Raw genomic sequence first — 50,808 nt, 5'->3', positions numbered from 1 at the left:
TCCCTTCGGTGTCTCCGACTCTATCAGATCTTTCCGATCCGATTTCCTCGGTGCTTTCCAGGTTCCCGCTTCCGCGTTTCCCTTTCCGGCGGTTCCGACTTTATCAGAAGTTTTCAGCCGGTCAGACCGGCCGCTCATTTCTGAGTAATCGGGGGATGCTTCTCGGATTCACCATTCACGGCTTCCGGAAGCGAGTAGATTTTATTGGCTGCCAACCGGAGTTGTCCAGTTCCAGGCAACTGTTTGAATCTACCTCCCCACTCCTTCCGTGTCAACGGCTGTCGCGGGGCGAAGAGGAGACTAGCAGCTCACGGGGGTCGAACGCACATCAGGCGGCCGTGGGCACGGAGGCGCTGCGGTCGGCCGCTTCCACGTCGCCTGTCTCGCCCGCGCGTGCCGCGCGGCCGCCGAGGACCCAGACGTAGGCGAGGAAGGCCAGCTCGGCCGCTGCCCCGATGCCGATGCGCGCCCAGGTGGGCAGGTCGGAGGGCGTGACGAAGCCTTCGACGGCACCGGAGACGAACAGGACGAGAGCCAGGCCGATCGCCATGCCCAGGGCGGCGCGTCCCTCCTCCGCGAGGGCGTCGCGCCGGGTGCGGGGGCCGGGGTCGATGAGGGTCCAGCCCAGGCGGAGTCCCGTGCCGGCCGCGACGAAGACCGCGGTCAGTTCCAGCAGACCGTGCGGGAGGACCAGTCCCAGGAAGGTGTCGAGGCGGCCCGCCGAGGACATCAGGCCGGCGCCGATGCCCAGGTTGAGCATGTTCTCGAACAGGATCCAGAGCACCGGCAGGCCCAGGAAGACGCCCAGCACCAGGCACATGGCCGCGGCCTGGGCGTTGTTCGTCCACACCTGCGCGGCGAAGGCGGCTGCCGGATGACTGGAGTAGTAGGTCTCGTACTCGCCGCCGGGGCGGGTCAGCTCGCGCAGCTGGCTGGGCGCCGCGATGGACGACTGGACCTCGGGATGGGCGCCGATCCACCAGCCCAGGAGGACGGCGACGGTCGTCGAGACGAGCGCCGTGGGGACCCACCAGCGGCGTGCGCGATAGACCGCCGCCGGGAAACCCCGGCCCAGGAAGCGCGTGACGTCACGCCATGAGGCGCGGCGGGTCCCGGTGACGGCGCTGCGCGCGCGTGCCACGAGCCGGCTGAGCCGGCCCGTCAGCTGCGGGTCGGGGGCGCTGGACCTGATGAGGGAGAGATGGGTGGCGGTGCGCTGGTAGAGCGCGACGAGTTCGTCCGCCTCGGCGCCGGTGAGACGGCGCCGGCGGCGGAGCAGGGCCTCGAGACGGTCCCACTCGGCCCGGTGCAGGGAGACGAAGACGTCGAGGTCCATCGGGTCTGCCTGCTCCTCGGCTGGTCGTCCACGGCTCACCGTGGCTGCTCGTGCTTACTGTCAGCTTGTCGCACTGCGGCGCGATGCGCCCACAGCTTGGCAGACTTGCGGTGCACGGGGCGGACCAGGAAGGGCGGCGAGCGTGAGTGAGCTGGTGACGGGCGAGGCGGTGGCGCTCGAACTGCGGCCCGCGAAGCTGCCGAGCAGGGCGCTGGCCGTGCTGCTCGACCTGGCGGTGGCCGTGGTGGCCTACCTCGTCGTGGTCCTGGTGCTGGTGGCGTCGACCGCTTCGCTGGACGAGGCCGCGCAGGTGGCGCTGTCGATCGCGGCGTTCCTTCTGGTGCTGGTCGGCGGTCCGGTCGCGGTGGAGACGCTCAGCCACGGGCGATCGCTCGGGAAGCTGGCGTTCGGTCTGCGGGTGGTGCGGGACGACGGCGGGCCGATCCGGTTCCGGCACGCGCTGGTGCGGGGCGCGGTCGGGGTGGTCGAGATCCTGATGACGTTCGGGGTGGTGGCCTGCATCGCCTCCCTGGTGTCGGCGCGTGGGCGGCGGCTCGGGGACGTGTTCGCGGGCACCCTGGTGGTGCGCGAGCGGATACCCGCCGGCCGGGCCGGTTCCGTGCCGCCTCCGCCTCCGTGGCTCGCGGGGCGGTTCGGCGCGCTGGACCTGTCGGCGGTCCCGGACGGGCTGTGGCTGGCCGTCCGGCAGTACCTGACGCGGATGCAGCAGCTCGATCCGGAGGTGTCGGCGGGCATGGCGCAGCGGCTCGCCACCGAACTGGCGGGGCGCACCGGTGCTCCGGCGCCGCGGGACCTGCCTCCGGCCGCGTTCCTGGCTGCCGTGGTGCACGAGCGGCAGTCACGCGAGGCCCGGCGGGTGTTCGGCGGCGGGCACGTCACGTCGGGCGCCCCTCAGCCGCCCGCGCCCGGCCGGTCTCCGGGCGTCCATGCGTCCCCGGGCCGGGACCGGCCCGCGGCGGCGTGGACGCAGGATTCCGGCCGGCCTGCCTTCGGGCAGGGCTCGGAGCAGCCGTCGCGGACGCCCCCACATCCGGCAGCGGTGCCGGCGGAGGAGCCGCGGGCGGGGCGTCCGGCCACCGGGTTCGCGCCGCCGGCGTAGGGGGCGGTGCGCACGGGCGGGGCACGCCGTGCCCGAGGCGGGCGGACGCCGTGTTCAGCCGAAGTCCGACGGCGGGGACTGGAGATCCTCCAGCTCGACGCCGGGCGCGGCCAGGACGATGTCGCCGGCGATGTGGACGGTGTGCCGTTCGCCCGTGTCCAGGGCTGTGACCTGGTACGTGTCCACGGTCAGCGGGCCGTTGTCAGTGGGGTGTGCTTCGCTGTCCACCAAGGCCCAGGACTGGTCCACGGTGCGGGGCGCGAGGACCGGGTCGGTGAAGGCCACGAGGCGTATGCGGGTGGCCGCGGAGGAGGGGGTGAGGCGCAGGAGCCGGGCGGTGGCGACGAGGAACGCGGGGGACGTGCCGGTGAAGGCGTGGGCGCGGACATTGCCCTCGGTGGCATGGGCGCCGGTGGAGTCGGTGCGGACCCAGGTGACGCCGTCCAGGGCGGCGCCGCGCACCTGCCAGCCGCCCGCGTGCAGTTCGAGGCGGATGGGGCGGCCGAGGTCGTCCAGGGCGAGGTCGACCGAGCCGAGGGGATCGCCGCCGGGGGTCGTGAGCCGGGAGACGTAGCGCCAGCCGGACGGGCCGGGGGCGCACTGGAAGTGTTCTTCGGCGAGGGGGGTGTGGTCGTGCGGGTCGTGGAGCGAATAGCGGCCGCGGGGCATCGGGGTCCTGGGTGTCGACGGGCCGGCCGGCGGTGGGCGACGGGGCAGGCCCCCGGCACGGGGGTGCGGGGGCCTGCCTCGGAGGATCTGGTGCCGGGGAGGTGTGCCGGCGCGTCCGGCGCACCTCCCCGGCGGGCCGGGCTAGGGGTTCACCGGATCAGTAGCGGTAGTGGTCCGGCTTGTACGGTCCGTCGACGTCCACGCCGATGTACGCGGCCTGCTCCGGGCGCAGTTTGGTGAGCTTCACGCCGAGCGCGTCCAGGTGGAGGCGGGCGACCTTCTCGTCCAGGTGCTTGGGCAGCACGTAGACGCCGATCGGGTACTCGTCGGGCTTGGTGAACAGCTCGATCTGGGCCAGGGTCTGGTCCGCGAAGGAGTTGGACATCACGAACGACGGGTGGCCGGTGGCGTTGCCCAGGTTCAGCAGGCGGCCCTCGGACAGCACGATGATCTTCTTGCCGTCCGGGAAGGTCCAGGTGTGGACCTGCGGCTTGACCTCGTCCTTGACGATGCCGGGGATCTTCGCGAGGCCGGCCATGTCGATCTCGTTGTCGAAGTGGCCGATGTTGCCGACGATCGCCTGGTGCTTCATCTTCGCCATGTCCGACGCGAGGATGATGTCCTTGTTGCCGGTCGTGGTGATGAAGATGTCGGCGGTCTCGACGACCTCGTCCAGGGTGGTGACCTGGTAGCCGTCCATCGCCGCCTGAAGGGCGCAGATCGGGTCGATCTCGGTGATGATCACGCGGGCGCCCTGGCCGCGCAGGGCCTCGGCGCAGCCCTTGCCCACGTCGCCGTAGCCGCAGACGACGGCGGTCTTGCCGCCGATCAGGACGTCGGTGGCGCGGTTGATGCCGTCGACCAGGGAGTGACGGCAGCCGTACTTGTTGTCGAACTTCGACTTGGTGACGGAGTCGTTGACGTTGATCGCCGGGAAGAGGAGGGAGCCCTCGCGCTGCATCTCGTACAGGCGGTGGACGCCGGTGGTGGTCTCCTCGGTGACGCCGCGGATCTCGGAGGCCAGCTGGGTCCACTTCTGGGGGTTCTCGCCCAGGGTGCGGTGCAGCAGCTGGAGGATGACGCGGTGCTCGTCGGACTCGGCGGTGTCCGTGGCGGGGACCTCACCGGCCTTCTCGTACTCGACGCCCTTGTGGACGAGGAGGGTGGCGTCGCCGCCGTCGTCCAGGATCATGTTCGGGCCGCCGGTGGGGCTGTCCGGCCAGGTCAGCGCCTGCTCGGTGCACCACCAGTACTCCTCCAGGGTCTCGCCCTTCCAGGCGAAGACCGGGACGCCCTGCGGGTTCTCGGGCGTGCCGTTCGGGCCGACGGCGACGGCGGCGGCCGCGTGGTCCTGGGTGGAGAAGATGTTGCAGGAGGCCCAGCGGACCCGGGCGCCGAGGGCGACCAGGGTCTCGATGAGCACGGCGGTCTGCACGGTCATGTGCAGGGAGCCGGTGATGCGGGCGCCGGCGAGCGGCTGGGCGTCGGCGTACTCCTTGCGGATCGCCATCAGGCCGGGCATCTCGTGCTCGGCGAGGCTGATCTCCTTGCGGCCGAACTCGGCCAGCGAGAGGTCGGCGACCTTGAAGTCCTGTCGGTTGTCGACAGTCGTCATGCGAGCTGCTCCTCGGGGTTGGGTCGAGGTGGGTACGGCTGGTCTGCGCGGCGGCGGACACAGGGGTGCCCGAGAAGAGGACACAGGCATGCCCACGTACGCGCAGCGCAGTCCGTCGGAGGCCCTCTCTCCCTCGGCCGGTCCGCACGGGACCGCCCGACCGCCATCAGCAGCGACGTCTGGCTCCGTCCCAAGCTACACCGGTCGACCCGGTCGGCCCCAGTCCGCCTGCACGCCCTGCCGCCCGACGGGGACCCGGACGCACCGCGTCCGGGGTGCGCACGGCGCCGCCGTCCTCCGCGGGTCGCAGGGCCCACGGGGGGGGCGGATCGGCCGGGACCCGCAGGAGCGGGGCGTCGCGGTCGCGCGGCCCCGTGGGGGGCCGCCGGTGCGCCGAGGGAGCTCAGTGACCTGCCGCGTGCGGGTTCGGTCCGCCCGGGGTGGCCTCCGGGTCCGCGCCCTTGGCGGCCTCGGCCTCGCTGTAGATGTCGGGTTCCAGGTAGATGACGCGGGCGATCGGCACGGCGGTGCGGATGCGGTGCTCCGCGGCGTTTATGGCGTGCGCGATCTCGGCGGCCGTGTCGTCGTGCCGGACGGCGATCTTGGCGGCGACCAGCAGCTCCTCCGGGCCGAGGTGCAGCGTGCGCATGTGGATGATGCCGGTGACCGTGTCGCCGTCGACGGTCGCGGCCTCGATCTTCCTGACGTCCTCGACGCCAGCGGACTCACCGAGCAGCAGCGACTTGGTCTCGGCCGCCAGGACGAGGGCGATGAGGACGAGGAGCACACCGATGCAGACGGTGCCGATGCCGTCCCACACGCCGTCGCCGGTGAGCAGGGCGAGGCCGACGCCGCCGAGGGCGAGCACCAGACCGATGAGCGCGCCGAAGTCCTCCAGCAGGACGACGGGCAGCTCGGGTGCCTTGGCGCGGCGGATGAAGTCCTTCCAGGAGAGCGTGCCGCGCGTCTCGTTGGACTCCTTGATGGCCGTGCGGAAGGAGAAGCCCTCGGCGATGATCGCGAACACGAGGACGCCCACCGGCCAGTACCAGTGCTCCAGTTCGTGCGGGTGGCGGATCTTCTCGTAGCCCTCGTAGACGGCGAACATGCCGCCGACCGAGAACAGCACGATCGAGACGAGGAAGGCGTAGATGAACCGCTCGCGGCCGTAGCCGAAGGGGTGCTGCGGGGTGGCCTCGCGCTGCGCCTTCTTGCCGCCGACGAGCAGCAGGAACTGGTTGCCGGAGTCGGCGAGCGAGTGGACGCCCTCGGCGAGCATCGAGGAGGACCCGCTGAACGCGAACGCCACGAACTTCGATGCCGCGATCGCGAGGTTGGCGCCGAGTGCCGCCACGATCGCCCTGGTACCGCCTGACGCGCTCATGTGTCCGCGTTGTCCCTTCGCCTCTGTCGCCCTCGTGCGTCCACGCCCCTCCGGGCGTGTGCCCGGCTTTGCCCGGCCTTTGCCGGTGGGTCATTCTTGCAGCCTGACCGGGGCCCGCTGTCTCAGGTATCCACAACCGCGGTCATACGATCACCGTGGCGCGGAAGAGGGTGCCGGCGCCCGAGATCTCCGCCTTCTCGCCGGCCGGGACGAACACCGATCGCCCGGGGCCGAGTCCGTGCTCCCCGACGCGGACGGAGCCGGCCGTGCAGAGCAGGATCTGCGGGGTGTCGCGGGTGATGTCGTGGGCGCCACCGCCCTCGGGGAGCACGTACCGGGAGAGGCGGAACTCCTCGATCGGCGTCGGGTAGACCTCCTCGCCGTCCGGGGAGGCCTCGGGGCGCAGGACGCCCGGGTCGCTCGGCTCGAAGCGGACGATCCGCAGCAGTTCGGGGACGTCGACGTGCTTGGGGGTCAGGCCGCAGCGCAGCACGTTGTCGGAGTTGGCCATGATCTCGACGCCGAGGCCGCTGAGGTAGGCGTGCGGAACGCCGGCGCCGAGGAACAGGGCCTCGCCGGGCTGCAGGCGGACGTGGTTGAGGAGCATGGCCGCGAGGACGCCGGGGTCGCCCGGGTAGTGGTGGGCGATGTCGGCGTAGGGGGCGTAGGCGCCGCCGAGACGGGTGCAGGCGGCGGCGGCCTCGGCGACCGTGCGGGCCGTCTCCTCCGGGTCGGCGCCGAGGATCGCGGTGAGGACCTCCCGCAGGGCCGCGTCCTCGGGGCGGGCGCGCAGCAGGTCGGCGTACGGCTTGAGGGAGCCGACGCCGAGCCCGTCGAACAGGCCGGCGGCCTCCACGGGGTCGCGGAAGCCGCACAGGCCGTCGAACTCGGTGAGCGCGCAGATCAGTTCGGGCTTGTGGTTGGGGTCCTTGTAGTTGCGGTGCGGGGCGTCGAGCGGGATGCCGCGGCGCTCCTCGTCGGCGTGACCCGCCCTGGCCTGCTCCAGGTTCGGGTGGACCTGGAGGGACAGGGGCGCGCCGGCGGCGAGGAGCTTGAGCAGGAACGGCAGGCGGGGGCCGAACCTGGCGACCGCGCGGGCGCCGAGTTCCCGCTCCGGGTCGGCGTCGATGACCTCGACGAGCGTGCCGCGCGGGGTGCGCGAGGGGGCGCCCGGGTGCGCGCCCATCCACATCTCCGCCTGGGGTTCGCCGGTCGGCTCGACGCCGAGGAGGTGGGGGATGGCGGTCGGGGACCCCCAGGCGTAGGGGCGGACGGCGTTGTCGAGGCGATCCATGTGTCTTCTCTGTCTTTCGTGCGTACGCGGCTCGCCGGCCCCGGTGGCGCTGCCCGTCCCGGAGCCGGTGGCGGGCGCGGGATGTCCGGCCCGGAGAAGGATCAGGCGCCGGAAGCGAGCGCCAGGTAAACGGCGGCGAAATCCGTGACGGCGATCAGTTCCGCGAGGGTCTCGAGTTCGCCGCCCTCCTCCGGCTCGAGTTCGCTGACGGGCGTGTCGTGGCTGAGGGCCACGTCACGGGCGGCGGGCGCGGCGGTGAGCCCGCTGATCGGGCGGTCGCGGAGCAGCACCACCCGCGCGTGCAGCGCGGGCGGCTCCTCGACGCGGTCGCGGAAGAAGTCGTCCGGGTCGGCGCTGGCGGCCAGCGGGCCGGCCAGCAGGGCGCTGTGCGCGGCGAGCGCCTCGGGCAGTTCGGCGACGAGGGCGGGGCGGCCGGCGAGCTCGGCGAGGGCGGCGGCGAACCGGCGGCCCGCGGGACCGGCCGAGGTGCCCTCCGTCCACACCATGGGCAGCGCGTCGGCGAGTTCCGCGGCGAGGGTCTTGGCCGGGTTGCCGTAGGTCGCGATGGCGGGGCCGCACCGTTGCGCCACCCGGTCGAGGCGGTCGGCGACCCTCTCCAGGGCGTCCGGCCCGGCGCCCAGCAGGCCGATGCGGTCCAGGAGCGCCAGCAGGGGTGTCAGCAGGGCCCACAGGACGCCCGGCGAGGACGCGGCGAGCGGTTCCTCCTGGTCGTACGGTGCGGTCGCCATCGGCAGGAACAGGCCGTGCGCGCCGGCGACCGCCTCGGCGAGGGGGGTGTCCGACGGGGCCACGGCGGCCACCGAGCAGCCGCGGCGGTAGGCCTGCTCGGCGAGTTGGGAGAGGCTCGGTTCGGTGCCGTCGGGGGTGGCGATCAGCAGCAGGTCCACGGAACCGGCCCAGCCCGGCAGTTCCCAGCGCAGGGCGCCCGCGGCCGGGGCGACGCCGCTGGGGGCGAGCCGGACGACGGGGCTGCCGGGGCCGGCCAGCGTGCCGAGGAGGTCGGCAGTGTGGGTGGCGGCGGCGCCCGGGCCGGCGATCAGGACGGCGCGCGGGCGGCCGTCGGGTTTCAGCTCGGCGACGCCGGCCTCGGCGGCGTGCCGGGCGGCGGTGCGGACGCGGGCGCCGGCTTCCGCCGCGCCGCGCAGCAGGCCGCGGCGGTCGGCCTCGGCGAGGCCCTCCGGGCTGTCGAGCAGCGATTCGTCCAGCATGGGCGGTTGCCTCCGATCGCCGGGCCCCGAGCGGAGCCCTTGCGGGTTGTCGCGGGGCGCCTTGTCGCCACGCGGTCCTGCGACGGACGCGGTCCCTGCCGGCACGGTCGTGCGCCGGCACGGTTCTGCGTCACGACGCGTTCCCCCCGACGGGCGCGGGTCCCGCTTCTCGCGGTGCGGCCCTCACGTTGCGGTGCGGCCCTCACGGGCACGGTCTGAGCGGGCACGGTCCTGAGCGGGCGCGGTCCTGAGCGGGCACGGTCTGAGCGGGCCCGGTCCTGTCGGCGGGCTCGGTCCGCGCCGGGTGACGGGGGGAGGGCCCTCGTCACTCGGGGCGGCGGGCCTCGTCGATCAGCAGGACCGGGATGCCGTCGCGGACGGGGTAGGCGAGGCCGCAGTCCTGGCCGGTGCAGACCAGCTCGGTGTCCTGCTCCTTCAGCGGGGCGCGGCAGGCCGGGCAGGCGAGGATCTCCAGGAGGCCGGCTTCGAGCGGCATGGGGTGTCCCTTCGGGAGCGTGTGTCTGCGGATGGCCCGGTCAGCGTACCGCTGCCGGGCGGCCCGCCGCGGGCCGCGGGACGGGCCGCCCAGGCGGCCAGGGGCCGCCGCCGCGGATCGGGGCGCGGCTGTCAGCCCCGGATGATCGCCAGCGCCTCGTCGCGCACCTTCGCCATCGTCGCCTCGTCCTTCGCCTCGGCGTTCAGCCTGAGCAGCGGTTCGGTGTTGGACGGGCGCACGTTGAACCACCAGTCGGCCCCGGCGACCGTGAGGCCGTCGAGCTCGTCCAGGGTGACGCCGGCGCGGCCCTCGTACGCGGCGCGGATCGCGGCGAGGCGGGCGGTCTGGTCGGCGACCGTGGAGTTGATCTCGCCGGAGCCCGCGTACCGGTCGTACCGGGCCACCAGGGCGGACAGCGGGCCCTCCTGACCGCCGAGGGCGGCGAGGACGTGCAGCGCGGCCAGCATGCCCGTGTCGGCGTTCCAGAAGTCCTTGAAGTAGTAGTGGGCCGAGTGCTCGCCGCCGAAGATCGCACCGGTGCGGGCCATCTCCGCCTTGATGAAGGAGTGGCCGACGCGGGTGCGGACCGGGGTGCCGCCGTTCTCCCGCACGACCTCCGGCACCGTGCGGGACGTGATCAGGTTGTGGATGACCGTGCCCTGGCCGCCGTTGCGGGCCAGTTCGCGGGCGGCGACCAGCGCGGTGACCGCGGAGGGGGAGACCGGGTCGCCGTTCTCGTCGACGACGAAGCAGCGGTCCGCGTCGCCGTCGAAGGCGATGCCGAGGTCGGCGCCCTCCGCCGGGACCCGCTTGCGCAGGTCCACGAGGTTGGCCGGGTCCAGCGGGTTGGCCTCGTGGTTCGGGAAGGTGCCGTCCAGCTCGAAGTACATCGGGACGAGGGTCAGGGGCAGGCCGGCGAAGACCGAGGGGACCGTGTGTCCGCCCATGCCGTTGCCCGCGTCGACCACGACCTTCAGGGGGCGGATGGAGGTCAGGTCGACCAGGGAGCGCAGGTGCGCCGCGTACTCCTGGAGCGTCTCGCGCGTGCGGAGGGTTCCCGGCCGGGCCACGGGTTCCGGCGCGCCCTGCCGCAGCCAGCGCTCGGCCAGCTCGCGGATCCGGGCGAGGCCGGTGTCCTGGCCGACGGGGGCGGCGCCCGCGCGGCACATCTTGATGCCGTTGTACCGGGCCGGGTTGTGGGAGGCGGTGAACATCGCGCCCGGCAGGTCCAGCGCGCCCGAGGCGTAGTACAGCTGGTCCGTGGAGCACAGGCCGATCTCGGTGACGTCCGCGCCGCGGTCCGCCGCGCCGCGCGCGAAGGCGCGCGCCAGACCGGGGGACGAGGGCCGCATGTCGTGGCCGACGACGACGGCCGCCGCCTCCGTCACCTCCGCGAAGGCGGCGCCGAACAGCGCGGCCAGTGACTCGTCCCACTGGTCCGGCACCACTCCGCGTACGTCGTACGCCTTCACGATCTGCGACAGATCAGCAGTCACGGCCAGCCTTCCTGAAGTCCTGTGGGTGCCCACAAACTACCCGTACGGGATGATCGGGAGGCGTGCGGACACCCGGTGGACGCCGGCGCGGGCCGCGGCCGCCGGTCGCGGCCGCCGGTCGCGGCCGCCGGTCGCGCGGAAGGCGAATCGTCACGCCTGGCGGCGCGGGACGGCGCTCAGTTGTCCGGGGAGCGCAGCACCCTGAGGTGACCGCGGCGGGCGACCTCCATGGGGTCCACCGCGCGGGCTCCGCCGCCGGCCGCCCCGGCCGCGCGCTGCTGCGGGCGGGCCGCCTCGCGCACGGCGTTGGCGAGCGCCTCCAGGTCGTCCCCGCTCGGCCGCGCGGGAGCGGAGCCGTCGAGGAGGCGGACGACCTCCCAGCCGCGCGGCGCGGTGAGGCGCTCGGAGTGCTCGGCGCACAGGTCGTAGCAGTGGGGTTCGGCGTAGGTGGCGAGCGGGCCGAGGACCGCGGTCGAGTCGGCGTAGACGTACGTCAGCGTCGCGACGGCGGGTCGGCCGCAGGCGGTGCGCGAACAGCGACGTACAGGGCTCACGACGTTGGACGGTACCGCACTCTTGAGCGGGCCGCGACGACTCTCCATCAGGTCACTCCACCGTGTCGTGCTGTGAAACGCCCCACACACCCTTTCGGGGGGACCGCGTTGACCTGCATGGACGGCGTTCCGGCGCGTTCCGGGGCGGAACGCGTCCGGTCATGAGTCGGTACAAACACCATCAATTGCCTTGAGTTCGGCGGTCTCGGAGGGTTACGGAAACGAGTCCTACCTTGGCTGGAACGTTCATCCTGAGACAAGGGGCGGTCGCAGCCGGTTGCCGCGCGGATACGCACGGGCGCGGGGCCCGGGGACTACGCTTCACCAGTGATGGACAACCGTGTACCGCCCCGTGCCGCCGGCCCCGGGCCCCGTCGCCGTGATCGTCACGGGCGGGGCATGCGCGGGCCGATCGCACCGCCGCAGGTGCCGCTCGCGGCCAGTCGCGCCGAGGTGTTCGCGGACCTGGTGCAGGACTCCGTGGACCGCCTGGAGCGACGGTGGCCGCAGCTCGCCGACATCGACTTCCTCGTGCTGGAGGTGCCTCCGCTGCAGGGGCGCGGCGAGCGGGCCGCGTGGAGCGACGAGGCCGTGCCGCTCGGCGGGACCGTGCCCGCGCGGGACGGGCGGCGGGCCCGGGTGGTCGTGTACCGGCGGCCGGTGGAGATCCGCACCAAGGGGCGGGACGAGCGGGCCGCGCTGGTGCACGAGGTCGTGGTGGAGCAGGTCGCCGAGCTCCTCGGGCTGACGCCGGAGACGGTGGACCCGCGGTACGGGGAGGACTAGCGGGGCGCGCAGGCGCGCCCCGCCTCCGCTACTTCAGCAGTACCGAGAGGTCCTCGTCCGCTTCCGGGACCGCCACCGTCCCGTGGTCGTCCGGCAGGGTCTGGACGGTGAAGCCGGGGACGCCCGCCTCGGTGGCCGCGAGGGTGCGGGAGCCGTAGACGGGGCCGCCGGAGACGTGTTCCACCGTGAGGGCGTATGTGCCCTTCAGGCCCGCCGGGACCGGGACGGCGATGTTCCGGGTGGTGCCGGACCGGACGGTGTAGGTCCGGGTCGCCGGGGTCCCGCCCGCGCTGCCGGCGGAGGCGGTGACCTTGACCGTGGCCGTGGCGGTGGGGGCCGTCAGGGCGAGCGTCGTGCCCTTCGCCTCGTTGCCGGCCGAGGTCGCGCGCGTGCCGACGGGGGCGGTGGCCGGGATGAACGCCGTCTCCTTCGCGTCGCCCTTGCCGCGGACGACCTGGAGGGCCGCGACGACCGGGACCGCCCGGTCGGCGGGGGTCAGGACCAGGGAGCCGGCCTCCCCGCGGGTGACGTCGCCCAGGTCGACCGCCGTGGTCATACCGGACTTGACGTGCACGGTCTCGTTGCCGGCCGGGGTGATCGGGCCGTCGGGCGAGGCCAGGCGGACGGTGAGGTCGGCGTCGTCGTCGCCGGGGGCGAAGGCGATCAGGCGGACGTCGGAGGCGTCCTCGGGGATGCCGGGCAGGACCAGGCTGCCGGCCGGGTCGGCGGCCGCGGCCAGCCAGTCGCCGCCCTCCTCGGCGTCCAGGGCCTGCACGGCCGCGCCGACCCGCCCGCTGCGCACGCTGACGTGCACGGTCAGGTCGGCCTGGCGCGCGTCGGTGAGCGTGGAGAGCAGGACCGGCTCGCTCGTGTGCGGCTTGACGGTGAGGTTCTCGCCCAGCGGGGACTCGACGGCGCCGTCCTTGCCGTACAGCTCGACGTCGACGACGGCGGCGGAGTCGTCCGGGTTGGTCAGGTGCACGTAGTCGGTGCGGCCGCTCGCCGTGGAGGCGCCCGGGAACCAGAACTCGGTGTCCGCGCCGGTGCAGGTGACGCCCTGGAGACCGCGGCCGGTGCCGACGGCCACCTCGGTGGTCTCCTGGACGGTCCAGCCGGACGCGAACCTGCCGTCGGCGGTGCCGATGAGCGCGGGGGCGTCGCCGCCGGAGGTGTCGCCGGTGGCCGGCCTGCCCGGCTCCTTCGGGGTGAGCACCGGCCGGGCGGGCTGGTCCGCGCCGCCCTTGCCGCCCGGTCGCACGGCGGCCGGCTGGAGCCGGGCGCCGCCGCCGGAGCCGGCGCCCTCGGTGACGGGCGTGAACGACGTGTACGTCGTGTCGGCGACGTCGGAGAGGCTCGGCGCCGGGCACAGCAGGCCGGTGCGCTCGACGGGCAGCCTGGCGGCCGTCCGGGGAGCGGCGGCGCCGGACGCGGACGGGGTGTCCAGCGCGGCGAACGCGGTGACGGCGGCCAGCGCGGCCGCGCCGGCGAACAGGGACAGGGTGGTGCGGTTCACTGCTGGCTCCCGTCGGGGCGCTCGCTGCCGGTGCCGTGGGGGTGCCCGTCCGGGTCGTAGCCCTGCCCGGCGGGGTCGTACGCCTGGTCGTAGCCCTGGGGCTGATAGGCCGCGGGGTCGTACGGCTGCTGCTGCTCGGCGGCGCCGCCGTAGGCGTACGGGTCGTACGGGGCCGTTCCGTACGGGTCGGCCTGGTACGTCTGCTGGTCGTAGCCCGCCGTCGGATAGGCGTCAGCGCCGTGGGCGCCGTACGCGGCGTCCGGGTAGGCGGCCGGCTCGTTCCCCCAGTCGTAGGAGGGCTGCCCGGGCACGGCGGCGGCCGGGGGCAGGTCCGCAGGCGGAGGTGTGCCGGGCGCCCCCTCCGCGGGCCGGTCGTCGCCCGGCTGCCCGCCGGCGTGGTGGTTCCAGGCGGGCTGCTCCCCGGCGGGCTGGTTCCAGGCGGGCTGCTCCCCGGTGGGCTGCTGCCCGGCGGGCTGTTCCTCGGCCCGGGCGCGCAGACGGCGGGCGCGGCGGCCCTCGCCGGCGGTGGCCTGGGCGGGCAGCGGCTGCTCCTCGGGCAGGTCGTCGTCGACGTCGCGGCGGCGGCCGGGCAGCGCGAGGACGACCAGGACGACGGCGAGCGCGCCCTGGGCCCACAGCCACGCGGTCCGGGCGGCCGGGGCGTCGTAGGTGACGTCCAGCCGGCCGCCGGCGGCCGGCAGCCGGAAGCCCTGGGCCCATCCGTCGACCGTGGTGCGCGGGAGCGGCTTGCCGTCCAGGGTGGCCGTCCAGCCGTCGGCGGCGCTGTCGGCCAGGCGCAGCACGCGGCCGTCCGGACCGGAGGGGATCGTGGTGTGGACCTCCACCGGCCCCGCGGCGACCGGCCGGGCCTCGCCCGCGCCGGCGGCGGGGACGACGGCCGCGCGGGCGACCTCCTGGTCGACCCGCCACAGGCCGTTGCCGCCCCGCCGGCTGAGCCGGCTCAGGCCCGGGGTGGCGTCGAGGACGCGGGCGACGTCGCGGGGCGCGCCCTTGTGGACGAGGACGTAGCGCACGGCGAAGCCGCCGAGTTCGCCTGCCTGGTCGGCGCCGGAGCCGGCGACGAGGTGGGCGACGACCTTGTCGAGGCGGGCGTTGCCGCCGCCGGCGGCGAGGAGTTCGGCGTCGCCCATGCGGGCACCGGAGCCGCGCACGAGGGTGTAGCGCACCCGCGCGGCCGAGTCGCTGTCCAGGACCAGGGTGCGGGCCTGGTCGCCGGTGCCCGCCTCCTCGGCGACGAACGCGGGCACCTGGGCCGGGTCGCGGCGCTCCAGGGGGCCGTCGGCGCCGCGGATCATCCAGCCGGCGGCGACGAGCAGCGGGCCCGCGGCCGAGGCGAAGGCGATCAGGGCGGCGACGGGCTGGCGCCAGCCGAAGCTCTGCTCGGCGACGCGGGCGCGGGCGCCGTCGGCGCCGAGGGCGGCGGCGGCCAGCAGGGCGAGGCCGTAGACGAGGGTGGCCGGTCCGGCCCAGGCGGACCGGTTGGACAGGACGGCGAAGACCAGACCGGTCAGCGCGACGGCCCACGCGGTACGGATGCCGAGCTGCCGCTCGGAGCGCAGCAGGGCGGCGAGGGCGGCGCACACGATGCCGGCGAGCATCAGGCCGTGCACGGTGCCGGGGCCGCCGGGGGCGGCGCCGAGCAGGTCGAGCGCGGAGGCGGCCGAGGGGCCGTACTCCAGTCCGGCCTCCTGGAAGAAGCCGGTCGGCAGCAGGCTCAGCGACCAGGGGGCGAGGACCAGCAGCGGGGTGCCCAGCTGGGCGAGGAAGCGCAGGCCGTGGGCGACGGGGTCGCTGCGGCGCAGCACGAGCACCCCGAGGCCGCAGAGCAGCGCGATGGGCCAGACGATCGGCGTGAAGGCGGTGGCGACGGTCAGCAGCAGCGCGTACGCCCAGGTGGCGCGCCAGCTGCCGCGGGTTGCGGAGCGGCCGGCGAGGCCGCTCGCGGCGGTGCCCGCGCGGGCGAGGAGCGGCAGCAGGACGGCAAGGACAGCGGTGCCGATGCGGCCGCCGGCCAGGGCGCCGGTGGTGGCGGGCAGGAAGGCGTAGGCGGTGGCCGCCCAGGCGCGCAGCAGCCGGGAGGTGACGAGGGGCCGGGAGGCGAAGTAGGCGGTGAGACCGGCGAGCGGCACGGAGCCGACCAGCAGGACGGTGACGGCGAGGCCGGCGGAGCCGAACAGCAGCGAGCCGAGGGTGGCGACGATCGCCAGGTAGGGCGGCGCGGACGCGGTGCCGCCGGCGCCGACCGGGTGCCAGGCGTCCAGGTAGCGGGACCACAGGTCGCCGGCGCCGGCCGGGGCGGGCAGCAGGGCGCCGCCGGCGAGCGCGCCGCCGCCCAGCAGGGCGCGGCAGGCGGCGAGGGAGATGAGCAGCAGCGCGAGGAAGAGGACCGGGCCGGGCCTGCGGGCGATCCGCCTGAGCCGGGCGAACTGCTCGACCTCCAGGAAGTCGGCGTCGTCGCCGCCGGGCCCGGACTCCACGGCGCCGCCGTGCCGGCCGGCGGAGGTGTCGATGTCGGAGCCGCTGGTGAAGTTGCCGGCGATCTGTTCCACGGTGGCCCGGACGGTGGCGCCCGGCGGCGGGAACAGCGGGCGCAGTTCGCTCCTGTCGATCCGCGCGGGGCCGCGGCGGCGCCGGCCGGCGATGATCCGCTCCGGCCGCAGCAGGGTGCTCAGCAGGCCGCGGATCTCGTCGACGGCCTGGCCGGGGACCTTGCCGACGAGGTAGGCGAGGGTGCGCAGGACGGTGCCGACGACGAGCCGCAGCAGCACCCAGGGCAGCGCTGCCGTACGGGTGTTGACGAGCAGCGTGTAGACGGCGCCGGCCTTGTCGACCTTGTGCGGGGAGGCCGCGGTGCGGCCCGCGCAGTCGACCGTGCGGCGCTCGCGGGAGGCGGCCTCGGCGTGCCGGACGACCGCGTCGGGGGCGACGAGGACGCGGTGGCCGGCGGTGTGGGCGCGCCAGCACAGGTCGACGTCGTCGCGCATGAGGGGCAGCCGGCGGTCGAAGCCGCCGAGCTGTTCGAAGACGTCGCGGCGGACGAGCATGCCGGCGGTGGAGACGGCCAGCACGCTGCGGACGTGGTCGTGCTGGCCCTGGTCCTGTTCGCGGCGGTCCAGGCCGGTCCAGCGGCGGCCGGAGTTGGCGATGGAGACGCCGACCTCCAGCAGCTGCCGGCGGTCGTACCAGCCGCGCAGCTTGGGGCCGACGACCGCGACGTCGTTCCGGCCGAGCTGGAGTTCGTTGTCGGCGACCCGGAGCAGCTGGGCGAGGGCGTCGGGTTCGGGGGCGCAGTCGTCGTGCAGCAGCCAGAGCCACTGGACGGGCTCCCCGTGCGGCAGTTCGGGGAGGTCGTAGGCGTCGTCGCGCCAGCTGCGGGTGTCGGGGTCCCAGCCGCTGGGGCGTCTGAGGTACGGCAGGTCGTCCGGGGTGAGGAGGGGCGCGGTGCGGCTCGCCTCCTCGACGGCCTGGCCGAACCCGGTGCGGCGGGCGAGGTGCAGCACGTTGGCGTCGCCGAGGGCGTCGGTGAGCAGCTCGGCGGAGCCGTCCGCGCTGCCGGTGTCGGCGGCCACGGCGTACTGGACGGGGCGCTCCTGGCCGAGCAGCCCGGCGAGCGCGTCGGGCAGCCAGCGGGCGCCGTCGTGCGAGACGAGGACCGCGGTCACCACATGGCGCGGGAACTCGGGCGGGCGGGAGGGGGTGGACACGGCGGTGGCAGCGCCGTGTCGGGCTGCCCCATGGCTGTGCACGGACATCGAGGTACGGGCCCCGGTTCGATGGACTGCGGTGGACGCCTGTGCCTCTTCGTGCGTCGAGGGGGCAGCGGGGCGTCTCGGACGAGCGACCACACTATCGGCAGTCCGACGGGGGCGGTGCGCAGCGCTTCGGCGTACGGCGGCGGCCGGGTCCCGGCGGACGGCGACGGCCCGCCGCCTGTGGACTCCCCGGCCGCGACGGGCCGTTCGTGACGTTCCCGTGGGCAGGCGCGTGCGAGGGCGTGCGCCGAGGCGGGCGCCTCAGACGGCCGCCTTCTTGAGCCGGCGGCGCTCCCGCTCGGACAGACCGCCCCAGATGCCGAAGCGTTCGTCGTTGGCCAGGGCGTACTCGAGGCACTCGGAGCGGACCTCGCAGGCGAGGCAGACCTTCTTGGCCTCTCTGGTGGAGCCGCCCTTCTCGGGGAAGAAGGACTCGGGATCGGTCTGGGCGCACAGCGCGCGCTCCTGCCAGCCGAGTTCCTCGTCCGCGTCGTCGACCAGCAGTTGCTGCACCAGCTCGGTCATGTGCGCCCCTCGTCTGTCTTCGCGTCCCGTGCGTACGCCGTCACCGATCCCGGCTGAACGACACGAGTGAAATTACAAGTGTGCTGCTCCGGGCGAGTCAAGCCGAGATCTGCTATTGGGCCCGTTATTCACTCTGCGGAACCAAGGCCGTGCGGAAAGTGTTCAAATCGCCATAAACCTTGACACGCAGAGACGGGACCCGCGAGGCGGCCGCGCCGCGTACAGATCTCTGTACGGACAAGGACGCCTCCGTGTTCGACCGCGTTCCGCGGGGCTCGAGCGCTCGGATGTGCCCCATGTGTCCCGACACCCCGGAGAACAAACCTTTCACCTGCCAGGTGAACCGGATGAGGTGAAACATGTCCCACAGGACGGGCGTCGAGTTGACACTGCGGGTGTGAACCGGTGTCCTAGTGGGCATGTTCGCGAACTTGGCGCTCACCTCGACCCGCACCGCCGGGTCCCTCGGTGCCGCCCGCGCGCGCTGTAGCTGTTGTCGCTGTTCCAGCTGTTGAGCCAGCCCGCTCCAGCTGTTCTCCGAGCCCATCCCGGCTCGTTCGCGTACCCCCGCTCCGCGCATCCCTTCCCGGAGCACCCCGCCCGCCCGCGATCCGGGCGGACCGCACGCGCCGCCCCCAGCTCCAGCCCCCCACTCTTCCGCCGAGGACCACCGCACCCGATGAACAGCGACAACGACCTCCAGATCGCCGGCGACCTCCTCGAAGTCCCGCACCTGCTCCAGCCGCCGCGCGAGCACCCGGCCACCGTCGCCGAGTTCGTGGGGCTCGCCCGCTCCATCGCCGCCGACCGCGCCCGGTGGGCCCCGCTCGTCCGCTACGACGCCACCACCCGCTGGTACCACCGGCTGCGCAAGGGCCCCGGCTACGAGGTGTGGCTGCTGTCCTGGGTGCCCGGGCAGAGCAGCGGGCCGCACGACCACGGCCGCTCCTCCGGCGTCCTCACCGTCCTGGAGGGCACCCTCACCGAGCACACCGGGCGCGGCACCCGCACGCTGACGGCGGGCCCGGCGGGAGTGCCCCCGCTCGGGGGACGCCGTGAGTGGGAGAGGGTGTTCGCGCCGGGCTACGTCCACGAGGTCGTCAACGACACCCTGGAGCCGGCCGTCAGCCTGCACGTGTACTTCCCCGGCCTGACCGAGATGCCGATGCACACGTCCCCGCACTGCGAGGCGCGTCCGGTGACTGCCTGACGCACTGTCGCACCCGCCTGCAAGACTTGCCCCATGCGCATTGTGGTTCTGGCAGGCGGCATCGGCGGTGCCCGTTTCCTGCGCGGTCTGAAGCGGGCCGTGCCGGACGCGGACGTCACGGTCATCGGCAACACCGGCGACGACATCCACCTCTTCGGGTTGAAGGTCTGCCCGGACCTGGACACGGTGATGTACACGCTGGGCGGCGGCATCAACGAGGAGCAGGGCTGGGGGCGGGCCGACGAGACCTTCCACCTCAAGGAGGAACTGGCGGCCTACGGCGTCGGGCCCGGCTGGTTCGGGCTGGGCGACCGGGACTTCGCCACGCACATCGTCCGCACCCAGATGCTCGGCGCCGGCTATCCGCTGAGCGCGGTCACCGAGGCGCTGTGCCAGCGCTGGCAGCCGGGCGTGAAACTGATCCCGATGACCGACGACCGCGTCGAGACGCACGTGGCCGTGGAGATCGACGGCGAACGCAGGGCCATCCACTTCCAGGAGTACTGGGTGCGGCTGCGCGCCTCCGTCCCCGCCGAGGCCGTGGTCCCGGTCGGCGCCGAACAGGCCAAGCCGGCCCCGGGCGTCCTGGAGGCCGTCGCCGCGGCGGACGTCATCCTCTTCCCGCCGTCCAACCCGGTCGTCTCCATCGGCACGATCCTCGCCGTGCCCGGCATCCGCGGGGCCATCGCCGACGCCGGCGTGCCCGTGGTCGGCCTCTCCCCCATCGTCGGCGACGCGCCCGTGCGCGGGATGGCCGACAAGGTGCTCGCCGCGGTCGGCGTGGAGTCCACGGCCGCCGCGGTCGCCGAGCACTACGGCTCCGGGCTGCTGGACGGCTGGCTGGTGGACACCGTCGACGCGGGCGCGGTCGGGCGGGTCGAGGCGGACGGCATCCGCTGCCGGGCCGTGCCGCTGATGATGACCGACGTGGACGCGGCCGCACGGATGGCGCGGGAGGCACTGGCCCTGGCCGAGGAGGTGCGCGGAGCATGAGCGGGCAGCGCCCGGAGTACACGGTCTGGGCCCCGCCGGGCATCCCCGAGGTGCAGCCGGGCGACGACCTCGCCAAGCTGATCGCCGCGGCCGAACCGGGTCTGGCCGACGGGGACGTGCTGCTCGTCACCTCGAAGATCGTCTCCAAGGCGGAGGGCCGGATCGTGCGGGCCGCCGACCGCGAGGCCGCGATCGACGCCGAGACGGTCCGGGTCGTGGCCCGCCGCGGCCCGCTCCGCATCGTGGAGAACCGGCAGGGCCTGGTCATGGCCGCCGCCGGCGTCGACGCCTCCAACACCCCCGCCGGGACCGTGCTGCTGCTGCCCGAGGACCCCGACGCGTCCGCGCGGGCGATCCGCGCCGGTCTGCGCGACGTCCTCGGCGTCGACGTCGGGGTCGTCGTCACCGACACCTCCGGGCGCCCCTGGCGGGCCGGGCTCACCGACGTGGCGATCGGCGCCGCCGGCGTGCGCGTGCTGGACGACCTGCGCGGGGGCACGGACGCGTACGGCAACCCGCTCGCCGCGACCGTCGTCGCCACGGCCGACGAGCTGGCCGCCGCCGGTGACCTGGTCAAGGGCAAGGCGGCGGGCCGCCCGGTGGCCGTGGTGCGCGGGCTGCCCCACGTGGTGGACCACGAGGACGGCCAGGCCGGACAGAACGGACAGGACGGCGCGGGCGCGCGGGCGCTGGTGCGCGCCGCCCGCGACGACATGTTCCGGCTCGGCACCTCCGAGGCGGTCCGCGAGGCGGTGACCCAGCGGCGCACCGTCCGCGCCTTCACCGACGAGCCCGTCGACCCCGGCGCGGTGCGCCGCGCGGTGGCGGCGGCCGTCACCGCGCCCGCCCCGCACCACACCACCCCGTGGCGGTTCGTGCTGCTGGAGTCGGCGCGGTCCCGGACCCGGCTGCTCGACGCGATGCGGGACGCCTGGATCGCCGACCTGCGCCGGGACGGCAGGAGCGAGGAGTCCATCGCCCGGCGGATCCGCCGCGGCGACGTGCTCCGCAACGCCCCCTGCCTGGTCGTGCCGTGCCTCGTCATGGACGGCTCGCACACCTACGGGGACGCCCGGCGGGACGGCGCCGAGCGGGAGATGTTCGTCGTCGCCATGGGCGCGGGCGTGCAGAACCTGCTCGTGGCCTTGGCCGGGGAACGGCTGGGGTCGGCGTGGGTGTCGTCCACGATGTTCTGCCGGGACGTGGTGCGCGAGGTGCTGGAACTGCCCGCCGACTGGGACCCGATGGGCGCGGTGGCGGTCGGGCACCCGGCGGCGGAGCCCGGACCGCGGCCCGAGCGGGACGCGGAGGCGTTCATCGAGGTGCGGTGAGCGCCCCGGGCACCGCCTACTCTCTTAGGGCGGCCAGGACGGCCAGGACAGCCCCGGCACTCTAGGACCTCCCAGTGGCAGGACGTTTCCCCCAGCGGCCGACGCGGACGAGCGTGCGCGGCGGGCAGGCCGCCGTGCCCGCAGCGGCGGGGATACCGCGGCAGGCGGCCGCACCCCCGCGGGTGCGGCGCTGGACGCCGGACGGGCCGCTCGACCTCGGGCTGGTCCTCGGGCCGCTGCGGCGCGGGCCCGCCGACCCGACGTTCCGGGCCACGGCCGACGGCTCCGTGTGGCGGGCCACCCGCACCCCCGCCGGACCCGGGACGCTGCGGGTGCGCGCGTACGGCGGTGAGGTGCTCGGCGAGGCGTGGGGGCCGGGGGCCGAGTGGCTGCTGGAACAGCTGCCGGAACTCCTCGGCGCCGCGGACGACCCCGCGGCGTTCGTGCCCCGGCACCGGATCGTGGCGCTGGCGCGGCACCGGCGGCCCGGGCTGCGGCTGACCCGGACCGGGCTGGTGCTCGAGTCGCTGATCCCGTCGGTGCTGGAGCAGAAGGTCACCACCGACGAGGCGTACCGGGCCTGGCGGCTGCTCGTACGGAGGTTCGGGGAGCCGGCGCCGGGGCCCGCGGGGGCGGGGGAACGGCCGATGTTCGTGATGCCGGCGCCGCGGACCTGGGCGCTGATCCCGTCCTGGGAGTGGCACCGGGCCGGGGTCGACGACAAACGGGCGTCCACCGTGCTGCGCGCCGTGCGGGTCGCCGCGCGGCTGGAGCAGGCGGTGGACATGCCGGCGGAGGCGGCCCGGGCGCGGCTGGAGGTGGTGCCGGGGGTGGGGCCGTGGACGTCGGCGGAGGTGGTGCAGCGCAGCCACGGGGCGGCGGACGCCGTGACGGTGGGGGACCTGCATCTGCCGGGCATCGTGGGCTGGGCGCTGGCCGGGGACCGGGACGCGGACGACTCCGTGATGCTGCGGCTGCTGGAGCCGTATGCCGGGCAGCGGCATCGGGCGGTGCGGCTGATCCTGCTGAGCGGGTGCGTGCCGGGGCGGCGGGCGCCGAAGATGCGCCGGGTGGACATCGGGGCGCTGTGACGTGGGCGGGGCGGCTCGGTCGGCGGCGCGGGGTGCTGCGGCTGGAGACCGGGTGCGTGTCACTCACCGGCGCTTGCCGGGTGCCGCTGCGCCCACCCGTGCCGCCCCAGCGGCACGACTGCCCGCAGTCATGGGTGTGATCGGCGCTGCCGGCGGCACGACTGTGCGCAGGGGTGGCGGACTTGCGGCTGGGGGTGTCACTGGTCGGGGGAGAAGCGCAGGGCTCCCGGGGGGATGCGGGCGTCGCACCACACCCGCACTCCCTCGCGCAGTTCGTTGTCCGCGCCCACGACCGCACCGTCGCCGACGACCGCGCCGGTGAGGACGGAGCGTTCGCCGACGCGGGCCCGGGCGCCGATGAGGGAGTCGGTGACGACGGCGCCGGGCTCGATGACGGCGCCGGGCTCGATGACGGCGCCGGGGAGGATCGCCGAGCCGAAGACCCGCGCGCCTTCCGCCACGAACGCGCCCTCCCCGACCACCGTGCCGCCGGTGAGTTTCGCGTCGGGGGCGACCGTGGCCGTGGGCAGGACCAGGCGGTCTCCGCAGCGGCCCGGGACCGCGGGCGAGGGGGCGCGGCCGAGGACCAGGTCGGCCGAGCCGCGGACGAAGGCGGCGGGGGTGCCGAGGTCGAGCCAGTAGGTGGAGTCGACCATGCCGTGCAGATGGGCGCCGGCCGCCAGGAGGTCCGGGAAGGTCTCGCGTTCGACGGAGACCGGCCGGCCGGCCGGGATCGTGTCGATGACCGAGCGGCGGAAGACGTACGCCCCGGCGTTGATCTGGTCGGTGACGATCTCCTCCGGGGTCTGCGGCTTCTCCAGGAAGGCGAGGACGCGGCCGGTGTCGTCGGTGGGGACGAGACCGTAGGCGCGCGGGTCGGCGACCTTCGTCAGGTGGAGGGAGACGTCCGCGCCGGCCGATGCGTGGGCGCCGATCAGGGCCCTGATGTCCAGGCCGGTCAGGATGTCGCCGTTGAAGACCAGGACCGGGTCGTCGGGGCCGGAGTGCAGGCGGGAGGCGACGTTGCGGATGGCGCCGCCGGTGCCGAGGGGCTCCTCCTCCGTGACGTACTCCAGGTGCAGCCCGAGCGCGGAGCCGTCGCCGAAGTACGGCTCGAACACCTCGGCCAGATAGCTGGTGGCGAGGACGATGTGCTCGACGCCCGCCGCTCTGGCCCGCGCCAGCTGGTGGGTGAGGAACGGCACCCCGGCGGCCGGGACCATCGGCTTGGGCGTGTGCACCGTGAGCGGTCGCAGCCGGGTGCCTTTGCCGCCGACCAGGAGGATCGCTTCTGTCACCTGTCGTCTCTGCTTCCCGCCGGCACCGGCCGAACTACTCGATGACTGTCGTTTCGGCCGGTCAGTGTATGCAGACCGGACGACGGCGCCCTCGATGGCCGCGCGGTGTCCCGCGAGTTCGGCGTTCCGGTTCCCCCGGCCGCCGCCGGTGCCCGCTCAGCGGCCCTGGTAACGCGCCGCGCTGGTACGGGCCGTGCCGAGCTTGGCGTACAGCCGCTTGCCGGGGCACTCGGTGGCGAACCCGTCCCGATGGCCGGAGATGGTGTTGAGCCGCACGCTCTTCCCCTTGGGGTAGCGATTGCCGCCGCCCGAGGTGAGATACGTCTTGCCGCGCGGATTCACCCCGTAGAGCCCGAGCTTCCAGGCGGTGAGCCGGGCGACGGCCTTCACCGCGGCGGCGGGCGGCTTGCTCGCGCCGAAGGAGCCGATCACGGCGATGCCCATGCTGTTGCTGTTGAACCCGAGGGTGTGCGCGCCGAGCACCGCCTTGGCCGCGCCCCCGGCGCGGCCCTCGTAGATGTTTCCGCACTTGTCGACGAGGAAGTTGTAGCCGATGTCCCGCCAGCCCATGCTGCGGACGTGGTAGCGGTAGACGCTGCGGACGACGGAGGGAGCCTGGGCGCAGGTGTACCGGTTGCCCGAGGCGGTGTGGTGGACGAAGGCCGCCTTGACCTTCTTCGTGTAGACGAAGCCGTGTTCCCGCAGGGACTCGTCCGCGCCCCAGCCCCGGCGGGTGACGATCCGCGGGCGCGGCCCGATGTACGGCTTCGCCCGCGCGGGGCCCTGCAGGAGGGTCAGCTCCCGCTCGGTGGCCGACCGGTCCAGTTCCGGGATCGCGGTGGCGCCGAAGCCGGTGATGTCGGCGTTGGCGGCGGAGGCGGCGATCGCGGCCTCGGTGTCCAGGGCGGTGCGCGGCTCGTCGGCCGGCACGTCCTCGGGGAGCGCCTCGTCCGCGTCCTGGCCCGTCTCGTCACCGGGGTCGACCAGTTCCAGGCGCAGCCCCGCGGGCAGGGCGGGCCGCGCCGCTCCGCCACGCGTGTCCCGGCCGTCCCCGGCGCCGGCGGCGTCCGCGCGCACCCGTACGTCCACGCCGTCCGAGTCGCCCACCCACAGCGGCGCGGTCGCCCCGCGCCCCCGGCGCGAGGAGCGCTCGGCCGCTCCCGGGTCGGCGCCGTGGTCGGCGTTGTGCGTCTCGACGTCCTGCCAACCGGACCACTCCCCCGTCGCCGCGGACCGGGTCCGCACCTGCACCCGCCCGTGCAGCTCGGCGTCCGGGTCGTCCCAGACGACGCCGACCAGCGCGAACCGGTCGAGGCCGGTGCGGCGCAGCCCCTGTTGCGGCGCCACGCCGACGACGCGCTCGCGGGTGAGGGGCACGAGCGGCAGCGACCGGGTGCTGCCCGGCTCCGCCGTCACGGCGGGAGCCGCGGGCCCGGAGTGCGCGCGCACGGCGGGCCCCGCGGGCACGGCGTTCGCCGCGGGTGCGGGCAGGACCGGCGCGAGGGCGGCGGCCGCGGCGCAGGCGACGCCGACCGAGCGGGCGGCGAGCGGGGAGAGACCGGGGGAGCAAGTGAGGAATCCACGCATGTGCATGATCTTGTCCATATTCATACACATCTGTCCATCCGGGAACTGACGACCCGTCGGCGGCCGTTCCGCCGAACCGGTGGGCCCGCCGACCGCGTCCGCCGCCCGCCCGCGCGTACCCTGTGCCGGGTGAACGCCACCGATCGCACCCCTGCCGACCTGCTGGCTTCCGCGCTCGCCGCGGACCCCGGCCGCCCGCTGGTGACCTTCTACGACGACGCCACGGGTGAACGCGTCGAACTGTCCGTGGCCACCTTCGCCAATTGGGTGGCCAAGACCGCCAACCTCCTCCAGGGCGACCTCTCCGCCGGGCCCGGCGACCGGGTGGCGCTGCTGCTGCCCGCGCACTGGCAGACGGCGGTGTGGCTGCTGGCCTGCTCCTCGGTCGGCGCGGTCGCGGACGTCGCCGGGGATCCGGCCGCGGCCGACGTCGTCGTCAGCGGGCCGGACCTGCTTCAGGCCGCGCGGGCCTGCCGGGGCGAGCGGGTGGCGCTGGCGCTGCGGCCGCTGGGCGGGCGGTTCCCGCAGCCGCCGGAGGGCTTCCTCGACTACGCGGTGGAAGTGCCGGGGCAGGGTGACCGGTTCGCCCCGTTCGCCCCGGTTGACCCGGAGGAGCCGGCGCTCGTCGTGGCCGGGCGGGAGTTCAGCGCGGCGGAGGTCGTGGAGCGGGCCTCGGCGGAGGCGGGGGCGCTGGGGCTGACGGGCCCCGGGTCGAGGCTGCTGTCCGGGCTGCCGTACGACACCTGGGAGGGGCTCGCCGCGGGGCTGTACGCGCCGCTGGCCGTCGGGGGGTCCGTGGTGCTGTGCCGGCATCTGGAGCGGCTGGACGAGGAGGGGCTCGCCAAGCGGGTCGAGAGCGAGAGGGTGACCGCGGTCCGGCGGTAGAGGACCGTCGGGCGCGACGCGCGCGCTGCGGCGCCGGGGGGACCGTGCGGGCGGGGGCGGTGCGCGCGCCGGGCGCCGCCCCGCGCTCCCGCCGCGCGGTCCGGCCGTCGCCCGTTCGGAGCAGCAAAGGGCGTCGCCGCCCCCGCACCGCCCCCATCGTCGTAGGAGCAGCACATGACGCTCGTACGCCACGAGGGGGTGCCCCGGCCGTGACCGACACCGCAGGCGAACCCCTCGGTCCCGGTCCGGGAGCCGCCGCCGGCGGGCGCGCACGGCGCCGGCGCCGGAACGCGGCGCTGGGTGCGGCCGTGCTCCTCGCCGGGGCGGCCGGCGCCGGCTGGGCCGTGTACGCCAGGCTCAGCGGCAACATCACCGCCGACGACGCGGCCGCCGCCGAACTGGCCCGGTACGAGCGGGAGCGGCCCACCGCGCTGGTGCGGGACGCGCAGAACATCCTGCTGATCGGGTCCGACACCCGGGCCGGGGACGAGAACGGCAGGTACGGGCGGGACCTGGGCGGCGAGCGGTCGGACACGACGATCCTGCTGCACCTGGCCGCCGACCGGCGCAGCGCCACCGCCGTCTCGCTGCCCCGGGACCTGATGGTGGAGGTGCCGGACTGCCGGAAGGAGGACGGCACCCGCAGCGATCCGGTGTTCACGATGTTCAACCACGCCTTCCAGGTGGGGGGCTCGGCGTGCACGATCCGCACCGTCGAGAAGCTGACGGACATCCGGGTGGACCACCACGTGGTCGTGGACTTCGGCGGGTTCAAGGAGATGGTGGACTCCCTCGACGGCGTCGAGGTGTGCCTGGCGGAGCCCGTGGACGACGCGGCGGCGAAGCTGAAGCTGCCCGCGGGGCGGGTCACGCTCGACGGGGAGCAGGCGCTCGGGTACGTGCGCGCCCGCAAGTCGCTCGGGGACGGCAGCGACACCGAGCGGATGGAACGGCAGCAGCGGTTCCTCGGCGCGCTGGTGCAGAAGGTGCGGGCCGACGACGTCCTGCTGAACCCGGTGAAGCTGTACCCGGTGCTGGACGCGGCGACCTCCGCGCTGACCACCGATCCGGAACTGGCGAGTCTGCGCGGTCTGTACCGCCTGGTGCGCGGACTGCGCGACATCCCCACCGACCGTGTGCGGTTCCTGACGGTGCCGAGACGGTCGTACGTCTACGACGCCGATCGTGACCAACTGGTGGAGCCGGCGGCCGAGCGGCTGTTCGCGCTGCTGAGGGCCGACCGGCCGGTGGAGGTGGCACCCGACGCCCGCGGGACGGGCGCCGCCGAGGGGGCGGCACCGGTCGGCGAGGGGCCCTCGCCGGCCCCGGTGTTCCGCGGGAACACCGCCGCCGACGGCGCCTGCGGGTAAGGCGCGTACAAAGACGACCGCCGTCAGTTCGGAAAATGTAGGGGATTGCCCGGTTGTGAGGAGGTGGAATTTGTCACCGGCGTCGCCCCACGCTGAACTGGCCGGATAGTGTGAGCGATCCGGTGCACCTGGCCGCGAGGTCCGTCCTGGGTCGTGCACTGTTTCACCGAGACCCGAGCGCCTTGGAGGGGGAAGGCGCCGCGTGGCCCCGACGGAGGATTCGGACAACCGTGGACGCGCAAGGCCGTGGGCGGGCGGACAACATCGACCCCGCAGACCAGTGGGTACTCAATCCGAACACCGGCGAATACGAACTGCGACTGAGCCCTTCCGCAGCGCAGTCGCCGGTACCCGGACCACGCCGTCCGTCCTCCCGGGACGGCGGCCGCACGGGGGGCGGCGCCACGCGGCAGGCGGCCGGGGAGACCCGGCCGGCGCCCGCGCCCCGCGGCGCCGACGTGCCGGCGCCGCGCTCCGCCCGGCGCCGGGGCGGCGAGCCGGAGACGCCCCAGGGACGGCGCGCGTCCCGCCGCCCGGCGAAGAAGCAGTCGGCGGCGAAGAAGGTGCTGCTGTGGACCGGCGGGTCCATGGCCTTCGTGCTGGTCGCCGCGTCGGCCGCCGGCTACCTCTACATCAAGCACCTCAACGGCAACATCACGTCCGTGTCCGACGACGGCGCGAGCACCGGCGGCTTCAGCAAGGACGAGGCGATCAACATCCTGCTGATCGGCACCGACAAGCGCACCGGCAAGGGCAACGAGGGCTACGGCGACTCGGGCAGCGTCGGCCACGCCGACACCACCATCCTGCTGCACGTCTCCAAGGACCGGTCGAACGCCACCGCGCTGAGCATCCCGCGGGACCTGATCGTCGACATCCCGGACTGCCCGACCCAGCAGGCCGACGGCAGCAGCAAGGTCATCCCGGGCTCGCCGGGCGCCCGGTTCAACACGAGCCTCGGGCAGGACGACCGCACGCCGAGCTGCACCATGCGCACAGTGACCGAGCTGACCGGGATCAAGCCGGACGACTTCATGGTCGCCGACTTCAACGCGGTCAAGACGCTGACCGAGGCGGTCGGCGGCGTCGAGGTCTGCCTCGCCAAGGACATCGACGACCCGGACTCGCACCTGAAGCTGTCCAAGGGCACCCACAACATCTCCGGTGAGAAGGCGCTCGCGTTCGTGCGCACCCGGCACTCCGTCGGCTTCGGCGGCGACCTGAGCCGCATCGGGCTGCAGCAGCAGTTCCTCAGCGCGCTGATGCGCAAGCTGAAGGGCAACGACACGCTCACCAGCCCGACGAAGATGGTGAAGCTGGCGGAGGCCGGCACCAAGGCGCTGACCGTCGACGACAAGCTGGACAGCATCGGCAAGCTGAAGGACCTGGGACTGGAGCTGGGCAAGCTCAACCCGAAGAACCTCACGTTCACCACGGTGCCGGTCGTGGACAACCCGGCGGAGAAGGTGAAGGCCACGGTCGTCCTGGACGGCTCCAAGGCGCCGGCCGTCTTCGACGCCATCAGGAACGACGTCTCCTTCACCGGCGTGAAGAAGAAGCAGAAGGCCGCGAAGGACGCCCAGGCCGCCCGGCTCAAGGGCAGCAAGGCGCCCGCCTCCGAGGTGCGGGTGCGCATCCTCAACGGCGGGGCCGAGGCGGGCAGCGCCCAGGCGGTGCTCAACTGGCTGCAGAACGACGCGGGCGTGACCAAGTCGGAGAACGCCGGCAACGCCCCCGCCGCGCTGAGCAGGACGACGCTGGAGTACGCGCCGGACCAGGCGCCGCAGGCTCGCCGCCTGGCCGCCGTCATGGGCCTGTCCGGGTCGGCGCTGAAGCCGGGCCGGAGCGTGACCAACTCCCAGGGTCTGCCGGCGATGACGCTGACCCTGGGGAAGGACTTCAAGGGGGCGGGCGTCTCGCTCACGGTGCCGTCGAAGGCGCCGGAGGTCGACAAGTCCACGGCAGACAAGGTGAAGTGCGCCTCGTAGGTAACCCAATGGGCCCGTCGTGCGTCTAACCGGACGCGGGGCGGGCCCGTTGCTTGGCGCAAGGGTGGGGAGGGCGAGGAGTGGCGCAGAGCGAGGTGCGCGGGAAGGCTCCGGCGGTCGAGGACACGATGTCGCTCACGTCGCAGACCGCGGACGCGCCGGCGGCCGCGGGCCGGCACGACGGCGGGCGGCGGACCGGCGCGGTGAAGACCGACCGGCGGCGGCGCAGACGGCGCGCGCTGCGCTGGTCGGCGACCGTGCTAGCGGTGGTGATACTCGGCACCGCGGGCGCCGGGTACCTGTACTACCGGCACCTCAACGGCAACATCCAGAAGGGCGCGCGCGCCAGCGGCGACGACTCCAAGGCGCACCGGACCCGGCCGAACGCGGCCGGCCAGACCCCGCTGAACATCCTGCTCATCGGCAGCGACAGCCGGAACTCCAAGGCCAACCTGAAGCTCGGCGGCAGCCGGGACCACGTCGGCGACCCGCCGCTCGCGGACGTGCAGATGCTCATCCACCTGTCCGCGGACCGCGAGAGCGCCGCCATGGTCAGCATCCCGCGGGACACCCGGGTGGACATCCCCCGGTGCGAGGATCCCGAGACCGGCAAGGTGTACCCGCCGACCAACGACATCATCAACGTCACCCTGGCCCGCGGCGGAGCCGGCTGCACGCTGCTCACCTGGGAGAACCTCACCGGGGTCTACATCGACCACTGGATGACGATCGACTTCGCGGGCGTGGTGCGGATGGCGGACGCCATCGGCGGCGTGGACGTCTGCGTGCGGCAGAACGTGTGGGACCGCCCCACCGCCTCGGTGCCCGGCGGGTCCGGTCTCAAGATGAAGGCCGGCACCCGGAAGGTGAAGGGCGAGCAGGCCCTGCAGTGGCTGCGGACGCGGCACGCCTGGGGTGACGACCTGATGCGGGCCCGCGCCCAGCACATGTACCTGAACTCGATGATCCGCACGCTGAAGAAGCAGAACGTGTTCACGGACACCGGCCGGCTGATGGACCTGGCGGAGGCGGCCACCAAGTCGCTGAAGGTGTCCGAGGAGATCGGCACGGTCAAGAAGCTCTACGACCTCGGCATGCAGATGAAGTCGGTGCCGACGGACCGCATCACCTCCGTGACGATGCCGAACCGGCCCGACCCGAGCAACGGCAACCACGTCGTGCCGGACGGGGCGAACGCCGAGAAGATGTGGCAGATGCTCCAGGACGACGTGCCGTTCGACAAGAACGGCGGCGAGTCAGGGGCGAAGAAGCGCGCGGGCAAGGACGAGCCGGCCGAGCAGCCGTCGACGGACCCGAGCCGGCTCGGGGTGCTGGTGCGGAACGGCACCCGCACCTCCACCGAGACCGCGGTGCAGCAGCGGGCGACGGCGGTCAGCCGGGTCCTCGTGCAGAAGGGCTACGTCCGGGCGACGGCCGACACCTCGGGGAGCCTGTCCGAGGAACGGACGGTCGTGCGGTATCCCACCGCGGACCTGGAGGGCGACGCCCAGGCGGTGGCCAAGGCGCTGGGCATCCCGATGAGTTCGGTGCAGAAGTCGACCGGTGTGTCGGGGGTCACGCTGATCGTCGGCGCGGACTGGCGCACCGGCGCCACGTATCCCCGGCAGTCCGCCCCGAAGGCGGGCGACCTGCCCGAGAACTCCGACGCCGTCAACGGCTCGGACACGTCGAAGTGCATGAACGTGTACAGCGTCTACCGGTGGTAGGGCGGTGACGGACGCGTGGGGCCCCTCCCGGCCGGGAGGGGCCCCACGCGTGCCGGACGGTCAGGCGGCGTCCAGGACCGCCGGCCGCCGCGCGGCGATGACCTTCCTGGCCAGCGACTTCGGGCTGGTGAGGAACCCCCAGCCCCAGGACATGTGCATGGTCGCGAGAGCCACCGGGATCTGCAGGCGGGCCTTCAGCGGCAGGCCCCTGCCGGCCGGGACGGAACCCGCGACGATCGCGGCCAGGTAGCCGCCGGGTATCACGAGGGCCCACGGGGTCAGCGCCGCGCCGGCCACCAGGCCGGCCGCGATCGCGCAGACCGCCGTCGGCGGGGCGAGGTAGCGCAGGTTGATGGAGCCCGCGTGGTAGCGGGCGACGACGTGCCGCCAGCGGCCGTAGTCCTTGTACTGCTTCGCCAGCGCCCGCACCGACGGCCGCGGCCGGTAGGAGACCTTCAGCTCGGGCGAGAACCAGATGAGGCCGCCCGCCTCACGGATGCGGAAGTTCAGCTCCCAGTCCTGGGCGCGGATGAACTCCTCGTTGTAGCCGCCCTGCTGCTCCAGGGCCTCCCGGCGGAAGACACCGAGGTACACCGTCTCGGCCGGGCCGGCCTCGCCGCCGGTGTGGAAGGCCGCGTTGCCGACGCCGATCTTCGAGGTCATCGCGGCGGCGACCGCGCGCTCCCAGTCGTTCTCGCCCTCGGCGTGCATGACGCCGCCGACGTTCTGCGCGCCGGTCTCCTCCAGGAGCCGGACGGCGGTGGCGATGTAGTTCGGCGAGAGCATGCCGTGGCCGTCGACGCGGACCACGATCGGGTGCCGGGAGGCCTTGATCGCCGCGTTCAGCGCCGCCGGCGTGCGGCCGGTCGGGTTCGGGACGGTGTGCACGCGCGGGTCTTCGCGGACCAGCTCGGCGGCGATCTCGTCCGTGCGGTCCGTGGACGGACCGAGGGCGATCACGACCTCCATCTCGCCGGCGTACTCCTGCGCGAGGATCGCTTGGACGGCCCCGCGCAGATGCCGCTCCTCGTTGAGGACGGGCATGATCACGGACACAGCGGGGAGCCGCACGTCGGGCTTGGCGTTCATAGGACGCTCACGTTACCGCGAACGGGGGACACCGGTGCGCGCCGCCGGGGCGGAGCGGCGGGCTGGAGATCGTATCGGCCTACTGTGCTCACGGATCCCACGCACCGCCTCGTCCGGAGGTGTCCCCCTTGCCCAGTCCGCCCCGGTCCCCCTCCCCCTCCGCCAGGAGCGTGGGAGCGGCCCCCCGCCCGCAGCGCCGCCCGCAGCCGCCCCGCCGGGTGCCGCGCCCGCCCGCGCGGCCCGTGCGGTCGGTCCGGCCGCCGCGGCGGCCGCGCTGGGCCATGCGGGCGGTGACCACCCTCTCCGTCGTGGTGCTCGCCTCCGCGGGGATCGGGCACGCCGTGGTCAGCAGCCTGGACGCGGGCATCGCCCGCGTCGACGCCTTCAAGGACATGAAGAACCGGCCGCGGGCCGGACACGGCATGAACGTCCTGCTGGTCGGCACCGACGGCCGCGACAAGCTCAGCGAGCGGGACCGGCGCGCCTACCGGCTGGGCGGGGTGCCCTGCCACTGCACCGACACGATGATGATCGTGCACATCGCCGAGGACCGGGAGCGGGCCACCGTGGTGAGCCTGCCGCGCGACTCCTACGCGGAGATGCCCGCGCACGTCGACGTGAACTCCGGGCGGCGGCACGGCCCGCACCCGGTCAAGCTGAACGCGGCGTACGCCGAGGGCGGCCCCCAGCTGACCGTCCGCACGGTCGAGAACATGACCCATGTGAAGATCGACCACTACCTGGAGGTCGACTTCACCAGCTTCATGAAGACCGTCGACGTGCTCGGCGGGGTGCAGGTCTGCACGCCGACCCCGCTGAAGGACACGTACACGGGGCTCGACCTGCCGCCCGGCACGCACACCCTCATGGGCGGGCAGGCGCTGCAGTACGTACGGGCCCGGCACCTCGACGTGGCGAGCGACCTGGGCCGGATGAAGCGTCAGCAGCGGTTCCTGGCCGCGCTGATCGGCAAGGCGACCTCCTCGGGGGTGCTGCTGAACCCGATGCGGTTCCGGGACGTGACCCGGGCGGTGCTCGGCTCGGTCCGCGCCGACGAGGGCTTCGGCGCCGACGAACTGCTCGACCTCGGGCGCGCGATGCGCGACTTCTCCCCGTCGTCCTCCGAGTTCACCACCGTCCCGATCGCGCAGATGGACTTCCAGGTCAAGGGCATCGGCTCGACCCTGAAGTGGGATGCGGCGAAGGCGGCCCGGCTGTTCCGGTCGCTGCGCGAGGACGAGCCGCTCGCCGTGGACCGCCCGCGCCGCGGCCCGGCGCCGGTGCCGGTGGAGGTGGCCCCGGACCGGATCCGGGTGCAGGTGGAGAACGGCTCCGGCACGGCCGGCCTGGCCAAGCGGGTCGACGCGGCGCTCGCGGGCGCCGGCTTCGCCACCACGCGGCTGCCGTTGACCGCCCCGACCCGGGTGAAGCGCACGGTGATCTCCTACGACCCGCGCTGGGACCGCTCCGCCCGCTCCCTGGCCGCGGCCCTGCCGGGCAGCGAACTGCGCGCCGTGCCGGGCCAGGGCCCGCTGCTGAAGGTGACCGCGGGGGCCGACTTCGCGGACGCGCGGAAGGTCCGCAGGGTGCGCTTCGAGGACCCGGCGCGCCCCGAGCAGAACGTGGTCCGGGGCGACGAGGTGGTCTGCCCCGCGCGCGCCTAGGGGTCTCGTCCGGACCGGGCCGTTCCCGGGGCCCGGCCCCGGCGGGTGCTAGTCGTCGAAGCCCTCCGCCGCGCGGCGTTCGCGCAGTTCGCGGATCGCGCGGCGGCGGGCCAGGCGGTGGGTGCGGCGGATCTGGGCCTCCTGGTAGCGGCGGCGGTCCCGGTCGGTCTCCGGGATCACCGGCGGCACCGGGCGCGGCCTGCCGTCGGCGTCGACGGCCGCGAAGACCAGGTAGGCCGAGCCGACCTGGGTGGGCGGGGTCGATTCGTTCCAGCGCTCGGCGAGGACCCGGACGCCGACCTCCATCGAGGTCCGGCCGGTCCAGTTCACCTGTGCCTTGACGTGGACCAGGTCGCCGACGCGGACCGGCTCCAGGAACACCATCTCGTCCATGGACGCGGTGACGGCGGGGCCGCCGGAGTGCCGGCCGGCCACCGCGCCCGCCGCGTCGTCGACCAGCTTCATGATCACCCCGCCGTGCACCGTGCCCAGCAGGTTGGTGTCGTTGTGGGTCATGATGTGGCTGAGGGTGGTACGCGAAGCCGACGTCGGCTTGCCCGGGATGTCCGGGTCGATGTCCGCTTCCCGGTAGGTGACCTGGTCTGTCATGCCCTCCACCTTAAGCGAACGGACATTCGCGGAATTTGTGCCGGCTTCGCTACAGCGCCGCTCTGATTTTCCGACAGCCCTTGTGGAGCACACAGCGCCGCCCTGCACACTGGGGCCCATGAATGACTGGCCGGATGGATGGTCCGACGACAACCGCGGCCCGCGCTACGGACGCGGCAGTGCCGGCGCGCAGCCGGAGGGTCCCCGTGTGATGCGCCAGGTGCGGCGCGGCCCGGCGGTGCCGCCCGGACCGCGTTCCGCGCCCGGCGACCCCGGTCCGTCGGCGCCGCCGTACGGGGCCGGGGTGCCGCAGCAGCCGTCGTACGTCGACGGCCGGGGCCACGACGGCGCCGGCCACGGCGACTACGACAGCGGCTACAACACGGGCCAGGTGTACGGCTCGCCCGGCGGCCGCGGACCGGGCGGTCCGGCCCGCGCCGCCGCCGGCTCCGCGGGCCCCGCGCCGGACTGGCGGCGCCGGATCAAGTGGACGGCGATCACGCTGGCGACCGTGCTAGTCGTCACGGCGGTCGGGACCTACTTCTGGGCCGACTCCCGACTGCGCCGCGAGGTGGACCTGTCGACGGTCATCGACCGGCCGGAGGCGGGCGACGGCACCAACTACCTGATCGTCGGCTCGGACAGCCGCGAGGGCATGTCCAAGGAGGACGAGAAGAACCTGCACACCGGCGGCGCCGCGGGCAAGCGCACCGACTCGATGATGATCCTGCACGTCGGCGACAACGGCGACACGCTGATCTCGCTGCCGCGCGACTCCGACGTGGTCGTGCCGTCGTACAAGGGGTCGGCGTCCGGGAAGGTCTACCCGGCGCGGGGCCGGCACGCGAAGCTCAACGCGACCTACGCCGAGGACGGGCCGACGCTGCTGGTCCGCACGATCGAGGCCAACACCGGCCTGCACATCGACCACTACGTCGAGATCGGCTTCCAGGGCTTCGCGAACATCGTGGACGCGGTCGGCGGCGTGGAGATGACCATCGACAAGGGCTTCAAGGACAAGTGGTCGGGCGCCGACTTCGAGGCCGGCAAGCAGACCCTGAACGGCCGGCAGGCCCTCGCCTTCGTCCGCACCCGGCACGCGTTCGCCGCGTCCGACCTGCAACGCACCAAGAACCAGCAGAAGTTCCTGGCCGCCCTGGCCCACCAGGTGGCGACCCCGTCGACGGTGCTGAACCCCTTCAGGCTCTACCCGACGATGGGCGCGGGCCTGGACTCCCTGATCGTGGACGAGGACATGTCCCTGTGGGACCTGGCCTCCATGTTCTGGGCGATGAAGGGCGTCAGCGGCGGTGACGGCACGTCGATGAACATGCCCATCTCCGGCTCCTCCGGCGGCAACCTCGTCTGGGACCGGGCGAAGGTGAAGACCCTCGTGGACCAGCTGAACCACGACCAGAAGGTCACCGTCTCCGGCAACTGACGCGGCCGCGGGCGCGGTTCAAGGGCGCCCGCGCGGGCGCCCTTGACGCGTGGCCCGGCGGGACGGGTCACATGGCGGCGCCCGCCATCGCCCGGCAGGTCTCGGCGCAGCGGCGACACGCCTCGGCGCAGCGCCTCATCTGCTGGTCGTCCGGCATGGACATGCACGCCTCGGCGCACATGTCGCAGACCTTCGCGCAGAGCATGCACATCTCGCCGGCCATGGGCGAGCGGCGCATCATCATGTCCGCGCACATGCGGGTGGTCTCGGAGCAGTCCATGAGCGCGCGCATGACCTGCATCTGCGCCTGGCCGCCCTGCTGCATGCAGGAGCTCATGGTCTCCTCGCACATGCTGTGGCAGCTCATGCAGGCCGCGATGCAGTCCTGCATCTGCTGGGTGAGGGCGGGCATCGTTCCGGACCGGGACTGGGACTGGGTCATCGTTCCTCCTCGGGGGCGGAGGGGCCCGGAGCGGACCCCTGTCCTTCCGTCCTACGTCCGGCGCCGCCGCCGCGCACGTCGGCCCGTGCCGCCGGCGCGGTGCCGCGCGGGGAGGACGCCCCGCAACGCGCCCCCCGGACCGCTGCCGCCCCCCGGCCCGGTCACGGAAGGTTGCGCGCCATCACGATCCGCTGGACCTGGTTCGTGCCCTCGTAGATCTGGGTGATCTTGGCGTCGCGCATCATGCGCTCGACCGGGTAGTCGCGGGTGTAGCCGTAGCCGCCGAGGAGCTGGACGGCGTCGGTGGTGACCTCCATCGCGGTGTCCGAGGCGAAGCACTTGGCGGCGGCGCCCAGGTAGGTGAGGTCGGCGTCGCCGCGCTCGGAGGCGGCGGCGGCCTGGTAGGTGAGGGCGCGGGCCGCCGAGATCTTCATCGACATGTCGGCGAGCATGAACTGGACGCCCTGGAAGTCGGCGATCGGCTTGCCGAACTGCTTGCGCTCCTGCACGTAGCCCTTGGCGTAGTCGAAGGCGCCCTGGGCGACGCCGAGCGCCTGGGCGGCGATGGTGATGCGGGTGTGGTCCAGCGTCTTCATCGCGGTGGCGAAGCCGGTGCCCTCCTCGCCGATCATGCGGTCGGCGGGGATGCGGACGTCGTCGAAGTAGACCTCGCGGGTCGGGGAGCCCTTGATCCCGAGCTTCTTCTCCGGGGCGCCGAAGGAGACGCCCGGATCGGACTTCTCGACGACGAAGGCGGAGATGCCCTTGGAGCGCTTGGAGGGGTCGGTCACGGCCATGACGGTGTAGTACTCGGACACGCCCGCGTTGGTGATCCAGCGCTTGACGCCGTTGAGGACCCAGTGGTCGCCGTCGCGGACCGCCCTGGTCTTCATGCCGGCGGCGTCCGAGCCCGCCTCCGGCTCGGAGAGGCAGTACGAGAACATCGCGTCGCCCTTGGCCAGCGGGCCCAGGTACTTCTTCTTCAGGTCCTCGGAGCCGGAGAGGATCACCGGGAGCGAGCCGAGCTTGTTCACCGCGGGGATGAGGGAGGAGGACACGCAGGCGCGGGCCACCTCCTCGATCACGATGACCGTGGCGAGCGCGTCGGCGCCGGCGCCGCCGTACTCCTCGGGAACGTGCACCGCGTGCAGGTCGTTGGCCACCAGGGCGTCGAGGGCCTCCTGCGGGAAGCGGGCCTCCTCGTCCACCGCGGCGGCGTACGGCGCGATCTTCGCCTCGACCAGGGAGCGGACGGCGTCGCGGAGCATGTCGTGCTCCTCGGACGGGCGGTACAGGTCGAAGTCAGCCGATCCGGCCACGGTCTCTCACGCTCCAAAGACGCAGTGAAACTGACGCTAATTACCGTTAAGTAACTGAATTTTAGAGCGCACGGGTGAACACGCCTACGTGAGCTTGGCGACAGCGGAGAATTTCCCCGGTGAGGGGCCCGACTATGCTCAGGCACCGCATGACCGAGCACGACCGACGGACCCGAGCTGGAGCGCACCCCATGAGCCTGAAGATCACCGTGATCGGCACCGGTTATCTCGGCGCCACGCACGCCGCGGCCATGGCCGAACTGGGCTTCGAGGTGCTGGGCCTGGACGTCGTGCCGGAGAAGATCGCCATGCTGGAGCGCGGCGAGACCCCGATGTACGAGCCGGGTCTTCAGGAGCTGCTGCGCAGGCACGTGGCCGGGCTCGAGGGGTCCACCGGGCGGCTGCGGTTCACCGCCGACTGGGCGGAGGTCGGCGCGTTCGGCGATGTGCACTTCGTGTGCGTGAACACCCCGCAGCGGCACGGCGACTACGCCTGCGACATGTCGTACGTCGACTCCGCGATCGCCTCGCTCGCCCCGCACCTGCACGGCCCGGCGCTGGTCGTCGGCAAGTCGACGGTGCCGGTGGGCTCCGCCGACCGGCTGGCCGCCTACCTCGCCGAGCACGCCCCGGCCGGCGAGGACGCCGAGCTGGCCTGGAACCCGGAGTTCCTGCGCGAGGGCTACGCGGTGCAGGACACCCTGCACCCGGACCGGATCGTCGTCGGCGTGCGCAGCGAGCGGGCCGAGAAGCTGCTGCGCGAGGTGTACGCCGGCCCGGTCGGCGAGGGCACGCCGTTCGTCGTCACCGACTTCCCGACGGCCGAGCTGGTGAAGACGGCCGCGAACTCCTTCCTCGCCACCAAGATCTCCTTCATCAACGCGATGGCGGAGGTGTGCGAGGCCGCCGGCGGCGACGTGGCGAAGCTCGCCGAGGCCATCGGCCACGACGACCGGATCGGCCGGAAGTTCCTGCGCGCCGGGATCGGCTTCGGCGGCGGCTGCCTGCCCAAGGACATCCGGGCGTTCATGGCGCGCGCCGGCGAACTGGGCGCGGACCAGGCGCTGACCTTCCTGCGCGAGATCGACTCCATCAACATGCGCCGGCGCGGCCAGATGGTCGAGATGACCCGCGAGGCGCTCGGCGGCGGGTCGTTCCTGGGCAAGCGGGTCGCGGTGCTCGGCGCCACCTTCAAGCCGGACTCGGACGACGTCCGGGACTCGCCCGCGCTGAACGTGGCCGGCCAGATCCACCTCCAGGGCGGCCAGGTGACCGTCTACGACCCCAAGGGCATGGACAACGCCCGCAAGGTCTTCCCGACCCTGGGCTACGCCGGCTCGGCGCTGGAGGCCGTCCGGGGCGCGGACGTGGTGCTGCACCTGACGGAGTGGCGGGAGTTCCGCGAGCTGGACCCGGCGGCGCTCGGCGAGGCGGCGGCGGCCCGGGTGATCCTGGACGGGCGCAACGCCCTCGACCCGGAGCTGTGGCGGCGCGCCGGATGGACGTACCGGGCGATGGGGCGGCCCACCGCGTGACGGCCCCGCGCCCGTCCGGGGCGCCCGGCGGGTGACGCCGGTTCGGCCGAGGCTCAGTCGGCCGAACCGGCGTCTTCCCGCATTGTGCACCACGCCGCCGTGCCTCACGGACCCTTCGCCCGGTACCGGCGCATCTTGGCCCGGGCCCCGCACACCTGCATCGAGCACCAGCGGCCGCGTCCGGCGGGGCTGCGGTCGTAGTAGGCCCAGTGGCAGGTCCCGGCCTCGCAGGCCTTCAGCCGGGTCCAGGTGCCCGCGACGAGCGCCTCGGCGACGGCGGCGGCGACCCGGGACAGCAGCGGGCCCCCGTCGGCGGGGGCGAGGCGGGCGGAGCCGTCGCCGGCGTCGACGGCCACGTACAGCGGGGCCCGGGCCAGCAGGTCGCCGAGCGGGGTCACCGCGCGGTGCGGCGGACGGCCGGCGTGGGCGAGCAGCGCGGCCCGCAGCGACTCCCGCAGCTCCCGGGCGTCGGCGAGCTGGGACTCGGCGACCCCGAACCGGTCGCGGCCCTGCGCGGTGTCCAGCGCGTCGGCGCCCGTCTCGATGTCCAGCGTGTTGACCAGGGACTCGACCAGGGCCAGGGAACCGGGAGCGGCGGATCTCTCGCTCATGCTTGCGACGTTACCGCTTCTGCGGGAGCATGCAGTAACCGTTACCGGTTGCCCGCCTCTGCGGGTAACAGAAGGAGGTGGTCATGGCTCTCGCCGAGTTCGGCTCCGTGGTCCTGGACTGTCCCGATCCCCGTGCGCTGGCCGGGTTCTACGCCGGTGTGCTGGGCGGAACGGTGGAGGGGGACGGCGAGTGGGCGGACCTGTCGGTGCCCGGCGGGCCCGCGCTGGCCTTCCAGCGGGCGCCCGGCTTCGTGCCGCCCGAGTGGCCCGCGGCGGACCGCTCGCAGCAGTTCCACCTGGACCTGGTGGTGGAGGACCTGGACGCCGCCGAGAAGGAGGTGCTGGAGCTGGGCGCCCGACCGCTGGACGCGGACGACCGCTCACGCGGGTTCCGTGTGTACGCCGACCCTGCGGGGCACCCGTTCTGCCTCTGCGCCGGCTGAACCGTCCTTGAGGAGGACCCCATGACGTCCGTGGCCCGTCTGCGCAACGTCGTGCTCGACTGCCCCGACCCGCACGCGCTGGCCGCGTTCTACGCGGCCGTGGCCGGGGGTTCCCCCCGGGCCGAGGACGACGACTGGGTGGTCCTGCAGGTCCCGGACGGCCCGCGGCTCGCCTTCCAGCGGGCGGAGGGGCACACGCCGCCGGAGTGGCCGCGCGCGGACCGCAACGGCCAGCAGTTCCACCTCGACTTCGACGCGGGCCGGACCTGGGCGGAGGTGGACGCGGCGCACGAGCGGGTGCTGGCGCTGGGCGCCCGCCTGCTGGACGCCGAGGACCGCGAGAAGAAGGACTTCCAGGTGTACGCCGACCCGGCCGGGCACCCGTTCTGCCTGTGCCGGATCGACACCTAGCCGCCGCGCCGGGGCCCGTGCCGCGGCCGCACACCGGCGGCCGCCGTGCCCCGCGCCCCCCGCCGCGCGGCACTCGCCCCGCCCGCCCGGTCCCCCGTCCCCGGTCAGCGGGGGCGGGGGCGGGGGCCGTCCTGAGGGGCGGGCCGTGCGGCGGTGCGCCGGCCGTCCCCGCCGGCCGTGCGGATCACCTCGTCCAGCGTCTCCCGCGACCGCAGGAGGTCGGCGATCATGCCGTCGATGCGGTCGCGTTCGGCGGTGAGCTCGGCGACCAGCCGGGGGGTGGCGGTGGCGGAGGGGCCGCCGTCCTGGTCCCGCATGCAGGGCAGCAGCTGCCGGATCCGGCCGCTGTGCAGCCCGGCCGCGTACAGCTCCTGGATGCGGATGACCCGGTCGACGGCCGCCTCCGGGTAGTCGCGGTGGCCGCCGGGGGTGCGGTCGCTGGCCAGCAGGCCCTGGGTCTCGTAGTAGCGCAGGGAGCGCTCGCTGACGCCGGTGCGCCGGGCCAGTTCGCCGATTCTCATGCCGACCTCCGGGCTTGAACCTGACACCGGTGTCAACTTCTACCGTGCGGGCATGACGCGGACAACGGACTTTCTGGCCCCGGCCCGGCTCGGCCGGCTCGCACTCCCCCACCACCTGGTGATGGCCCCGCTCACCCGCAACCGCGCGGAGGCCGACGGCACCCCGAGCGACCTGATGGTCACCCACTACGCGGACCGCGCCTCCGCCGGGCTGCTCATCGCCGAGGGCACCACGCCGAACGCGGTCGGGCAGACGTACCCGGACATCACCGCGATCCACACCGACCGGCACACGGCCGGCTGGCGGCGGGTCACCGAGGCGGTACGGGCGGCCGGCGGGCGGATGTTCCTGCAGCTCCAGCACGGCGGGCGGGTCAGCCACCCGGCGACCACCGGGCTGACCCCCGTGGCGCCCTCCGCCGTCCCGCTGCCGGAGACGATCTTCACGCCGGACGGGCACCGGCCGGCCGCCGTGCCGCGCGCGATGACCGCGGACGACATCCGCACCACGATCGCCGACTTCGCCGCCGCGGCCCGCCGGGCGGTCGACGCGGGTTTCGAGGGCGTGGAGGTGCACTCGGCCAACGGGATGCTGCTGCACCAGTTCCTCGCGGACAACACCAACCGGCGCACGGACGCCTACGGCGGCCCCGTCGAGCGGCGGGTGCGGTTCGCGGCGGAGGTGACCGAGGCGGTGGCCGACGCGATCGGCCCGGACCGGGTGGGCGTACGGATCTCGCCCGCCTCCACCGTCAACGGCGTCCGGGAGGACGACACCGGCGCCCTCTACGACGCGCTGCTGGCCCGCCTGAGGGGGCTGGACCTCGCCTATCTGCACCTGGTGCGGTCCGACCCGGCGAGCGGCTGGTACCGGCGGATCCGCGCCGCCTGGCCCGGCGTGCTGATCGGCAACCCGGATCTGGCCGACCTCACCACCGGGACCGTCACCCGGGCCGTCCGGGACCTGCTGGCGGCCGGAGCCGACCTGGTGGCCCTCGGCCGGCCGTTCCTCGCCAACCCGGACCTCGTCGAGCGGCTGCGCCTCGGCGCGCCCCTCAACCCGGTCCGGGACCGGTACTTCATGTACGTGGGCGGGGCGGCCGGCTACAACGACTACCCCACCCTCGGCGATCAGCCGTCCAGCGCCTCGACGGTGGCCAGGGACGGGGCCCGGGTGGCCTGAAGCTCCCGCGCCACGTCCTCCGCCGCGCCCAGCACCCGTACCGCGTTCTGCCAGGTCAGCTTGGCCAGGTCGGCCTTGGACCAGCCGCGCCTCAGCAGCTCGGCGAGCAGGTTCGGGTAGCCGGAGACGTCGTTCAGGCCGTCCGGGGTGAACGCGGTGCCGTCGTAGTCCCCGCCGATGCCCAGATGGTCGACGCCGGCCACCTCGCGCATGTGGTCGAGGTGGTCGGCCACCGTCGCCACCGTGGCGACCGGGCGCGGGTGGCGCTCCTCGAAGGCGCGGTGCACCTCCATGGCCTCGGGCCCGGTGTCCAGGGGGTGCAGGCCGTGCGCGCGCATGTTCTCGTCGGCCGCGGCCGTCCAGTCGACGGCGGCCTGGAGCACGAACTTCGGCACGAACGTCACCATGGCCACGCCGCCGTTGGCGGGCAGGCGCTCCAGGACGTCGTCGGGGATGTTGCGCGGGTGGTCGCACACCGCGCGGGCGGAGGAATGGGAGAAGATCACCGGCGCGGAGGTGGCGTCCAGCGCGTCCCGCATGGTCGTCGCCGCCACGTGCGAGAGGTCGACGAGCATGCCGAGCCGGTTCATCTCCCGGACGACCTCGCGGCCGAACGCGGACAGTCCGCCCACCCTCGGCTCGTCGGTCGCCGAGTCCGCCCAGTCCACGTTCGCGTTGTGGGTGAGCGTCAGGTACCGCACACCGAGCGCGTACAGGCCGCGCAGGGCCCCGAGGGAGTTGGCGATGCAGTGGCCGCCCTCGGCCCCCATGAGCGAGGCGATACGGCCCTCCCGGCGCGCCTCCTCCATGTCCGCCGCGGTCAGCGCGGGCGCCAGGTCCGCCGGGTAGCGGTCCAGCAGCCGCCGCACGCAGTCGATCTGCTCCAGCGTCGCCGCGACCGGCTCCGGCTGCTCGCACGGCACGTACACCGACCAGAACTGGGCGCCGACCCCGCCCTCGCGCAGCCGGGGCAGGTCGGTGTGCAGCCGGGCACGCCGGTCACCGGCGGTGTCCAGCACGTCCAGGTCGTACCCGGCCTGCTGGCGCAGCGCCCAGGGCAGGTCGTTGTGCCCGTCGACCACCGGGAACTCGCGCAGCAGCGCGCGCGCCTCGTCCAGCGCGGCCACCGCGGTCACTTCCCGAAGCCGAAGCTGCCCGCGCCCTCGACCTTGGCGCGCAACCGCTTGCCCTTCTCGGTGGCCTGGTCGTTGAGTTCCTGCTGGAAGTCCCGCATCCGGTGCAGCAGCTCCTCGTCGTGCGCGGCCAGCATGCGGGCCGCGAGGAGACCGGCGTTGCGGGCGCCGGCGACGGAGACGGTGGCGACCGGGACGCCGGCCGGCATCTGCACGATGGACAGCAGGGAGTCCATGCCGTCCAGGTACTTCAGCGGGACCGGCACGCCGATGACCGGCAGCGGGGTGACGGAGGCGAGCATGCCGGGCAGGTGGGCGGCGCCGCCCGCCCCGGCGATGATCGCCTTCAGGCCGCGATCGGCGGCCTGCTCGCCGTACGCGATCATCTCGCGGGGCATGCGGTGCGCGGAGACGACGTCGACCTCGTAGGGGATCTCGAACTCGTCCAGGGCCTTGGCGGCGGCCTCCATGACGGGCCAGTCGGAGTCCGACCCCATGACGATGCCCACCAGGGGGCCGGGGCGGGTGTCGGCGTTCGCCGGGGACGGGTGGCCGGGCGACGGGTGGGCGGGGCTCATTCGGTGATGGTGCCTCTCAGGTAGCCGGCTGCGTGACGGGCGCGCTCCAGCACGTCGTCCAGGTCGTCGCCGTAGGTGTTGACGTGGCCGACCTTGCGGCCGGGCTTCACTTCCTTGCCGTACATGTGGATCTTGAGCTTGGGGTCGCGGGCCATGCAGTGCAAGTACGCGGAGTACATGTCCTTGTAGTCGCCGCCCAGGACGTTGACCATCACCGTCCACTCGGCGCGCGGCCGCGGGTCGCCGAGCGGGAGGTCCAGGACCGCGCGGACGTGGTTGGCGAACTGCGAGGTGATCGCGCCGTCCATGGTCCAGTGGCCGGAGTTGTGCGGGCGCATCGCCAGCTCGTTGACGAGGATGCGGCCGTCGCGGGTCTGGAACAGCTCGACCGCGAGGTGCCCGACGACGCCCAGCTCCCGGGCGATGGTCAGGGCCATCCGCTCGGCCTGCAGCGCCAGGTCCGGCTCCAGGCCGGGCGCGGGGGCTATCACGGTGTCGCAGACGCCGTCGACCTGCTGGGACTCCACCACCGGGTAGGCGACCGCCTGGCCGTGCGGGGAGCGGACGACGTTGGCGGCCAGCTCGCGGACGTAGTCGACCTTCTCCTCGGCGAGGACCGGCACGCCCGCCTTGAACGGCTCGGCGGCCTCCTCGGCGGAGCCGACGACCCACACGCCCTTGCCGTCGTACCCGCCGCGGACGGTCTTGAGGACGACCGGGAAGCCGTCGCCCTCCGCCGCGAAGGCGGCGACGTCGGCCGGATCGTCCACGATCCGGTGCCGCGGGCACGGAATGCCGATCTCGGTGAGTTTCGCGCGCATCACCCCCTTGTCCTGGGCGTGCACCAGCGCGTCGGGCCCGGGGCGCACGGGGATGCCGTCCGCCTCCAGGGCGCGCAGGTGCTCGGTGGGCACGTGCTCGTGATCGAAGGTGATCACGTCGCAGCCGCGCGCGAACTCGCGCAGCGTCTCCAGGTCGCGATAGTCGCCGACGACGACGTCGTTCACCACCTGCGCCGCGGAGTCCTGCGGGGTGTCACTGAGGAGCTTGAACCTGATGCCCAGCGGGATGCCCGCCTCGTGCGTCATGCGCGCGAGCTGGCCACCGCCGACCATGCCGACTACCGGAAACGTCACACCCCTAGGGTATCGGCCATCCCGGGGCGGCCGGATACCGTCCCCCGCCCGGTCCCTCTCCCCGCCCCTCTCCCCGGCACCGCCCGGCCCCGCCCGGCACCGCCCGGCCCCCGGCGTGGTCCGTGCCGGGGCGCTCGCCCGTCTCTTTCCGGCCCGTTTCCGACCCGTTCGCCTGCTGTGGCCCGCTTCACGGGCATGGGCGGGCCCGCGCCGATAGCATGGCGGCGTCGACGGAATCTACCGACGGGAGCTGCACAGCCATGGAACGTCGTTCCGCGGGGCTGCAACGGCTCGTACGCGAGGTGGCCAAGTTCGGGGCCGTCGGCGGGGCCGGCGTCCTCGTCAACCTCGGCGTGTTCAACCTGGTCCGGCACGTCTCCGGCCTGCCGGTGGTGCGCGCCAGCATCATCGCGACCGTCGTGGCGATCGCCTTCAACTACGTCGGCTTCCGCTACTGGACGTACCGGGACCGCGACAAGAGCGGGCGCACCCGGGAGCTGACGCTGTTCCTGCTGTTCAGCGCCGTCGGCCTGGTGATCGAGAACGGCGTGCTGTACCTGGCGACCTACGGCTTCGGCCTCGACAGCCCGCTGCAGACCAACGTCTCCAAGTTCGCCGGCATCGGCGTGGCGACCCTGTTCCGGTTCTGGTCGTACCGCACCTGGGTGTTCCGGGCGATGCCCGCCCGGGCGGCGCAGTCGATCCTCGCGGCCGAGGCGACGAAGCCGGCGCCGACGCAGCGCGTGCCCTGACCCGGGCCGCTCAGCGGACCGTCGGCCGGTCCTCGTCCGGCTTCCGGGAGGGGGGCGTGCGCGAGAGGAACAGGCCGAAGACCGGGGGCTGCGCCTGCAGCAGCTCCAGACGCCCGCCGTCGGCCTCGGCGAGGTCCCGGGCGACGGCCAGGCCGATGCCCGTGGAGTTCCGCCCGCTGATCGTGCGCTCGAAGATCCTCGCGCCGAGGTCGGCCGGCACGCCGGGCCCCTCGTCGGTGACCTCGATCACGGCCTGGTTGCCGGTGACCCGGGTGCGCAGGGCGACGGTCCCGCCGCCGTGCATCAGGGAGTTCTCGATCAGCGCGGCGAGCACCTGGGCGACCGCGCCCGGGGTGCCCACCGCCTGCAGATGCCGCTTGCCGGAGCTGACGATGGCCCGGCCGGCGCTGCGGTAGGCGGGCCGCCACTCGGCGAGCTGCTGCTGGATGACCTCGTCCAGGTCGAAGGTGACGGCGGAGCCGGTGCGCGGGTCGCGGGAGTTCGTCAGCAGCCGCTGCACGACGTCGGTCAGCCGCTCGACCTGCGTCAGCGCGATGGTCGCCTCCTCCTTCACCGTCTCCGGGTCGTCGGTGAGGGTGATCTCCTCCAGCCGCATGGACAGCGCGGTCAGCGGGGTGCGGAGCTGGTGGGAGGCGTCGGCCGCGAGCCGCCGCTCGGCGGTCAGCATGCGCCCGATCCGCTCGGCGGAGGAGTCCAGCACATCGGCGACCCGGTCCAGCTCGGGGACGCCGTACCGCTTGTGCCGGGGGCGCGGGTCGCCGGAGCCGAGGCGCTCGGCGGTCTCGGCGAGGTCGGTCAGCGGGGAGGCGAGCCGGTTGGCCTGCCGTACGGCGAGCAGCACCGCCGCGATCACGGCGAGCAGCGCCACCAGCCCGATGATCACCAGGGTGCGGCCGACCTCCCGGGTCACCGCGGAGCGGGGCTCCTGCACGGTGACGGTCTCGCCCTCCTCGCCCTTCTGCTCGGCGCGGATGACCTCGCCCCGCGGCTTGCGGCCGATCTCGATGTCAGGCCGGCCGGGCATGCGGATGACCGCGTACTGGGACTTGCTGACCGGGTTGCGCAGCACCTCCGCGTTGACGTTCTCGGAGGCGAGGATCCGGCTGTCCACGATGCTGGCCAGCCGCACCGCCTCGGACTCCACCCGCTCCTGGGCGCTGTCGCTGATGGTCCGGGTCTCCACGATCACCAGGGAGACGCCGAAGACGGCGATCACCACCAGGACGACGGCGAGGGTGGACTGGATGAGACGTCGGCGCATGGTCCGTTACCCGAGGTGCCCGCCGGCGCCCGGCTCAGCTCTTCTCGAAGCGGAAGCCCACACCGCGCACCGTCGCGATGTACCGGGGGTTCGCCGCGTCGTCGCCGAGCTTCTTGCGCAGCCAGGAGATGTGCATGTCGAGGGTCTTGGTGGAGGACCACCACGTCGTGTCCCAGACCTCGCGCATCAGCTGGTCCCGTGTCACCACCCGGCCGGCGTCCCGCACGAGCACCCGCAGCAGGTCGAACTCCTTGGCCGTGAGCTGGAGTTCCTCGTCGCCCATCCACGCCCGGTGCGACTCGACGTCGATCCGCACGCCGTGCGTGGCCGGCGGCTGCTGGGGCTCGGCGGCGCCGCGCCGCAGCAGGGCCCGGACCCGGGCGAGGAGTTCGGCCAGCCGGAAGGGCTTGGTGACGTAGTCGTCGGCGCCCGCGTCCAGACCGACGACGGTGTCCACCTCGTCGGCGCGCGCGGTCAGGATGAGGATCGGCACGGTGTGGCCGTCGGCGCGGAGCCGGCGGGCGACCTCCAGGCCGTCCATGCCGGGCAGGCCCAGGTCCAGCACGACCAGGTCGACGCCGCCCTGCAGGCCGGCGTCGAGCGCGGCGGGTCCGTCCTCGCGCACCTCGACCTCGTACCCTTCCCGGCGCAGGGCGCGGGCCAGCGGCTCCGAGATGGACGCGTCGTCCTCGGCGAGCAGTACACGGGTCATGAGCTGATGGTAGACCGCCCGTCCGACACGCCGGGGTGTGATCGCGCCCGGCAGTTCTTACCTTCGCCCGCCTCTGGTACGGACCATGGACCCGGAGGTGCGATCGTAGAGGGACCTTCGATCCCGTCGGCACGGTTCCCGCGACACCTGTGAACCGCGTCTCAAGTCGTTTCATGTCCGGCAGTGTCCTGCCGTATGGTGACCTGAACGCCTCCAGTACACCGGGGACCTTCGGCGGCAACGCACGCCGAGGGTCTTCTTCGTGTGCGCGGGCTGATCCCCGTCAGCCTCGGAAGGAATGACCCCCTGGCCGGGCCCCGGACGCAGCGACGCGTCGCGGGGCGTGGATCCCGGTGGTCGCCGTCCCCGCTCCGCGACCCGGAGCGGACTCCCCTCGGGCGTGGGGCGGACGGCCGACCCCGCCGGCGCCGGCCGCACCCCCACCGGGCGCGCAACGCTCAAGCCGCGCGTCCCGACCAGCAAGGAACGACCATGGCGTCCAGCCTGACGAAGGACTCGACCCGACCGGACACCCCCGGTTCCGAGAAGACCTTCTTCGGCCACCCCCGCGGACTGGCCACCCTCTTCATGACCGAGATGTGGGAGCGCTTCTCCTACTACGGCATGAGGGCCCTGCTCCCGCTGTACCTGGTGGCTCCGGGTGGCCTGCACCTGAACGCGGGCACGGCGACCGCGATCTACTCGGTGTACGTGTCGCTCGTGTACCTGCTCACCCTGCCCGGCGGCTGGTTCGCCGACCGTGTGCTCGGCCCGCGCAAGACGGTCGCCGTCGCCGGTCTGATCATCATGCTCGGCCATCTGTGCCTGGCGCTGCCGGTGGCCGCCGCCTTCTTCGTCGGCCTGGGTCTCGTCGCCATCGGCTCCGGTCTGCTGAAGGCCAACATCTCCACGATGGTCGGCCACCTCTACAAGGGCCCGGACGACCCGCGCCGGGACGGCGGCTTCACGCTGTTCTACATCGGCATCAACCTCGGCGCCTTCGTCGCACCGCTGGTCATCGGCACCGTCGGCGAGAACGTCAGCTGGCACCTGGGCTTCGCGCTGGCCGCGCTCGGCATGGCGCTGGGTCTCGCCCAGTACCTGCTCGGCGGACGCCACCTGGACGAGCGCAGCAGCGAGGTCCCGACCCCGCTGTCCGCCGAGGAGAAGGCCGCCACGCTGCGCAAGGGCCTGATCTGGCTGGCCGTCGCCGCGGTCTTCTACGGCGCCGTCGGCTTCACCGGCCACTTCACGCTGAACTGGGCGCTGATCCCGCTCACCCTCATCGGCCTGATCGTGCCGATCCTGGTCATCACCCGGATACTGCGGGACAAGGAGCTGGACTCGGCCGAGCGCTCCAAGGTGTCGGCGTACATCTGGTTCTTCGCCGCCGCCGCCGTCTTCTGGATGATCTACGACCAGGGCGGCTCGACCCTGTCGATCTTCGCCGGGAAGAAGGCCGACAACTCGATCCTCGGCTGGGAGTTCCCGGTCTCCTGGTACCAGTCGGTCAACCCGGTTCTGATCATGGCCCTGGCGCCCGTCTTCGCCTGGCTGTGGCTGTGGCTGAACCGCCGCGGCAAGGAGCCGAGCACGATCGTGAAGTTCGCCTCCGGCCTGCTCCTGGTGGGCGCGTCCTTCGTCCTCTTCCTCGCCCCGCTGTCGATCGCCGAGGGCGGTCACAAGGCCGCGGCGGCGTGGCTGGCCGCGATCTACTTCGTGCAGACCGTCGGCGAGCTGACGCTGTCGCCGGTGGGTCTGTCCGTGACGACGAAGATGGCGCCGAAGAAGTACGCCTCCCAGATGATGGGCGTCTGGTTCCTCGCGGTCACCGCGGGCGACTCCGTCACCGCCCTGCTGTCGAACCCGGCCGTCGGCGGCGTCAACCTCGACCGGATGGGCTTCGTCGCCCTGGAGGCCGTGCTGGCCCTGGTCGCGGGCGTCGCGGTGTGGATGTACCGCAACAAGGTCAAGCAGCTGATGGGCGACGTCCGCTAGGCGTCCGCAGGGCTCTGCCGACGGAGGGCCACCGCATCCCCGGGATGCGGTGGCCCTCCGTCGCGTCATCCCGGGGAAGCGAACGGCCGCCCCGCACCGATCCGGTCGCCGAGCCCCGTCGCCGGGGTCGGCGGCCGGGGGGCGACCGTCCGCCGGGTGAGCGGCTCGGCGTGCGCCCGGCGGCCGGGGGGCAACCGTCCGCCGGGTGAGCGGCTCGCCGTGCGCCACGCCGGAACCGGCGGCCAGGGCGGGCATCCGCCGCCGGGGCGCCGCCGGCGGATGCGGCAGGGAAGTCGGCGGCACGGTGAGCCGCCTCGGCCGCAGACCGGGTGCTGCGGCCGCGCCTGGGCAGGCCGGCGGCCGCGGCTCGCGGGGTGAGCGGCGGTGAGGATCTCCCCGTACGCCGGGGTGGGCGGCCCGGCGGGGCGTGGGCCGGCGGGCGGCCCGGTGTGAACGGGCCCGCCGGGGTGGGCGGCCCGGTGCGGGCCTTCCCGTGACAGTGGGCGTCCGGTGCGTGCCGAACGGCAGGACCGGCGGTACGGATCTCCCCGCCCGGCACCGGCGGGGGCGTACCCCAGGACGGGTGCCCGGTGGGAACGGACGCGGCGGAGGGGCCGGCCCGGTGCGAGCCTTCCCGCCAACACGGGCGCCGCACGCCGGGACCGGCGCTAGGAACCTC

At 73.8% G+C, this 50,808-nt stretch carries 43 protein-coding genes; 18 read left to right on the top strand and 25 right to left on the bottom strand.

Translation table 11 applies throughout. From position 1 onward, the window contains the following. Positions 1-328: 328 nt before the first annotated feature. On the bottom strand, positions 329-1,336 hold the full coding sequence (locus ABZ261_RS13350; protein ID WP_356858496.1) for a stage II sporulation protein M: 1,008 nt from the start codon (positions 1,334-1,336) through the stop codon (positions 329-331). 142 nt (positions 1,337-1,478) lie between these two features. Here ABZ261_RS13350 and ABZ261_RS13345 point away from each other — a divergent pair, with 142 nt between their 5' ends. Further along, complete coding sequence (locus tag ABZ261_RS13345) at positions 1,479-2,456, top strand: RDD family protein (RefSeq protein WP_356858494.1); 978 nt, start codon at positions 1,479-1,481, stop codon at positions 2,454-2,456. 54 nt (positions 2,457-2,510) lie between these two features. On the opposite strand, the gene ABZ261_RS13340 is transcribed toward ABZ261_RS13345, so the two are convergent. The 8 genes from ABZ261_RS13340 to ABZ261_RS13305 all read right to left on the bottom strand — a co-directional run bounded on the left by ABZ261_RS13340 (position 2,511) and on the right by ABZ261_RS13305 (position 11,241). After that, positions 2,511-3,125: a hypothetical protein gene (locus ABZ261_RS13340; RefSeq protein ID WP_356858492.1), complete on the bottom strand. Its 615-nt coding sequence runs from the start codon at positions 3,123-3,125 to the stop codon at positions 2,511-2,513. A 157-nt stretch (positions 3,126-3,282) separates the two neighbouring features. Next, a complete protein-coding gene (gene ahcY / locus ABZ261_RS13335; RefSeq protein ID WP_356858490.1) occupies positions 3,283-4,740 on the bottom strand; it encodes an adenosylhomocysteinase in 1,458 nt (485 codons plus the stop codon). Between the two features lie 403 nt (positions 4,741-5,143). After that, entirely contained in the window at positions 5,144-6,124 is a 981-nt protein-coding gene (locus ABZ261_RS13330; protein WP_356858488.1) for a cation diffusion facilitator family transporter, read from the bottom strand. 142 nt (positions 6,125-6,266) lie between these two features. Beyond that, complete coding sequence (gene manA, locus ABZ261_RS13325) at positions 6,267-7,418, bottom strand: mannose-6-phosphate isomerase, class I (RefSeq protein ID WP_356858486.1); 1,152 nt, start codon at positions 7,416-7,418, stop codon at positions 6,267-6,269. Between the two features lie 101 nt (positions 7,419-7,519). Beyond that, on the bottom strand, positions 7,520-8,647 hold the full coding sequence (locus ABZ261_RS13320) for an SIS domain-containing protein (RefSeq protein ID WP_356858484.1): 1,128 nt from the start codon (positions 8,645-8,647) through the stop codon (positions 7,520-7,522). A 325-nt stretch (positions 8,648-8,972) separates the two neighbouring features. After that, entirely contained in the window at positions 8,973-9,143 is a 171-nt protein-coding gene (locus ABZ261_RS13315; protein WP_356858482.1) for a Trm112 family protein, read from the bottom strand. A gap of 131 nt (positions 9,144-9,274) precedes the next feature. Further along, a complete protein-coding gene (locus ABZ261_RS13310; RefSeq protein ID WP_356858480.1) occupies positions 9,275-10,639 on the bottom strand; it encodes a phosphomannomutase/phosphoglucomutase in 1,365 nt (454 codons plus the stop codon). A 176-nt stretch (positions 10,640-10,815) separates the two neighbouring features. Next, positions 10,816-11,241 (bottom strand): DUF3499 domain-containing protein, encoded by a 426-nt coding sequence (locus ABZ261_RS13305; RefSeq protein WP_356858478.1) that lies wholly within the window; start codon positions 11,239-11,241, stop codon positions 10,816-10,818. 351 nt (positions 11,242-11,592) lie between these two features. Here ABZ261_RS13305 and ABZ261_RS13300 point away from each other — a divergent pair, with 351 nt between their 5' ends. Next, complete coding sequence (locus ABZ261_RS13300; RefSeq protein ID WP_356858476.1) at positions 11,593-11,979, top strand: metallopeptidase family protein; 387 nt, start codon at positions 11,593-11,595, stop codon at positions 11,977-11,979. 28 nt (positions 11,980-12,007) lie between these two features. On the opposite strand, the gene ABZ261_RS13295 is transcribed toward ABZ261_RS13300, so the two are convergent. From ABZ261_RS13295 to ABZ261_RS13285, 3 genes are all read right to left on the bottom strand, one after another. After that, on the bottom strand, positions 12,008-13,492 hold the full coding sequence (locus tag ABZ261_RS13295; RefSeq protein ID WP_356858474.1) for a DUF5719 family protein: 1,485 nt from the start codon (positions 13,490-13,492) through the stop codon (positions 12,008-12,010). Further along, positions 13,489-17,265 (bottom strand): glycosyltransferase family 2 protein, encoded by a 3,777-nt coding sequence (locus tag ABZ261_RS13290; RefSeq protein WP_356858472.1) that lies wholly within the window; start codon positions 17,263-17,265, stop codon positions 13,489-13,491. The genes ABZ261_RS13295 and ABZ261_RS13290 overlap by 4 nt, the downstream gene beginning before the upstream one ends. A gap of 261 nt (positions 17,266-17,526) precedes the next feature. Then, the gene (locus ABZ261_RS13285; protein WP_003975777.1) at positions 17,527-17,790 is read right to left on the bottom strand and encodes a WhiB family transcriptional regulator; all 264 of its coding nucleotides are present in this window, start codon (positions 17,788-17,790) and stop codon (positions 17,527-17,529) included. A gap of 679 nt (positions 17,791-18,469) precedes the next feature. Between ABZ261_RS13285 and ABZ261_RS13280 the strand changes: the two genes are divergently transcribed. From ABZ261_RS13280 to ABZ261_RS13265, 4 genes are all read left to right on the top strand, one after another. Next, the gene (locus ABZ261_RS13280) at positions 18,470-19,000 is read left to right on the top strand and encodes a cysteine dioxygenase family protein (protein ID WP_356858470.1); all 531 of its coding nucleotides are present in this window, start codon (positions 18,470-18,472) and stop codon (positions 18,998-19,000) included. Between the two features lie 33 nt (positions 19,001-19,033). Beyond that, positions 19,034-19,993, top strand: a complete 960-nt coding sequence (gene cofD / locus ABZ261_RS13275) for a 2-phospho-L-lactate transferase (protein ID WP_356858468.1) — start codon at positions 19,034-19,036, stop codon at positions 19,991-19,993. Next, positions 19,990-21,324 (top strand): coenzyme F420-0:L-glutamate ligase, encoded by a 1,335-nt coding sequence (locus ABZ261_RS13270; RefSeq protein WP_356858466.1) that lies wholly within the window; start codon positions 19,990-19,992, stop codon positions 21,322-21,324. The genes cofD and ABZ261_RS13270 overlap by 4 nt, the downstream gene beginning before the upstream one ends. A gap of 74 nt (positions 21,325-21,398) precedes the next feature. After that, positions 21,399-22,415 (top strand): DNA-3-methyladenine glycosylase 2 family protein, encoded by a 1,017-nt coding sequence (locus ABZ261_RS13265; protein WP_356858464.1) that lies wholly within the window; start codon positions 21,399-21,401, stop codon positions 22,413-22,415. A gap of 197 nt (positions 22,416-22,612) precedes the next feature. Here ABZ261_RS13265 and ABZ261_RS13260 read toward each other — a convergent pair whose 3' ends face one another. Together ABZ261_RS13260 and ABZ261_RS13255 are read right to left on the bottom strand one after the other, a co-directional pair. Further along, positions 22,613-23,713, bottom strand: a complete 1,101-nt coding sequence (locus ABZ261_RS13260; protein ID WP_356858462.1) for an NDP-sugar synthase — start codon at positions 23,711-23,713, stop codon at positions 22,613-22,615. A gap of 156 nt (positions 23,714-23,869) precedes the next feature. Continuing rightward, entirely contained in the window at positions 23,870-25,318 is a 1,449-nt protein-coding gene (locus ABZ261_RS13255; RefSeq protein WP_356858504.1) for a peptidoglycan recognition protein, read from the bottom strand. 111 nt (positions 25,319-25,429) lie between these two features. On the opposite strand from ABZ261_RS13255, the gene ABZ261_RS13250 reads away from it, so the two are divergent. The 4 genes from ABZ261_RS13250 (at position 25,430) to ABZ261_RS13235 (ending at position 31,270) form a co-directional block, all read left to right on the top strand. Beyond that, entirely contained in the window at positions 25,430-26,185 is a 756-nt protein-coding gene (locus ABZ261_RS13250) for a TIGR03089 family protein (RefSeq protein ID WP_356858460.1), read from the top strand. Positions 26,186-26,394: 209 nt separating this feature from the next. Next, positions 26,395-27,555, top strand: coding sequence for an LCP family protein (locus tag ABZ261_RS13245; protein WP_356858458.1), 1,161 nt, complete (start codon positions 26,395-26,397; stop codon positions 27,553-27,555). A 230-nt stretch (positions 27,556-27,785) separates the two neighbouring features. Beyond that, entirely contained in the window at positions 27,786-29,543 is a 1,758-nt protein-coding gene (locus tag ABZ261_RS13240) for an LCP family protein (RefSeq protein ID WP_356858456.1), read from the top strand. Positions 29,544-29,623: 80 nt separating this feature from the next. Further along, positions 29,624-31,270: an LCP family protein gene (locus ABZ261_RS13235; RefSeq protein WP_356858454.1), complete on the top strand. Its 1,647-nt coding sequence runs from the start codon at positions 29,624-29,626 to the stop codon at positions 31,268-31,270. A 60-nt stretch (positions 31,271-31,330) separates the two neighbouring features. Here the strand turns inward: ABZ261_RS13235 and ABZ261_RS13230 are convergent, their stop codons facing one another. Then, positions 31,331-32,359 carry a glycosyltransferase family 2 protein gene (locus ABZ261_RS13230; RefSeq protein WP_356858452.1) on the bottom strand — a complete coding sequence of 343 codons (1,029 nt, stop codon included), beginning with the start codon at positions 32,357-32,359 and terminating at the stop codon, positions 31,331-31,333. A 281-nt stretch (positions 32,360-32,640) separates the two neighbouring features. Here ABZ261_RS13230 and ABZ261_RS13225 point away from each other — a divergent pair, with 281 nt between their 5' ends. Further along, positions 32,641-34,023 (top strand): LCP family protein, encoded by a 1,383-nt coding sequence (locus ABZ261_RS13225; protein ID WP_356858450.1) that lies wholly within the window; start codon positions 32,641-32,643, stop codon positions 34,021-34,023. 48 nt (positions 34,024-34,071) lie between these two features. On the opposite strand, the gene ABZ261_RS13220 is transcribed toward ABZ261_RS13225, so the two are convergent. After that, complete coding sequence (locus ABZ261_RS13220; protein ID WP_356858448.1) at positions 34,072-34,632, bottom strand: acyl-CoA thioesterase; 561 nt, start codon at positions 34,630-34,632, stop codon at positions 34,072-34,074. A gap of 118 nt (positions 34,633-34,750) precedes the next feature. Between ABZ261_RS13220 and ABZ261_RS13215 the strand changes: the two genes are divergently transcribed. After that, entirely contained in the window at positions 34,751-36,073 is a 1,323-nt protein-coding gene (locus ABZ261_RS13215) for an LCP family protein (RefSeq protein ID WP_356858446.1), read from the top strand. 67 nt (positions 36,074-36,140) lie between these two features. Here ABZ261_RS13215 and ABZ261_RS13210 read toward each other — a convergent pair whose 3' ends face one another. Both ABZ261_RS13210 and ABZ261_RS13205 read right to left on the bottom strand, forming a co-directional pair. After that, entirely contained in the window at positions 36,141-36,515 is a 375-nt protein-coding gene (locus ABZ261_RS13210) for a four-helix bundle copper-binding protein (protein WP_356858444.1), read from the bottom strand. 161 nt (positions 36,516-36,676) lie between these two features. Next, positions 36,677-37,834: an acyl-CoA dehydrogenase gene (locus ABZ261_RS13205; protein ID WP_356858442.1), complete on the bottom strand. Its 1,158-nt coding sequence runs from the start codon at positions 37,832-37,834 to the stop codon at positions 36,677-36,679. A 191-nt stretch (positions 37,835-38,025) separates the two neighbouring features. Here ABZ261_RS13205 and ABZ261_RS13200 point away from each other — a divergent pair, with 191 nt between their 5' ends. After that, positions 38,026-39,369, top strand: a complete 1,344-nt coding sequence (locus ABZ261_RS13200) for a UDP-glucose/GDP-mannose dehydrogenase family protein (RefSeq protein WP_356858440.1) — start codon at positions 38,026-38,028, stop codon at positions 39,367-39,369. A 104-nt stretch (positions 39,370-39,473) separates the two neighbouring features. Here ABZ261_RS13200 and ABZ261_RS13195 read toward each other — a convergent pair whose 3' ends face one another. Then, on the bottom strand, positions 39,474-39,980 hold the full coding sequence (locus tag ABZ261_RS13195; protein WP_356858438.1) for a CGNR zinc finger domain-containing protein: 507 nt from the start codon (positions 39,978-39,980) through the stop codon (positions 39,474-39,476). A gap of 83 nt (positions 39,981-40,063) precedes the next feature. On the opposite strand from ABZ261_RS13195, the gene ABZ261_RS13190 reads away from it, so the two are divergent. Continuing rightward, positions 40,064-40,423, top strand: a complete 360-nt coding sequence (locus ABZ261_RS13190) for a VOC family protein (RefSeq protein WP_356858436.1) — start codon at positions 40,064-40,066, stop codon at positions 40,421-40,423. A gap of 21 nt (positions 40,424-40,444) precedes the next feature. After that, positions 40,445-40,834, top strand: coding sequence for a VOC family protein (locus ABZ261_RS13185; protein WP_356858434.1), 390 nt, complete (start codon positions 40,445-40,447; stop codon positions 40,832-40,834). A 104-nt stretch (positions 40,835-40,938) separates the two neighbouring features. Here ABZ261_RS13185 and ABZ261_RS13180 read toward each other — a convergent pair whose 3' ends face one another. Then, on the bottom strand, positions 40,939-41,355 hold the full coding sequence (locus ABZ261_RS13180) for a MerR family transcriptional regulator (RefSeq protein WP_356858432.1): 417 nt from the start codon (positions 41,353-41,355) through the stop codon (positions 40,939-40,941). Positions 41,356-41,407: 52 nt separating this feature from the next. Here ABZ261_RS13180 and ABZ261_RS13175 point away from each other — a divergent pair, with 52 nt between their 5' ends. After that, entirely contained in the window at positions 41,408-42,538 is a 1,131-nt protein-coding gene (locus ABZ261_RS13175; protein WP_356858430.1) for an alkene reductase, read from the top strand. On the opposite strand, the gene ABZ261_RS13170 is transcribed toward ABZ261_RS13175, so the two are convergent. Genes ABZ261_RS13170 through ABZ261_RS13160 form a run of 3 tightly spaced genes read right to left on the bottom strand, consistent with a single transcriptional unit; the run spans position 42,487 to position 45,421 of the window. Continuing rightward, positions 42,487-43,665, bottom strand: a complete 1,179-nt coding sequence (locus ABZ261_RS13170) for a dipeptidase (protein WP_356858502.1) — start codon at positions 43,663-43,665, stop codon at positions 42,487-42,489. The two genes, ABZ261_RS13175 and ABZ261_RS13170, sit on opposite strands and share 52 nt — an antisense overlap. 5 nt (positions 43,666-43,670) lie before the next feature. Further along, complete coding sequence (gene purE, locus ABZ261_RS13165; RefSeq protein WP_356858428.1) at positions 43,671-44,249, bottom strand: 5-(carboxyamino)imidazole ribonucleotide mutase; 579 nt, start codon at positions 44,247-44,249, stop codon at positions 43,671-43,673. After that, complete coding sequence (locus tag ABZ261_RS13160) at positions 44,246-45,421, bottom strand: 5-(carboxyamino)imidazole ribonucleotide synthase (protein WP_356858500.1); 1,176 nt, start codon at positions 45,419-45,421, stop codon at positions 44,246-44,248. Before ABZ261_RS13160 ends, purE begins: the two co-directional genes overlap by 4 nt. Before the next feature lie 224 nt (positions 45,422-45,645). On the opposite strand from ABZ261_RS13160, the gene ABZ261_RS13155 reads away from it, so the two are divergent. Then, positions 45,646-46,137: a GtrA family protein gene (locus tag ABZ261_RS13155; RefSeq protein ID WP_356858426.1), complete on the top strand. Its 492-nt coding sequence runs from the start codon at positions 45,646-45,648 to the stop codon at positions 46,135-46,137. Between the two features lie 10 nt (positions 46,138-46,147). Here ABZ261_RS13155 and ABZ261_RS13150 read toward each other — a convergent pair whose 3' ends face one another. Continuing rightward, positions 46,148-47,419 carry an ATP-binding protein gene (locus ABZ261_RS13150; protein ID WP_356858424.1) on the bottom strand — a complete coding sequence of 424 codons (1,272 nt, stop codon included), beginning with the start codon at positions 47,417-47,419 and terminating at the stop codon, positions 46,148-46,150. Positions 47,420-47,453: 34 nt separating this feature from the next. After that, positions 47,454-48,131: a response regulator transcription factor gene (locus ABZ261_RS13145; RefSeq protein ID WP_356858422.1), complete on the bottom strand. Its 678-nt coding sequence runs from the start codon at positions 48,129-48,131 to the stop codon at positions 47,454-47,456. A 492-nt stretch (positions 48,132-48,623) separates the two neighbouring features. Here ABZ261_RS13145 and ABZ261_RS13140 point away from each other — a divergent pair, with 492 nt between their 5' ends. Continuing rightward, positions 48,624-50,129 carry an oligopeptide:H+ symporter gene (locus ABZ261_RS13140; protein ID WP_356858420.1) on the top strand — a complete coding sequence of 502 codons (1,506 nt, stop codon included), beginning with the start codon at positions 48,624-48,626 and terminating at the stop codon, positions 50,127-50,129. Positions 50,130-50,808: the final 679 nt, after the last annotated feature.

Source organism: Streptomyces sp. NPDC006193 (assembly GCF_040613915.1).
Taxonomy (GTDB): Bacteria; Actinomycetota; Actinomycetes; order Streptomycetales; family Streptomycetaceae; genus Streptomyces.
Note: the sequence above shows the minus strand (reverse complement) of the source record. Positions and strands in the feature narration are given on the sequence as shown.

What these genes read in the sequence shown, in the direction of transcription:
- ABZ261_RS13180 (WP_356858432.1), bottom strand. Translation starts at nt 41,355, where the DNA reads ATGAGAATCGGCGAACTGGCCCGGCGCACCGGCGTCAGCGAGCGCTCC.
- ABZ261_RS13200 (WP_356858440.1), top strand. Translation starts at nt 38,026, where the DNA reads ATGAGCCTGAAGATCACCGTGATCGGCACCGGTTATCTCGGCGCCACG.
- ABZ261_RS13190 (WP_356858436.1), top strand. Translation starts at nt 40,064, where the DNA reads ATGGCTCTCGCCGAGTTCGGCTCCGTGGTCCTGGACTGTCCCGATCCC.
- manA (WP_356858486.1), bottom strand. Translation starts at nt 7,418, where the DNA reads ATGGATCGCCTCGACAACGCCGTCCGCCCCTACGCCTGGGGGTCCCCG.
- ahcY (WP_356858490.1), bottom strand. Translation starts at nt 4,740, where the DNA reads ATGACGACTGTCGACAACCGACAGGACTTCAAGGTCGCCGACCTCTCG.
- ABZ261_RS13230 (WP_356858452.1), bottom strand. Translation starts at nt 32,359, where the DNA reads ATGAACGCCAAGCCCGACGTGCGGCTCCCCGCTGTGTCCGTGATCATG.
- ABZ261_RS13285 (WP_003975777.1), bottom strand. Translation starts at nt 17,790, where the DNA reads ATGACCGAGCTGGTGCAGCAACTGCTGGTCGACGACGCGGACGAGGAA.
- purE (WP_356858428.1), bottom strand. Translation starts at nt 44,249, where the DNA reads ATGAGCCCCGCCCACCCGTCGCCCGGCCACCCGTCCCCGGCGAACGCC.
- ABZ261_RS13320 (WP_356858484.1), bottom strand. Translation starts at nt 8,647, where the DNA reads ATGCTGGACGAATCGCTGCTCGACAGCCCGGAGGGCCTCGCCGAGGCC.
- ABZ261_RS13300 (WP_356858476.1), top strand. Translation starts at nt 11,593, where the DNA reads ATGCGCGGGCCGATCGCACCGCCGCAGGTGCCGCTCGCGGCCAGTCGC.
- ABZ261_RS13185 (WP_356858434.1), top strand. Translation starts at nt 40,445, where the DNA reads ATGACGTCCGTGGCCCGTCTGCGCAACGTCGTGCTCGACTGCCCCGAC.
- ABZ261_RS13270 (WP_356858466.1), top strand. Translation starts at nt 19,990, where the DNA reads ATGAGCGGGCAGCGCCCGGAGTACACGGTCTGGGCCCCGCCGGGCATC.
- ABZ261_RS13330 (WP_356858488.1), bottom strand. Translation starts at nt 6,124, where the DNA reads ATGAGCGCGTCAGGCGGTACCAGGGCGATCGTGGCGGCACTCGGCGCC.
- ABZ261_RS13215 (WP_356858446.1), top strand. Translation starts at nt 34,751, where the DNA reads ATGAATGACTGGCCGGATGGATGGTCCGACGACAACCGCGGCCCGCGC.
- ABZ261_RS13340 (WP_356858492.1), bottom strand. Translation starts at nt 3,125, where the DNA reads ATGCCCCGCGGCCGCTATTCGCTCCACGACCCGCACGACCACACCCCC.
- ABZ261_RS13305 (WP_356858478.1), bottom strand. Translation starts at nt 11,241, where the DNA reads ATGGAGAGTCGTCGCGGCCCGCTCAAGAGTGCGGTACCGTCCAACGTC.
- ABZ261_RS13140 (WP_356858420.1), top strand. Translation starts at nt 48,624, where the DNA reads ATGGCGTCCAGCCTGACGAAGGACTCGACCCGACCGGACACCCCCGGT.
- ABZ261_RS13175 (WP_356858430.1), top strand. Translation starts at nt 41,408, where the DNA reads ATGACGCGGACAACGGACTTTCTGGCCCCGGCCCGGCTCGGCCGGCTC.
- ABZ261_RS13145 (WP_356858422.1), bottom strand. Translation starts at nt 48,131, where the DNA reads ATGACCCGTGTACTGCTCGCCGAGGACGACGCGTCCATCTCGGAGCCG.
- ABZ261_RS13155 (WP_356858426.1), top strand. Translation starts at nt 45,646, where the DNA reads ATGGAACGTCGTTCCGCGGGGCTGCAACGGCTCGTACGCGAGGTGGCC.
- ABZ261_RS13220 (WP_356858448.1), bottom strand. Translation starts at nt 34,632, where the DNA reads ATGACAGACCAGGTCACCTACCGGGAAGCGGACATCGACCCGGACATC.
- ABZ261_RS13210 (WP_356858444.1), bottom strand. Translation starts at nt 36,515, where the DNA reads ATGACCCAGTCCCAGTCCCGGTCCGGAACGATGCCCGCCCTCACCCAG.
- ABZ261_RS13350 (WP_356858496.1), bottom strand. Translation starts at nt 1,336, where the DNA reads ATGGACCTCGACGTCTTCGTCTCCCTGCACCGGGCCGAGTGGGACCGT.
- ABZ261_RS13150 (WP_356858424.1), bottom strand. Translation starts at nt 47,419, where the DNA reads ATGCGCCGACGTCTCATCCAGTCCACCCTCGCCGTCGTCCTGGTGGTG.
- ABZ261_RS13195 (WP_356858438.1), bottom strand. Translation starts at nt 39,980, where the DNA reads ATGAGCGAGAGATCCGCCGCTCCCGGTTCCCTGGCCCTGGTCGAGTCC.
- ABZ261_RS13280 (WP_356858470.1), top strand. Translation starts at nt 18,470, where the DNA reads ATGAACAGCGACAACGACCTCCAGATCGCCGGCGACCTCCTCGAAGTC.
- ABZ261_RS13225 (WP_356858450.1), top strand. Translation starts at nt 32,641, where the DNA reads ATGCGGGCGGTGACCACCCTCTCCGTCGTGGTGCTCGCCTCCGCGGGG.
- cofD (WP_356858468.1), top strand. Translation starts at nt 19,034, where the DNA reads ATGCGCATTGTGGTTCTGGCAGGCGGCATCGGCGGTGCCCGTTTCCTG.
- ABZ261_RS13255 (WP_356858504.1), bottom strand. Translation starts at nt 25,318, where the DNA reads ATGGACAAGATCATGCACATGCGTGGATTCCTCACTTGCTCCCCCGGT.
- ABZ261_RS13315 (WP_356858482.1), bottom strand. Translation starts at nt 9,143, where the DNA reads ATGCCGCTCGAAGCCGGCCTCCTGGAGATCCTCGCCTGCCCGGCCTGC.
- ABZ261_RS13290 (WP_356858472.1), bottom strand. Translation starts at nt 17,265, where the DNA reads ATGTCCGTGCACAGCCATGGGGCAGCCCGACACGGCGCTGCCACCGCC.